44 protein-coding genes and 1 CRISPR repeat array are annotated in these 57,671 nt (G+C 69.1%); of the genes, 21 read left to right on the top strand and 23 right to left on the bottom strand.

Annotated elements, in window-relative coordinates; genetic code table 11:
- The first annotated feature begins 29 nt into the window (after positions 1-29).
- Positions 30-635: a hypothetical protein gene (locus HUA78_RS41230; protein WP_141640413.1), complete on the top strand. Its 606-nt coding sequence runs from the start codon at positions 30-32 to the stop codon at positions 633-635.
- A 14-nt stretch (positions 636-649) separates the two neighbouring features.
- Here HUA78_RS41230 and HUA78_RS41225 read toward each other — a convergent pair whose 3' ends face one another.
- The 10 genes from HUA78_RS41225 to HUA78_RS41180 all read right to left on the bottom strand — a co-directional run bounded on the left by HUA78_RS41225 (position 650) and on the right by HUA78_RS41180 (position 11,498).
- The gene (locus HUA78_RS41225; RefSeq protein ID WP_174454338.1) at positions 650-1,051 is read right to left on the bottom strand and encodes a DUF2203 domain-containing protein; all 402 of its coding nucleotides are present in this window, start codon (positions 1,049-1,051) and stop codon (positions 650-652) included.
- A gap of 103 nt (positions 1,052-1,154) precedes the next feature.
- Positions 1,155-2,183, bottom strand: a complete 1,029-nt coding sequence (locus tag HUA78_RS41220) for a hypothetical protein (protein WP_174478706.1) — start codon at positions 2,181-2,183, stop codon at positions 1,155-1,157.
- Between the two features lie 143 nt (positions 2,184-2,326).
- Positions 2,327-3,490, bottom strand: coding sequence for an alkaline phosphatase PhoX (locus HUA78_RS41215; RefSeq protein ID WP_174464914.1), 1,164 nt, complete (start codon positions 3,488-3,490; stop codon positions 2,327-2,329).
- A 116-nt stretch (positions 3,491-3,606) separates the two neighbouring features.
- Complete coding sequence (locus HUA78_RS41210; RefSeq protein WP_174478705.1) at positions 3,607-5,544, bottom strand: beta-propeller domain-containing protein; 1,938 nt, start codon at positions 5,542-5,544, stop codon at positions 3,607-3,609.
- A gap of 123 nt (positions 5,545-5,667) precedes the next feature.
- On the bottom strand, positions 5,668-6,165 hold the full coding sequence (locus HUA78_RS41205) for an endonuclease V (RefSeq protein WP_254624184.1): 498 nt from the start codon (positions 6,163-6,165) through the stop codon (positions 5,668-5,670).
- A gap of 70 nt (positions 6,166-6,235) precedes the next feature.
- A complete protein-coding gene (locus HUA78_RS41200) occupies positions 6,236-7,522 on the bottom strand; it encodes a DUF1444 family protein (RefSeq protein WP_174478704.1) in 1,287 nt (428 codons plus the stop codon).
- Between the two features lie 21 nt (positions 7,523-7,543).
- Positions 7,544-8,269: a c-type cytochrome gene (locus HUA78_RS41195; RefSeq protein ID WP_141640419.1), complete on the bottom strand. Its 726-nt coding sequence runs from the start codon at positions 8,267-8,269 to the stop codon at positions 7,544-7,546.
- Positions 8,266-9,507 (bottom strand): YncE family protein, encoded by a 1,242-nt coding sequence (locus HUA78_RS41190; protein WP_174464911.1) that lies wholly within the window; start codon positions 9,505-9,507, stop codon positions 8,266-8,268. Before HUA78_RS41190 ends, HUA78_RS41195 begins: the two co-directional genes overlap by 4 nt.
- Positions 9,504-10,133: a hypothetical protein gene (locus tag HUA78_RS41185; RefSeq protein ID WP_141640421.1), complete on the bottom strand. Its 630-nt coding sequence runs from the start codon at positions 10,131-10,133 to the stop codon at positions 9,504-9,506. Before HUA78_RS41185 ends, HUA78_RS41190 begins: the two co-directional genes overlap by 4 nt.
- Before the next feature lie 12 nt (positions 10,134-10,145).
- Positions 10,146-11,498, bottom strand: coding sequence for a hypothetical protein (locus HUA78_RS41180; RefSeq protein WP_174453847.1), 1,353 nt, complete (start codon positions 11,496-11,498; stop codon positions 10,146-10,148).
- 219 nt (positions 11,499-11,717) lie between these two features.
- Between HUA78_RS41180 and HUA78_RS41175 the strand changes: the two genes are divergently transcribed.
- Both HUA78_RS41175 and HUA78_RS41170 read left to right on the top strand, forming a co-directional pair.
- Positions 11,718-12,932: a cyclic nucleotide-binding domain-containing protein gene (locus tag HUA78_RS41175; RefSeq protein WP_174453848.1), complete on the top strand. Its 1,215-nt coding sequence runs from the start codon at positions 11,718-11,720 to the stop codon at positions 12,930-12,932.
- A 27-nt stretch (positions 12,933-12,959) separates the two neighbouring features.
- The gene (locus HUA78_RS41170) at positions 12,960-14,138 is read left to right on the top strand and encodes a cyclic nucleotide-binding domain-containing protein (RefSeq protein ID WP_174464910.1); all 1,179 of its coding nucleotides are present in this window, start codon (positions 12,960-12,962) and stop codon (positions 14,136-14,138) included.
- A gap of 111 nt (positions 14,139-14,249) precedes the next feature.
- Here HUA78_RS41170 and HUA78_RS41165 read toward each other — a convergent pair whose 3' ends face one another.
- Together HUA78_RS41165 and HUA78_RS41160 are read right to left on the bottom strand one after the other, a co-directional pair.
- On the bottom strand, positions 14,250-15,443 hold the full coding sequence (locus tag HUA78_RS41165) for an OmpP1/FadL family transporter (RefSeq protein WP_174460669.1): 1,194 nt from the start codon (positions 15,441-15,443) through the stop codon (positions 14,250-14,252).
- 27 nt (positions 15,444-15,470) lie between these two features.
- Positions 15,471-18,353, bottom strand: coding sequence for a hypothetical protein (locus tag HUA78_RS41160; RefSeq protein ID WP_174478703.1), 2,883 nt, complete (start codon positions 18,351-18,353; stop codon positions 15,471-15,473).
- A gap of 192 nt (positions 18,354-18,545) precedes the next feature.
- Between HUA78_RS41160 and HUA78_RS41155 the strand changes: the two genes are divergently transcribed.
- Positions 18,546-19,070, top strand: coding sequence for a hypothetical protein (locus tag HUA78_RS41155; RefSeq protein WP_174453851.1), 525 nt, complete (start codon positions 18,546-18,548; stop codon positions 19,068-19,070).
- Here HUA78_RS41155 and HUA78_RS47585 read toward each other — a convergent pair whose 3' ends face one another.
- Both HUA78_RS47585 and HUA78_RS41145 read right to left on the bottom strand, forming a co-directional pair.
- Positions 19,071-19,886, bottom strand: coding sequence for a flagellar motor protein MotB (locus tag HUA78_RS47585; protein WP_141640427.1), 816 nt, complete (start codon positions 19,884-19,886; stop codon positions 19,071-19,073).
- A 131-nt stretch (positions 19,887-20,017) separates the two neighbouring features.
- The gene (locus HUA78_RS41145; protein WP_141640428.1) at positions 20,018-22,012 is read right to left on the bottom strand and encodes a patatin-like phospholipase family protein; all 1,995 of its coding nucleotides are present in this window, start codon (positions 22,010-22,012) and stop codon (positions 20,018-20,020) included.
- 177 nt (positions 22,013-22,189) lie between these two features.
- On the opposite strand from HUA78_RS41145, the gene HUA78_RS41140 reads away from it, so the two are divergent.
- Together HUA78_RS41140 and HUA78_RS41135 are read left to right on the top strand one after the other, a co-directional pair.
- A complete protein-coding gene (locus HUA78_RS41140) occupies positions 22,190-22,507 on the top strand; it encodes a CBS domain-containing protein (protein WP_141640481.1) in 318 nt (105 codons plus the stop codon).
- Between the two features lie 257 nt (positions 22,508-22,764).
- A complete protein-coding gene (locus HUA78_RS41135) occupies positions 22,765-23,460 on the top strand; it encodes an NTP transferase domain-containing protein (protein ID WP_141640429.1) in 696 nt (231 codons plus the stop codon).
- 109 nt (positions 23,461-23,569) lie between these two features.
- On the opposite strand, the gene HUA78_RS41130 is transcribed toward HUA78_RS41135, so the two are convergent.
- Positions 23,570-24,499 carry a hypothetical protein gene (locus HUA78_RS41130; RefSeq protein ID WP_174453852.1) on the bottom strand — a complete coding sequence of 310 codons (930 nt, stop codon included), beginning with the start codon at positions 24,497-24,499 and terminating at the stop codon, positions 23,570-23,572.
- A gap of 347 nt (positions 24,500-24,846) precedes the next feature.
- Between HUA78_RS41130 and HUA78_RS41125 the strand changes: the two genes are divergently transcribed.
- Complete coding sequence (locus HUA78_RS41125; RefSeq protein WP_174453853.1) at positions 24,847-25,257, top strand: response regulator; 411 nt, start codon at positions 24,847-24,849, stop codon at positions 25,255-25,257.
- On the opposite strand, the gene HUA78_RS41120 is transcribed toward HUA78_RS41125, so the two are convergent.
- From HUA78_RS41120 to HUA78_RS41110, 3 genes are all read right to left on the bottom strand, one after another.
- Entirely contained in the window at positions 25,247-26,116 is an 870-nt protein-coding gene (locus HUA78_RS41120) for a hypothetical protein (protein WP_174460673.1), read from the bottom strand. The genes HUA78_RS41125 and HUA78_RS41120 overlap by 11 nt on opposite strands.
- 186 nt (positions 26,117-26,302) lie before the next feature.
- Entirely contained in the window at positions 26,303-27,805 is a 1,503-nt protein-coding gene (locus HUA78_RS41115) for a hypothetical protein (protein WP_174453855.1), read from the bottom strand.
- A 315-nt stretch (positions 27,806-28,120) separates the two neighbouring features.
- Entirely contained in the window at positions 28,121-28,501 is a 381-nt protein-coding gene (locus HUA78_RS41110) for a hypothetical protein (protein WP_141640434.1), read from the bottom strand.
- 178 nt (positions 28,502-28,679) lie between these two features.
- On the opposite strand from HUA78_RS41110, the gene HUA78_RS41105 reads away from it, so the two are divergent.
- Together HUA78_RS41105 and HUA78_RS41100 are read left to right on the top strand one after the other, a co-directional pair.
- Entirely contained in the window at positions 28,680-29,528 is an 849-nt protein-coding gene (locus HUA78_RS41105; RefSeq protein ID WP_174478702.1) for an HAD family hydrolase, read from the top strand.
- 82 nt (positions 29,529-29,610) lie between these two features.
- Positions 29,611-30,138, top strand: coding sequence for a hypothetical protein (locus tag HUA78_RS41100; RefSeq protein WP_174478701.1), 528 nt, complete (start codon positions 29,611-29,613; stop codon positions 30,136-30,138).
- A gap of 103 nt (positions 30,139-30,241) precedes the next feature.
- Here HUA78_RS41100 and atpA read toward each other — a convergent pair whose 3' ends face one another.
- The 3 genes from atpA to atpH all read right to left on the bottom strand — a co-directional run bounded on the left by atpA (position 30,242) and on the right by atpH (position 34,161).
- Positions 30,242-31,789: a F0F1 ATP synthase subunit alpha gene (atpA, locus tag HUA78_RS41095; protein WP_174453858.1), complete on the bottom strand. Its 1,548-nt coding sequence runs from the start codon at positions 31,787-31,789 to the stop codon at positions 30,242-30,244.
- Between the two features lie 205 nt (positions 31,790-31,994).
- On the bottom strand, positions 31,995-33,470 hold the full coding sequence (locus tag HUA78_RS41090) for a PAS domain-containing protein (protein WP_141640438.1): 1,476 nt from the start codon (positions 33,468-33,470) through the stop codon (positions 31,995-31,997).
- A gap of 145 nt (positions 33,471-33,615) precedes the next feature.
- On the bottom strand, positions 33,616-34,161 hold the full coding sequence (gene atpH, locus HUA78_RS41085) for an ATP synthase F1 subunit delta (protein ID WP_174478700.1): 546 nt from the start codon (positions 34,159-34,161) through the stop codon (positions 33,616-33,618).
- A gap of 156 nt (positions 34,162-34,317) precedes the next feature.
- Here atpH and HUA78_RS41080 point away from each other — a divergent pair, with 156 nt between their 5' ends.
- From HUA78_RS41080 to HUA78_RS41065, 4 genes are all read left to right on the top strand, one after another.
- Positions 34,318-36,141 carry an Hsp70 family protein gene (locus HUA78_RS41080; protein ID WP_141640440.1) on the top strand — a complete coding sequence of 608 codons (1,824 nt, stop codon included), beginning with the start codon at positions 34,318-34,320 and terminating at the stop codon, positions 36,139-36,141.
- Positions 36,142-36,143: 2 nt separating this feature from the next.
- A complete protein-coding gene (locus tag HUA78_RS41075) occupies positions 36,144-37,313 on the top strand; it encodes a TIGR02266 family protein (RefSeq protein ID WP_141640441.1) in 1,170 nt (389 codons plus the stop codon).
- Positions 37,314-37,484: 171 nt separating this feature from the next.
- Positions 37,485-39,617, top strand: a complete 2,133-nt coding sequence (locus tag HUA78_RS41070) for a beta-propeller domain-containing protein (RefSeq protein WP_174478699.1) — start codon at positions 37,485-37,487, stop codon at positions 39,615-39,617.
- A gap of 189 nt (positions 39,618-39,806) precedes the next feature.
- A complete protein-coding gene (locus HUA78_RS41065) occupies positions 39,807-41,207 on the top strand; it encodes an MATE family efflux transporter (protein ID WP_174453862.1) in 1,401 nt (466 codons plus the stop codon).
- 28 nt (positions 41,208-41,235) lie between these two features.
- Here the strand turns inward: HUA78_RS41065 and HUA78_RS41060 are convergent, their stop codons facing one another.
- Positions 41,236-41,949 (bottom strand): esterase family protein, encoded by a 714-nt coding sequence (locus HUA78_RS41060; protein ID WP_141640444.1) that lies wholly within the window; start codon positions 41,947-41,949, stop codon positions 41,236-41,238.
- A 317-nt stretch (positions 41,950-42,266) separates the two neighbouring features.
- Between HUA78_RS41060 and HUA78_RS41055 the strand changes: the two genes are divergently transcribed.
- Positions 42,267-43,073, top strand: a complete 807-nt coding sequence (locus HUA78_RS41055; RefSeq protein ID WP_174465533.1) for a hypothetical protein — start codon at positions 42,267-42,269, stop codon at positions 43,071-43,073.
- 91 nt (positions 43,074-43,164) lie between these two features.
- On the opposite strand, the gene HUA78_RS41050 is transcribed toward HUA78_RS41055, so the two are convergent.
- A complete protein-coding gene (locus HUA78_RS41050) occupies positions 43,165-44,673 on the bottom strand; it encodes an aldehyde dehydrogenase family protein (RefSeq protein WP_174478698.1) in 1,509 nt (502 codons plus the stop codon).
- Between the two features lie 448 nt (positions 44,674-45,121).
- Between HUA78_RS41050 and cas3 the strand changes: the two genes are divergently transcribed.
- From cas3 to cas2, 7 genes are read left to right on the top strand one after another with little or no spacing between them, the layout of a single operon-like run.
- Entirely contained in the window at positions 45,122-47,290 is a 2,169-nt protein-coding gene (gene cas3 / locus HUA78_RS41045) for a CRISPR-associated helicase Cas3' (RefSeq protein ID WP_254624183.1), read from the top strand.
- A 19-nt stretch (positions 47,291-47,309) separates the two neighbouring features.
- Complete coding sequence (gene cas5c / locus HUA78_RS41040) at positions 47,310-47,975, top strand: type I-C CRISPR-associated protein Cas5c (RefSeq protein WP_174478696.1); 666 nt, start codon at positions 47,310-47,312, stop codon at positions 47,973-47,975.
- On the top strand, positions 47,972-49,714 hold the full coding sequence (gene cas8c / locus HUA78_RS41035) for a type I-C CRISPR-associated protein Cas8c/Csd1 (protein ID WP_174478695.1): 1,743 nt from the start codon (positions 47,972-47,974) through the stop codon (positions 49,712-49,714). The genes cas5c and cas8c overlap by 4 nt, the downstream gene beginning before the upstream one ends.
- A 39-nt stretch (positions 49,715-49,753) precedes the next feature.
- Complete coding sequence (gene cas7c / locus HUA78_RS41030) at positions 49,754-50,668, top strand: type I-C CRISPR-associated protein Cas7/Csd2 (protein ID WP_174478694.1); 915 nt, start codon at positions 49,754-49,756, stop codon at positions 50,666-50,668.
- Positions 50,665-51,312, top strand: coding sequence for a CRISPR-associated protein Cas4 (gene cas4 / locus HUA78_RS41025; RefSeq protein WP_174478693.1), 648 nt, complete (start codon positions 50,665-50,667; stop codon positions 51,310-51,312). Before cas7c ends, cas4 begins: the two co-directional genes overlap by 4 nt.
- A 37-nt stretch (positions 51,313-51,349) precedes the next feature.
- Positions 51,350-52,378, top strand: a complete 1,029-nt coding sequence (cas1c, locus tag HUA78_RS41020; protein WP_174478692.1) for a type I-C CRISPR-associated endonuclease Cas1c — start codon at positions 51,350-51,352, stop codon at positions 52,376-52,378.
- Positions 52,379-52,678: a CRISPR-associated endonuclease Cas2 gene (gene cas2, locus HUA78_RS41015; RefSeq protein ID WP_174478691.1), complete on the top strand. Its 300-nt coding sequence runs from the start codon at positions 52,379-52,381 to the stop codon at positions 52,676-52,678.
- Positions 52,679-52,881: 203 nt separating this feature from the next.
- A CRISPR array of direct repeats spans positions 52,882-57,518; the repeat unit is 37 nt; unit sequence GTCGCTCCTCGTGACCGCGAGGAGCGTGGGTTGAAAC.
- Positions 57,519-57,671: the final 153 nt, after the last annotated feature.

Below are 57,671 nucleotides of genomic sequence, written 5' to 3'. Positions count from 1 at the left end.
CCTCGCGCGTGCCATGTTCCCGCTCGCCCATGAGCAAGCGAGACAAACCGCAGGACTCCGAGCTGGTCGAGGCCGCCCGCTCCCTGGACGAGGGACTGGAGCGATTCGAGGCCCTGGCCCAACAACTCCAGGACGCGCCCCTCCAAGCGGAGAAACACCTGGAGCGAGCCTCCGCCACCTTGAAGGCCCTGGCCGACATGGACGAGCAGTTGCGGGCCCGGGTCAGCGCCCTGGTGGGCGCCATCTCCCAGGTGCGTGACAGGCAGCAGGCCCAGGCCGAGGCCGTGCACGTGCGCGCGCAGGAACTCCAGGCGCGCACCGAGACCTTCAAGGACCTGCTGGTGCGCTACGGCGGCCTGGGGCAGAGCGCGGCGGAGCTCAACGTGCGGATGCAGGAGTTCGCCACGCAGCGCCAGAACGCGAAGACGCCGGAGGAGCAGGCCGCGCTGGCCGTGACGTTCCAGTCCCTGCAGGACCGCATGTCCGAGGTGGCGGACGAGGCCCAGTCGTTGAGCCAGGCCGCGGAGCAGAGCGAGTTCAACGACATCGCCCGGCAGGCGGACTCCCTGCGTCAGCAACTGCTGGCCGCGCGCAACAAGATGACGTTGCTCCAGAAGAGCTTCAACGGAGGCTGAGCCGAGGGTGTGGCTCAACTGAGGTACGTGGGGGCGAACTCGTCCGGACTGTCGATGGGACGTCGCCCCGAGAAGCCGTCGTACATGCCATGCCAGTGCGAGACGGCGGACTCGCCGATGCGCCAGCACAGGTACACCGGCTCGTCACCGCGGTGGGCTCGGAAGTCGACGAGCCCCTGCGCGCCTTTGATTTCCAGGCCCATCTCGTGGAAGTGGTGCAGCTCGGTGCGGACCCTCTCCAGCAGGGCGTCGCGCTCCTCGCGCAGCGCCTCCTGATTGGACAGGGCCTTGCCCTCGGGGGTGCCCAGCGTCTCCACGAGCTGTTGCACGCGCTCCACCCACGGGCGGATGTGCTCGAAGGTGCGGCTCAGCAGGGGCACCAGTCGGTTGGCTTCGTCGACGCTGAAGTAGCGCATGGCCGTGGAGCATGCAGGGGTCTGCCACGCCGCCGCCATCGCTCGTTTTCCGGAGCGCGGACAACCGCACGGAGTCGGCGGGCGTGTGGAGACGTGTCGACGCTCAGCCGCGCAGCAGGGAGGTGTGGTTGTCCTGCAGCCAGCGTTGGGCGGTGTCTCGCAGCGGGAAGGTGTCTTCTTGCTGGAGGAATGCGGGCGAGTGGCCTGGGGTGCAGCGTCCCTCGGCGTCGAGGTTGGAGCCGCCCTCTTCGTGGAGGTCGGCGTGCAGCATCGAATGGAAGACGAGGTAGTCCACGACGAAGGCGGGGACGTGGGGGCGGTCCAGGGCGGGGTGGATGCGGATTTCCCGCAGCCGCGCGTCATAGCCGCCCAAGTGGATGGTGCGCCGGCGACCCTTGGAGGGGCGTCGCGCCCAGCCGATGTCCACGCGCACGCGGCCGTCGAACCAGTCCGCGTTGAGGCGTGACTGCACGGCGCGCAGGTCGTAGCAGCGGCCCCGGGTGCGCAGGGCCTTGCCGGGCCGCCGCTCGCGGCGCACGAGTCCCTGGCGTTCGCGGGCGTAGGCTTCCAGCAGTTCACCGGCGCTCGCGTCGGACCGGATGGCATAGCGGGCGATGGCGCGCACGACGTCGTCGGGGGCTTCGAGGAAGAGGTGGTGCACGCGCAGCCGCAGGCCCTGGGCGACGCGGCGGAAGCTGACCAGCGTGGCGCGGTTGTCGGTGAGTCGAAGGTGGACCGGTGCGCCCAGCTCCACGGCCAGGCGGCGCGCGAGGCTCGCGGCCTGGAGCAGCGCTTCTTCGCGCTCGGGCAGGCGGCGCTCGGGGGCGGGCTCGTCGTGCTCGGAGAAGAGCGGGGCGGTGGTCGCCTCGACATCCCCGGCGAAGCGAGGCGCGGTGGCGGGAGCGTTGTGCTTGGAGAAGAGGGGGGCGGTGGTCGCCTCGACATCCTCGGCGAAGCGAGGCGCGGGAGCGGGCTCGTCGCGAACGGGAAGTTCCGCCGCGCGCCGTTGCTCCTCGCGACCTGGTCGCGCGGTGGAGGCTGGCTTCTGCGCGCGGCCGGGCTGAGGCGTCGACGCGGGCCGTTCGGTCCGCACCGTGTCGAACAGCCCGAGCTGTGAGGGGGGAACTCCCATCGCTAACGGAAGGTATGCCTCCGGAGGGGGAGGTTTCCAGAGGAACGCTCGTCCGCCCGGTCACCATCCGACACGCGGGCTCTGAAGGAGGGCTGTCCCATCACGTCTGACGAGCCGTCTCGGGGGCTTGCTGCCACGGTCCCCTAGCCACGGGCGCGGAAGGGGCCCTTCACTTCGTACGTCACCCCGCGCCTGTCCGAGCCGCGCTGGGAGCTGAAGTACAGCCGCTTGCCATCCGGGCTGAACGCCGCGCCCGCCAGCTCCGAACCCGCGTGCCCCATCACCTGGAGGAACGGCGTCACCTTCCGGTCCGGCGTGAGCAGGCACATCTGCAAGTCATCTCCGTCCTCGCAGATGAACAACTCCCTCGCCCGCGACACGGTGACGTTGTCCACGCCGCGCAGGGGCGCGTTCGGATACGTGGCCGCGTCGTACAGCACCTCCAGCCGGCCCGTCAGCGGCGTGAGCGCCCACACGCGGTTGTCGTGCTTCGTGGTGAAGTACACCACGCCGCCGTCGTACCAGCAGCCCTCACCACCCGGGAACGCGGTGGTCTCCCTCCCCGCCGCCTGCATCGCTGCCGGAGCCTGGGGCGACACGGGCACCCACTGCACCTTCACTCCCGTGCGAGGGTCTCCCATCACGCGAGCCGCCTCCAACGTGCCCTCCTCGAGCGAGGGCCACTTCGCCGAGGTGAAGCGGTAGAGCCGCCCCGTGGGCGTGTCCTCCGTGAGGTACAGCCGCCGGCCAATCGGGTCCACCGCCACCGCTTCGTGCGTGAACGCTCCCAACGCGGGCCGCGCGACGCCCTGTCCCGGTCGTGAAGGCTCACACTCCCAGACGAGCCCCCTCGGGTGCTCCTCGCAGGACAGCCAGGTCCCCCAGGGCGTGGGGCCTCCCGCGCAGTTGACGTGGGTGCCGGAGAGGATGCGCCAGGCGCCCGTGACGTTGCCCTTCGCGTCGAAGCGCACCGAGGACACACCGCCATCCGGTGTCGTCTCGCTGTTGCACGCATAAATCCAACCGCCATCCGGCTGGGCGAAGCAGGCGCCCCCATCCGGGGCCATGTGCCACGCGTAATCCGTGCCCGGCACCACGTCCCCACTCCGGGCAATGACGCGGGACGTGAAGCCGCGCGGCAGCCGAAGCCCCTGGGCATCCGGGCTGTCCGCCAGCGGCCCGTAGGGGCCCGCGCCGACGCTCGGTGTGGCTGGCGCGGCGTACACGTTGCGCCAGAAGCCGAGGCTCCCCAGGGCCAGCGTGCTGCCCCCCAGGGCGGAGAATCGCAGGAAGTGACGGCGGTGCATGGCCCGCGTTGTCTCGCAGGTCCCGCCTCAGGGGAAGCGCTTCGGAGTCACGCTCCGGTGGGCACCGCGCCCGTGTCATCCCGCGTGGTGCCTCCCTCCACCCCAGGCAGCCGGGCTCAGCGGCCCGGTTGCAGGTAGCTCACGCGGAAGGACTCCTCCACGGCGCGCTCGGTGATGTGGGCCTCCACCAACTCGTAACCCATCAACGCGAAGATGCGCTCCCGGTAGAAGATGGGGCGCGCGTTGCCGTACCAGTCCGTGCACGATTTCGTGCACGCGTCGTCGCCCGTCTCCACCGAAGCGCCCAGCGAGCCCAGCGTCGTCAGCTCCAACTCCGGGTCCACCCGCACGAAGGACACCTCCGCGGAGCCGTAGCGCAGCGAACTCCAGGCCCCACCCTGGAACCGCAGCGGGAGCCCCATCACCCCGCCCCCCGAGCCGTCCGGCTTGAAGAAGAAGCCATGGCTGCGCGACTCGCCCTGCTCGGCGCCGGGGCGCAGCAGCGTGCCTTTCAGCTCGGGCCCGCCTTCCCCGAGCGCCACGGTGGTGAGGCGCAGGCCCAGCGTGTTCTCACCCACCACCAGCGCGCCGCCCGCGCCCAGCGGCTCCAGTCGCGTCACCGTGTGGCCCAGGGACAAGCGATGGACATCCCAGGGCGCGCGCACGTCCGTCACCCAGACCGCGCGCTCGCCCGCGGTGGTGCTGTCGTCGTATGCCTCGCCCGAGCCCCACAGCACGTGGTTGCCCACGAAGCGATTCTGGAGCGTGCCCTCCTGGGGGCCGGGGAGCGTGGTGAAGTCCTCGGGGCGAAGGCTGGTCAGCTCCAGGGAGAACGCGTCCAGCGGCGCGCGCAGCAGCGCGAAGCGGCCGTCGCCCGGGGTCAGCTCGGGGCCCCACATCGAATCGCCCTTGCCCGTGGCCACGAGCAGCGCATCCAGATGTCCATCCTCGTTCTGCCGGAAGGAGAACTGGTCCACCGGGCCGCCGCGCGCGCGCAGGGCCCCAGGCTCGCCTCCGTCCAACGGCAGCCGGTACACCACGGAGTCACGCGGCGTCTTCGAGTCGGTCCGCTCACCCTCTACCGTCCACGACTCGTAGCCCGGGTTGACCCAGAGATACACCGCGTCGCGAGACACGTAGAAGGTCCGCGCGTGCGGCGCCATCAGCGCGGTCGCGGTGCAGGTGAACCCGGGGGCGTCCAAATCACAGCGCACCACCGTGTGCAGGATGGGCCACAGCGTCGTCTGCACGGGCTTGAAGACGTCGCCGCGCGAGAGGAGGGGCCGCCGTGGCGACGTGTCGTCGCCGCGCAGCCAGCCATGCGTGGACGGAAGCTCCATCTGGTCCACCGAGGCGCTATTCCAACCCAGGCTCAGGTAGTACGGCATGTAGAAGACGAGGGTGCCGTCCACCAGCCGGCTCGCGTAGTTGCGGCTGGAGTAGTAGTCGCCGGAGTGCATGAAGTGCGTGCCCTCGTGGGTGAGCACTCCCGCGTCATCCATGCGGAACAGGCCAATCTCCGTGGAGTACTCGGCGTAGCTGTAGCCGATGACGATGATGCGACGGCCATACACGAGCATCTCGTCGTACCAGGTGCCGCGGCTGAAGCCCGGCGCGTGGGCGTCCACCTGGCTCACCGGCTCCAACGCGCCCTCCGTCTGTCTCACGGTGAAGAGCCGGCCCCGGCGCAGCACCACGAACCAGTCCCCCACGGCCTTGACGATGTCGCCCTCGTCGACGCCAGCCTCCTGGTTGTTGGTGATGGAGGGCTCATCCGTCCCAGGCGCGGGCGGAGGAGAGACCGGGTCGGAGCTGGCGCCGCCACAGCCGACGACGGGGCCTCCGCCCGTGGACAGGGAATCGCGAATCGCCAGGAGCAGCTTCGCGTGTTCGTCGAACGCCTGCTCCGACCCGAAGCGCTCCAGCCGCGTGAAGGTGATGGCCGCGGCTTCCTCACGGGTCATCGGTCGGCGCTTCGCGGGACAGGCCGAGACGACGAGGACGAGCAACAGGCCCGCGAGGAAGTGATGTCTTTGGAGGCGGGGTGGACGCATGGGGTCCAGTCCCAGAGCAAGGCGCATACCAGGGGTATGGGCTCCTTCCTCCGAGGGAAGCCTCCCCCCACGGCTGCCTGGATGGCGAGTAAGCGCGACGCGCGTGTCAGGGGTGAAGCGGGCTCACGACTCGCGGCACAGCCGGTCCACGCGGCCCAGCAGGGTGGGCAGCCGGGAGGGGCCGTGCATGCGCTGGACGAGCTCGGCGGCGGTGGTGGAGCCCAGGCCCACGGCGCTGACGAAGAGGGGCCGCTGGCTCTGGCCGCGCAGCACGGGCAGGGCGACGTCGCTGGAGTGGAAGGCCGTCTTGGCCACGCCGATGACGGGCACCGCGCGGCCGAGCGCCTCGTACAGGTGCGCGCCCAGGCCCGGCTTGTCCTGTCCCAGCCAGACGTAGCCGTCGACGATGATGGCCTCCAGCGGCTCCGGCACCAGGGCGAGCACGCGCAGCAGGTGAGGCAACTCGCGGCGGTAGAACTGGCCGGGCTCATAGGCCGCCGCGGGAGGGCCCCGGTCCACGTGGTGCGCGGCCTCCGAGGCATCGGCCCAGTCGCGAAACACGACGCACGCGGCCACGGTGACGTCATCGCGGTAGTCCACATCCACGCAGGCGAGCATCATCATCTCCTCGGGAGCACGGCCTCCGGCGGACGCGGAGGCGTTCGGTCGGCTGACGTCGCGCGAAAGGGCCTCAGTCGCCCGTGTACGCCGCCAGGTCCACCTGGGCGGCGCGCAGCTCGTTGAGCACCGCGTTCGAAGGCCACGCGATGGTGCGGTAGCGCGGCGGCCACAGCTCCGGCATGAACGAGAGGTATCTGGAGGCGATCCGCGTCACGTCGGGGTAGGCGACCATGAAGAAGTCCTCCTCGCCCGCCTGGATGGCCACCACGTCCGTCACCGGCAGCAGCGTGTCCACGTCCTTGCTCCAACTGGACCAGCTGATGGGCCGGTTGTCCTGCTCGCGGACCAGGACGCCGAAGCTGGCGACGAACACATCCACGTCTTCCGCCGCGTGCTGGGCCTCCAGCAACTGCTTCTGGGTGGCGTACTCGCCCATCGCGAGGCGCAGGTGGCCCCGGCGCACCAACTGCGCGAACTCGTCGTTGCCGGCGAGCCGGTAGGGCACCACGTGCCCGGCGTCGTCCACGGTGTAGAGCGCGGGGGAGATGCCGCGAGTGCTGGCTTCGTGTTCGCGCTCGGCGAGCGTGCACAGTCGCTTGAGCAGGGCCGGGTCCCCGTCACCCGCGATGACGAGCGTGGAGCGCGTGGGGATGATGGCGATGGGGCGGCCATTCACGCGGGGGGTGAAGGACGCGAGGAAGCCCGGGTGCAGCAGGCGAGAGGCCTCATAGGTGTCATTGGAGTCCACGGACCACATCGGGCTCGGATTCTCTTCTTGGAGCTCCACGCCGGACGCGTGGATGCGGTCCAGGTTGGCGAAGGCGGACTTGAAGGCCTTCGCTTCGGAGACGCCCCACTCCTTCAGGTGGTCGTGCTGCACGTACATGGTGGCGTCGGGCAGGTCCAACACCAGCAGCTCGCGCAGGAAGGGGATGGTGCGGCGCTCCACCATGGGGCGCGGGCGGGACTCTCCCGGTGGCGCCATCAGGCCGAACGTCGCCGAGCGCACCACGGGCAGCAGCCTCTTCCGCGCCTCCTTCCACGAGAGCTTGTCCCTGCTCTCCCCGGCGAAGGCCGACAGGAAGCGGCCGATTTGCTGGGCGCGTTCGTCGGGAGACACCTCGCGCGTCTCCGCGAAGAGGTTGTCCAGGTACATCTGGACGGCTTCCCCGTTCTTCAAGAACCGCAGGCCGTAGTCATCCGGCAGCCGCGTCACTTCCGTCACCGTGGGGACGGCCTTCAGCGCCGCCTCCATCTCGCGCCACAGGTACTCGCGCGGGCTCACCGTCTCGGGCGGGCTCGCGGATGACTCCGAGCCCGCCTTCGCCAGACCGAAAAGCTTCTTCCAGAAACCCATGCGGGCTTCCTTACTACAGCACTACAGCCCCAGGTACGTGAGCAGTGCTCCCATATCCGCGTCTGAGAGGGATTCCAGGCTGTACGCGGGCATGTTGCCGCCAATGTGGAAGAACTGGCCGTGTCTCACCTTCTCGATGACGACGAGTGAGTGAGGAATCCCTGGAAAGAGTTCATCGTAGTCATGTGTCACTTCCGGGAGGATGGAGGCCATCTCCGTCAGCCGCCCCTCGCCGGTGTGAAGCGCGCCGTGACACTCCTGACACGCGGCTTGATACACCACCTGTCCGCGCTCCAGGCTGCCGCGAGGGACCTCCTGGATGTCCTTCACCACCGTGTAGGGCAGCGCGGGGGCCTGGGCATCCGGGCTGATGCTCACCAGATACTCATACAGCGCGCGGCTCTGCGGAGAGTCCTCGGGCAGCTTCTGCACGCCGCGCATGAAGCTGACGTAGCAGAAGTTCACCGCGTCCAGCAGGTTCGTCTCGTAGCCGCCCCACCAGTGGGGGCGCGAGGCCACGTTGTAGAGCGTGTAGCCGGAGTCCATCCGCCCGTTCAGCGGCGTGGGCGTCGTCGCGTGGCACGTCGCGCAGGAGAAGTCGTTGAACTGGCTCTCCGAGAAGCGCGCGTCGCGGAACAGCAGCTCTCCGTACTCCGCCGCGTTCACCGGCTTCGCATCGTCACCGCATGCCGACGCGAGGGTGACGAGCGCCACGAAGGGCAGCACCTTCCAGGCCGTGTGGCTCATGGCTGCCCCCGCAGGATGCTCACCGAGTCGGGAAAGATGCCGACCCGCACCGTGTTCACGACAGTGCCCTGCGCCAGATTCACCGAGTGCAGCGTTCCAGGACGCACGTGGTCTCCCTCGCAGACGACCAGCGCGTGGCTCTCGTCCGGAGTCAGCTTCGCCTGGTGTGCGTTGAGACAGCCCGCGGGCGCCAGGTCCACCTCGCGACGGATGAAGCCCGTGGCCGTGTCGATGACGGCCAGGGCCTCCACGCCTTGATACGGCATGTACAGCGTCGCCCCGTCCGCGCTGATGTCACCGAACATCGGCGAGCCCGCGAGGCGAATCGTCCGGGCCGCGTTCATGGCGTGCGTACGCGCCTCGAGCACCTGCACCTCGCGGCTGCTCATCGAGCTGACGAAGACATCTCCCGTGGTGGGCGACATCGTCAGCGCGTAGGGCTGGTGCCGTGGCGCCGTGGCGGTGCCCGCGTTGTTGGCCACCTTCACGCGAGGGGCCTCCGTGGTGGGCGCGGAGAGGTCGACGATGGCCACCTCGTCCGACCAGCAGGCGATGTAAGCCGTGCGCTCGTCGGCGGACAGCCGGATGGCGTGCGGCGCGGGGCACACGTCCACCATGGCTTTGCGAGTCATCGTCTTCGCGTCGATGATGGCCAGCCGCGCGTACATCTCCCGTTCGGTGCCGCCGCGACGCGCCACCTCCGCGATTTTCAGCGTGTCGAAGTGCGTCTGGTACAGCGTGTTCCCGTCCTTGCTGACGATGACGTCGCCGGGGTTGGGGTCCACGCGCACCGAGCCCACCAGCCGGTTGTCGCTCGCGTCCAGCTTCAGGCAGTAGCCATCATCCGCGCCGCTGCCGTGCGCGCCGTGAGGACCGGAGCCTCCGCCCGGCACGTAGTTGGAGATGCCGACGTAGTAGTGGCTCCCGTCCGGCGACACGGCGGTGTGGTGCGGCCCTTCCAGCTCCACCGGGTTGAGTCCCACCGGCACGCGCGCCAGCTCGCGCCAGCCCGGGGTCGTCGCGCCCTCTAGCTCCAGCAGGCTCAGCGTGTCGTCCAGGCTGTTGGTGATGATGACGCGTCCACCGGGCCCGGGAGGCGGCACGCCCGTGCCCGTCACCCACGGCTCCGGATGCGCATACTCGAGGCCTTCGGGCGGCTTCACGCCATCGAAGGGACTCGAGTCGTCGCTGCAGGCCGCGAAGGCGAGCCCCAGCGCGCAGACCCACGCGTGCCTCATGGTGCCTCCTGGATGCGGATGGTGACGGGCTGGGCCAGACGGTAGGGGCCCTCGGTGATGCGGTTCTGGAGCAGGTACGCGCTCACCACCTGGACGGAGAGGTCCTGTCCCGCGCTCGCCTTGAGCGTGTCCCAGGTCGCGGCGTCGAGCTGCCACTCCAGGTTCGACGTGAGCATCTCCACCGGGCACTCGCGGCCGGGCACGGTGACTTGCACCCAGTGGATGTCGCCGGTGAAGGGCGGCAGGTGCGCATGGGCGGTGGGCAGCACCCACTCGCCGACGCGCGCGAGCATGGAGCGGGCCGTGTCGAAGGGGCTCGCGGGGGACACGGGGCGGGGCAGCGCGCTGGCCAGGGACGAGGCCCACGTCCACTTCGGCGGCGCGTCGTTGACCGAGTACGTGGTGCCCGTCGTGGGCAGCGCGAGCTGCGCGGCCTCCGTGCTGTCCGCGGGCTGGTCCTTCGCGTCGACGAGGGAGCGCCACGCCTCGTCGGTGGCGTCACCGCCGTAGAGGGGCTCGCCGCACTTCGACTCAGGCTCCCCGTCGTCGCCACAGGCCGTGGCCGTCAGGGAGAGCAGGGCGACCAGGGAGGAGGTCCAGAGCGGCTTTCGCGAAAGGGGCTTCATGAGGGGACCTGTTCAGTTCTGGCGCCGCCGACCACGGCGCAGCAGGGTGAGGGTGGAGAGCAACAGCAGGACGGGCACCATGTTCCCACCCATGGCCCCGCATCCGCCCGAGCCCTTGGGGGTAGGCAATGGTTTGGGAGTGGAGCCCGCGTCCTCGGGGGTGCCGGCATCCTCGGGAGTGCCCGCGTCCCCGGGAGTGCCCGCGTCCTCGTCGGGCTCCCCGGGGGGCCCTTCCGGGTAGAGCGGCGCGCCGAGCTGCTCCGCGAGCTGCGGCCACTGGCTGGGGCACAAGTCTCTCACGGGGGTGCCCTTCGGGCAGTGGTGCGTGCCCTGGATTTCGTAGAGGCCGAACAGGGGCTGCCAGGTGTCGCCCTCGTCGGTGCTGCGCGCCAGCGCCCAGTCATGCAGCCAGGTGGAGCCGCAGCCGTAGAGCGTCTGCCCGTCGCGCAGCACGCACGCGTTGCCCGTGGGCAGAGAGAGCATCTGCAGCGGGCCGGTGGAGGGGCCCCGGAAGAAGTGGTTGAGGGTGCCCACCCACGCCGTCTTCCCGTCGGCGGACAGCTCCATGTTGATGAAGACGTCGTTGATGGTGGAGACGATGTTCAGCGTCTGGCCCGCGTCGTCGCTGCGCAGCAGGTACGTGGCGCCCTGGGCGGACACGCGCGCCCACAGCACGTCCGCGGACGTCGGGTCCGCCGTCTCCACGAGCAGGTCATACGGCAGCATCAGCTCCGGCAGCGGGTGGGCCACCTCGGTCCAGGTCTCGCCCGCGTCATCGCTGCGAAAGAGCAGCAGCTGGTTCTCCGCGTTCTTGCCGCTCACGTAGAGGCGCTGGGGGTTGGCTGGGGACACGCGCACCGCGTTGAGCACCAGGCCCAGGCGCATGAGCGGCGAGGGGGCCCACGTCTCACCCCCGTCGTAGGAGCGATAGACGCCGTTGGGCCTGCCGTGGCGGGAGGTGACGACGTAGAGGATGCGGTCGTCGGTGGGATGCGCGGCCAGCCCCGCCACCCAGGTCTCCTTGAAGTAGGGGTGGGTGTTCCATACGCAGCCGCCGTCGGGCGAGCGCAGGAGCGCGCTGCCGGTGGCCGCCACGATGTCGCCCGCCTCGCGCCACAGGTAGGCGTTGGGGCTCCATCCGCCGTAGCCCATGGCCGTCGGGCATATCCACCGGAAGGTCTTCCCGCTGTCGCGCGAAATCACCGCGCCGAACGTCGCGCCCAGGAAGAAATCCTCCGGGTGACCTCGGCGGAGGGTGACGTTGGAGGTCTCCGGCAGGCCCGCGTGCGCTCGCGCCGTCCCTCCGACACCCAGGACCCACAGGGTGACGAACAGGCTCCAGCGGCGCATGTGGCGAGTCGTCATGATTCGGGCTCCAAGGGGGTATGGGGGGCGGCCCATCCCGGACGATAACGCCTGGACGGCCGACATATAGCGGCGGGCCTTGGATGGACGGGTGTGGCGCTTCGCCACATGCGCGGAGTCCTGCATCCACCACTTCCACGCCGGGGGTGCGGGGGGCTCGCCTCCTGGCGGCCGGTCTGCTACGGACGCGGGAGACTGAGTCGCAGGGGGGAGCACGACATGGCGGGGGCCGCGAAGGTGTCCGACCTCATTCTGGACGAGGGCGCCAAGGGATGGAGTGTGCCCGTGGGAGGCCCGGGCCGTGCGGTGTGGGAGGCGCTGATGCAGGCAGCGGTGGATGTGGCGGTGCGGGCCTACGAGGACCTGTCGCCGGTGCAACGTGAGCGGGTGCTGGAGGAGTCCGGGAACGTGCCTGCCCAGGCGCGCTCGGCCCTGGTGGACGTGCTGCGGCGCGCCCGGGACTTCGCGGGCGCGGCCCGTCTCCTGGAAGCCCATGGCGCGGACGCGCAGGCCGCGGCGCTGCACGAGCAGGCGGGCGCGTTGATGCTGGCGGCCGAGGCGTGGCTGCGCGCGGGTGAGAAGGCGCGCGCGGCGGCGGCCTTCGAGAGCGCGGGTGCGCTGGAGCGGGCCCTGGAGCTGTACCGCGCGCTCGACGCGCGCGAGTCCATGGCCCAGTGCCTCACCCGACTGCAGCGTCCGCTGGAGGCCGCGGAGCTGTACCACGCGCTGGGCTACGCGCACGCGGAGCTGGAGGCGCTGCGCGGCGTGCCGCCCGAGCATCCTCGGCGGCGCGAGGCGGTGCTGCGCATGTGCGCGCTGCTCGACGAGCAGGGCGAATCCTGGCGCGCCCTGGTGCTGCTGGCGGATGCGCGGCAGGAGTCCGCGGACGCGCGCGCGGACGAGGTGCTCCAGGCGGAGCACCTGCGCCTCTTGCGTCACCTGGGCCTGGGGGACGGCACGTCCTCGTCCCACGAGTCCGCGCCCGTCACGGAGCGGGCGAGCGCCGCGCCCGACGGGTACGAGTACCTCAAGGCCATCCCCATCTTCGGCGAGCTGGCGCTGGAGGACCTGAAGGACTTGTTCCGCATGGCGCAGCAGGTGGCCATCCCCGAGGACACCACGGTGCTGGAGAAGGGCGCGCGGGGCACGGGACTCCTGGTGCTGCTGGAGGGCACGGTGGACGTGTCCAGTGGTCCGGGCCTGGACGCTCGCCGGCTCAACACGCTGGGGCCGGGCGCGTGGCTGGGGGAAATCAGCCTCATCCTGGATGGTCCCACGTCCGCGCACGTGCGCTCACGCTCGGCCGTCCGGGCACTGAGGGTGACTCGCGCGGACTTCCAGCACTACCTGGCCACGCACGAGGCCGCGGCGCTGCGCATCTACCGGCTGTTCACCCACAACCTGGCGGAGCGGGTGCGCGCGCTGAGCGCCTAGGACCCGGGGTGGCGGTAGGATGGCGGGATGGCGGACATGCGTGGCGTGGGGAAGGCGCGGGCCGTGGAGCTCGCGAGCCAGGGGAAGCTGGAGGAGGCGCTGGGGGAATACCAGGGCCTCTTGAAGTCCTCCCCTGACGACGCGGACGTGCGCCAGCGGGTGGCGGAGTTGCTGGAGTGGCTGGGCCGGACGGCCGACGCCGCGGCGGCCCACGAGACGGCGGCGCTGGCATGGGCGAAGGTGGAGGAGCCCCTGCGCGCGGTGGCCGCGTGTGTCGCCCTGTCCCGGCTGGGCGCCTCCGACGCCGCGAAGCTGCGGTGCGCGCGGGCGCTGGCCGAGCGCTTCGCCCATTGTCCGGGGGTTGTCGCGGAGCGCCCCGTGCCGCTGTTCTCCCGGTTGAGCCGCGAGGACTTCGTGGCGCTGGTGGGCGTGCTGGAGGTGCGCGCTTTCTTCCCGGGCCAGTCGGTGGTGGAGGAGGGCGCGGCGGGCGCGTCCATGTTCGCGCTGGTGGAGGGCCGCGCGGAGGTGGTGCGCGCGCTGGAGGACGGTGCGCGCGGCGTGGTGGGCACGGTGGTGCCCGGGGACTTCTTCGGAGAGCTGGCATTGGTGTCCGAAGGGCCCAGGCTGGCCAGCGTGGTGGCCACCGAGCGCGCCGTGCTGCTGGAGCTGACGCGCGCGAGCCTGACGGCGGTGGCCGTGCGTCACCCGGGCGTGGGCGAGGTGCTGGAGGACTTCTACCGACGGCGACTGGTGGACAACCTGCTGCGCAGCAATCCGCTGCTCAGTCGGCTCACGGCGGAGCAGAAGGCGGCGCTCTCCCACGACTTCATGCTGCGCGCGGTGGCGCCCGACGAGGTGCTGCTGGCGCAGGGCCAGCCGGGGGATGCCTTCTACGTGTTGCTGCGGGGCCGGTGCACGCCGTGGCTGGAGCAGCCGGGTGGGCGGCGCATGCCGCTCACGGAGCTGCGAGAGGGGGATGTGTTTGGTGAAATCTCCCTGCTCTTGGACAAGCCGGTGTCCGCGACGGTGCGCGCGGACGTGAAGGGCGTGGTGCTGCGGCTGCCGCGCGCCGCCTTCGAGAAGCACCTGCTCAGCCAGCCCGGCATGAAGGGGCTGCTCATGCGCATGGGCACGGAGCGGCTGCAGAACTCCGCGCGCGTGCTGGCCTCCGGCCGCGTGCTGCACGACGGGGATTTGCGCGTCTGAGCCGGGCCGTGGTGCGTGCCCTGGAAATGACAACGCCCGGGCTCCCATGAGGGAGACCCGGGCGTTTGGGACTTCCGGCTCGCGGTGAGGCGGGCCGGAGGTGTCAGCCGACTACATCGAGTAGCCGAGCGTCAGACCGAACACGTGCGCGGAGCCGTTGTACGTGCCGGAGATGCCCGGCGCGGAGCTCTCGTTGTCGGCCAGGCTGACGAACTGGTAGCCGAAGTCCGCGCGCAGCGAGTTCCAACGGTAACCCGCGCCCACGGAGACGCCGAAGCGGTCCGCGTCCGGGAGGTCCGGGGTCAGCGTGCCGCCAGGACCCGGAGCCGGGTCCAGGATGAGGCCGGCGCGGACCTGGAGAGCGGGCGTCACGCCGTACTCGGCACCCAGGTGGTAGTTCCACTTGGCGCGCCAGCGCTTGGGCAGCGGGTTGTTGATGGCCGGGTTCTCCGGGAACTCGATGGCGAGCTCCTGGAACGAGGACCAGTCCACCCAGTTGGCGTCGAACGCAATCGTCAGGTTCTCCAACGGGGTGACAGCCAGACCCCACGCCACCGTCGCGGGCAGCGTGACGTCACCTTCCACCGGACCGTCCGGCAGACGCGACTGGAACTCCGCGGGCACGTTCTGGAAGTCCGCGTTGCCCTTGAAGGTCAGGTCCGCGGAGCTGCGGTAGTGCAGGCCCATGGTGATGTACTTGGGCAGCAGCACCGCCTGCACGCCCAGGTTGTAGCCCACGCCCCACGACGCGCCGCCCAGGTGCACCTGGCCTTCGCTTTCGACGAAGCCCAGCGCGCGCTTGAGCTCCAGCGTGCCGCGGTAGATGTTCAGACCCGCGCCGACGCGGAACCGCTCGTGGAGCTGGTACGCCGCGGTGGGGTTGATGTTGTAGACGGCCATGGCCGACTCCTGGGCCTTGAAGCGGCCCACGAAGTCATCCACCCAGCGGCTGTTCGCGCCGAACGGCGTGTACACGCCCACGCCGACCGCGAAGCGGTCGAAGGGCTTGTACACGGCGAACAGGTGCGGAGGAGGCGACAGCGTCGTCTTCTGGCCCTGCTCGGTTCCGTTCACCGGGGTGAACTTGATGCCGGGGAGGATGCCGGTGTCGCCAATCTGCACGTCCAGCTTGTTCACACCCAGGATGTTCGCGGCGTTCGAGTAGATGGCGGACGAGTCGTCCAGCCACGCGGCCGCCGCGTTGCCCATGCCCGTGGAGCGGGCGCTCTGGGTGTTGATCTGGAAGCCGGCGGCCTGGGAGGAACCCGCGGCCAGCAGCGCTACGAGGGACAGTGTCTTCTTCATGTGAGTCATTCCCCTGAGTCCTGTCCGTTACGGAGTGGCCGCGTCGCCCGTGTTGAAGAAGTTGACGACCTGGGCCTGAGCCGTGTCGCGCACGGACTTCAGGAACGGGTTGCCCGGGTCAGACGGGTCGGAGATGAGCAGGAACGCGTGGCGCGTCTGCGTGGGCAGCAGGTCGACTGTCGCCATGAAGCTCTGCACGGTGCGGGTGCTGTCGCGGTTGGCCGCGGAGACGAGCCCTTCCGTCACGGGGTTCGGAATCACCTCGTCACCCTTGATGTACTGGATGAACGCCTCGCGCTCGGCGTGAGCCCCCTCCAGGTTCTCCAGCTTCCAGGCGTAGTTGCGAGGAGCGGCCGGGTCCAGGATGGTGCGAGCCAGGACGATGAACTCGTCGAAGGCCGGGGTGCCGGAGACGCGGCCCACGGACTCCAGGAAGCCCAGGAAGCCCTCGCGGCGGGCGACGAACGTCGGGTTGACGGACGTCAGGAGGGTGTCCACCAGGTCACCGCCCGGGACGTTGAGGACGGTGCGGCGCACGCGCGTGTTGACGGACGCGGACAGGGCGCCCTGGAAGCCGCCCAGGCTCTGACCCACGTAGTCCACCGTGGCGGCGTTGAGCGTGGCGCCCGGGACGACGGTGCCCAGCTGCGTGCGCAGGCCGTCGCTGGCCAGCACGCGGGTGAGCTGCGAGAAGTCCACCACGTGGTGGCGGAAGTTGTCGCGCGTGGCGAACAGGTTGGTGAGGTTGAGGAAGTTCCAGCTGGAGACGAGCGGCGGGGACGACGCGGACGCGCGGCGGAAGTCGCCGCCCTCGCACTTGGCCGTCGTCACGCTGCACACGCCCTGGCCGGCAGCCTGGCACGCCAGGTCGCCACCCGCCTGCGGGTTGCAGGCGTTGGGCGACGCGGAGATGCAGCGGCCGTACGTGGGGCTGTTGGCCGTCACGTCACAGGTGGAGCCGGTGGCGCAGGCCTGGTCCGGGGTGGTGATGGAGCCCAGCCCCGACGCGGCGGTGATGCCCGCGCAGCTGGTGCGCTCGCCGTGGAGCACGGTGTCCATGGCGGCCACCGCGTAGCCAGCCTCGTTGAGCTTGTTGACGATGGGGAGCACGGAGGTGCGGTTGCTGCCCAGGCCGTGACCGAAGACGACGACCTTGTAGCCGGTGGCCGGAGGCGCCGAGGCGGGCAGGAACAGCCAGAACGGGATGTGGTCCAGGCGCGTGGGACGCAGGGGGTTGAGCGCGCCGTTGACGTCGTCCAGGAGGATGGGCGACAGGAACGCGCCGACCAGGGCCTTGCCCACGTGCGGGTGCTCCAGGCCGTTGGCGTCCATGGCGCCGGTGAGCTGGGCCGTCTGGTCCACCATGTACAGCGGCGTGGTGGGCACCGGGGTGGGCGCCTGGTTGAGCTGGGCCAGCACGGTGTGGGTGCTCTGCGTGGTGAACGTCCACGCGAGCAGCACGTCCTTGCGTTCAATCTTGAAGTTCGCGGCCAGGCTGTCGAACAGCGGCTTCATGCCCGCGCGGATGGGCTCCAGCGCGGCGGCGGTGCCGTCCGGCACCGCGGCGACCTGGCTCTTGCCGTCGACGAACAGCGGCGACGACAGGCGCATCAGGGCCTGGGGACCGGTGGCGGCGACGAAGTTGCCCTTTTCGTCCTTGGCGCCACGCAGGAGGATGACCGCGTACTGGGTGGCGGGGTCGAGCGGAACCTCGGGGATGATCTGCAGCTGCTGGGGCGCGGGGTCCGCGGCGCTGCCATCGCGCTTCCGGCTGGAGGCGCAGTTGAGGCACACCTTGACCTTGGGCGTGGTTCCGCCCGGAGTCAGCTTGACGAACAGCAGCTCCTTGCCCAGCCGGACGGTGTTCATGTCCAGCTTGGCGTCATTGTCGATGACGCCGCGGGTGGCGCTGTTCTCGGAGATGATGGTCGCCGTCGTGGACCAGCCGTCCAGGGTGTTCAGGCCCTTGATGAGGTCCTGCACCGTGCCGGCGGTGGGGGGCACGGGCAGGCTCAGGTGCGCCGCCGCCGTGGCCGTCTTCGGCGTGCGCAGCAGGTCGTTGGGGAAGGGGATGGTGCTGGTGCTCGGATCGAACGTCGCTTCCGGCTGGTTCAGGATGGAGAAGGTCCACGCCAGGACGATGTCGTCGCGGTTGACGGAGAACTTCGCCGACACCGCGTTGAGGACGTCCTTGTAGCCCAGGCGCAGCTGCTCCAGGCGCTTGGCGCTGTTGAGCTGGTCCGCCAGGCGCTCGGCCGGGTCGGTCTTGATGGACGGCAGCAGCTCCGTGTTGAGGCGGCAGTCCGGGGACGCCAGGTCCTGACCAGGACAGGTGACGAGCGGCTCGCGCGAGCTGGCGAAGGACCAGGTGGCCGAGGCGATGATGGGCTTGTCCTGGTTGGTCCTCACGCCATCCTTGCCACCGATGATGGCCACCGCGTAGCGGCCACCCTTGGGCCAGCCCTGCGGCTGCGGCGGGATGACGGTGATCTGGTTGGTCTCCGGGCGGTAGCCGATGGTCGCCGTGACGGGCTTCGCCAGCTCCGTGCCCTCGTAGAGGTCGATGACCTTGACCGTGTCCGAGTTGACCGTCGCCGGGTTCAGGTCCTTCACCAGCGTGGTGGCGATCGCGGACGTCGGGAAGCCATTGAGCGTGTTGAGGTAGTCCCGGGTGAACTCCTGCTCGGCTGCCGGCGCCTTCGGGTTGATGGGCGCCGCGACGATGTTCGAGCCATCCGGCAACTTGGCGATGGCCAGGTCATTCGGAGACGGCACGACAGCCGGAGACGCCGAGGGGTCGAACTCCGCCACGACGACATCCGCCGCGTTCGGAGGTGGGTCCTGCGCGATGTCTGGATCACACGCTACCGTGCCCAGGGCCAGGGCCCCGAGGAACAACGCCTTTTTCATGGGTACAACCCCCTCCGAGTCCAGGTTTGGACTTCAGGACTAGGTGACAGTCGCGTGGCGTACCACGTCCGTGGGTTGGCCGGAAGCGACGGGACTTGACGCGTCGTGTCACTCATGCATCAGCGTATGCGGGAGTGGCACAGACTGTCTTTGACACACTGCGCTGGAGCCAATCACCGGTACGCTGAGCGGATGAACCGACTGCTGAGTGTGCTGGTGATGTGCATGGCGATGGCGGCGTCCGCGGAGGAGGCCGGGGGCCTGGCGTGGACGGCGCCGGCGGAGTGGGCGGCGCAGGGCGAGCGGCCGATGCGCGCGGCGACGTACAAGCTGCCGGCGGCGAAGGGGGACACGGAGGGCGGGGAGCTGGCGGTCTTCTACTTCGGGCAGGGGCAGGGCGGCGCGGTGGACGCCAACGTGAAGCGGTGGCTGGGCCAGTTCCAGACGGCGGATGGCAAGCCGGTGGACAAGGTCGCGAAGACGAAGGCGGAGAAGCTCAACGGGATGCCGGTGACGACGGTGGACGTGAAGGGCACGTACATGGGCGGCGGGCCGATGATGGGCCCCTCCACGCCGAAGCCCGGCTTCCGTCTGCTGGGCGCGATTGTGGAAGGCCCCGAGGGCGCCCTCTTCTTCAAGCTGACGGGCCCGGAGAAGACGGTGGCGGCCTCGGAGAAGTCCTTCCGCAAGTTGTTGGAGTCGGTGAAGAAGAAGTAGCTAGCGGCTGTCCCGGGCCGTCTTCAGGGCGGCCTTCTTCGCGGGCAGCTCTGGAATCAGCAGCACCTCGATGCGCCGGTTGCGCGCGCGGCCCTGAGGGGTGGCGTTGGCCGACACCGGCCGCGTCTCTCCGTAGCCCGCGGCGATCATCCGGCGCGAGCGCACCCCGCCATGCTCCTCCAGGAAGCGCACCACGTTGACGGCGCGCGCCACGGACAGCTCCCAGTTGGTGGGGAAGGTGGCCTGCAGCTTCTGCGACGGCGGCGAGTCATCCGTGTGGCCCGACACCTGGATGGCCTTGTCATCCACCTTGGCGAGTACGCCGCCCAGCCGCTTGAGGACCTCCTGGCCGCGCTTGCTGATGCTCGCGTCGCCGGAGTCGAAGAGCACCTTGTCCACCAGGTCCACCTGGATGCGGCCCTTGGCTTGGGACAGCTTGATGGCGCCCTCGGCGATCTCCGACTTCATCTTGTCCTGGAGGTCGTCATAGGTGTCCTTGAGCTTGGCCAGCTCCGCCTCCTGCTCCTGCACCGTCTGGGAGAGCTGCTCCTTCTCCGTGCTGAGCTGCTCCTTCTCCGACGACAGCTTCGCGTGCTCCGTCTCCAGCGCGGCGAGCTTCTCCTCCGCCTGCTTGCGCGCGGCCTCCGCGTCACGCGCGCGCGCCGTGGCCTCGTCCGCCGCCTTGCGCGCCTCTTCCGCTTGCGCCTGCGACTGCGCCGAGCCTCGGTGCGCCAGGTACAGCACTCCGCCCGCCAGCAGCACCACCAGCACCGTCACCAGCCAGGGCACCCAGGCCCGCCCTCGCTCCGCTTGCATCAAGACCTCCCAGGGGGATGTATGCGAGCCACCGTAACGACGGCACCCAGGTGCGCCTCAAGGCGCCCCGGGTGCGTGAAGGTGTCTGGAGGTTCAACCTTGCAGCAGGGGCGCAAGCCCCACACCGTGTGTCAGAAAGGGAACCAGGAAGGCCGCACGCTGCGCACGTCGCTGAGCGAGTGAGACAGCTGCGCGCCGAAGTCGTTGAACGCCTGGCCATCCAGCCACATGGATTCAATCTGTTTCTGGCCGAGCCGCACTTCGTGACGTTTGCCATTGGCGGCGGTGGCGACGACGGTGTCTCCGCCGTTGTACGTCACCTGGAATTTCTCGCCCCAGATCTGGACAGGCTCGCTGAACTTCAAGTCCTTGGGCACCTGGGTCACCATGTTGGTGCCGCGCGAGCCGGGGACCTTCATGTCATCCATGAACTCGCGCAGGAAGTCGCGCGTCACTTCGCGCGTCTGCCCATCCAGGATGGGGTCCACCTTGTTGTCGTAGCCGAAGCCCAGGATGCTGTTGCCCTGCTTGGGGTTGTCCAGGTTCCACGTGGGGACGCTGAGCATGAACTGGTTGGCGCCGGGCTTCGCCTTGTCGCGCCAGTCCTGGGCCTCGGTGGCGTTGTCCTTGAGCAGGGCCAGGCCGTTGAAGCCGTTCCACACCACGTCGTCCGTGTCGAGCTGGCCGGTGGGCAAGGGCTTGGGCTGGGCGGTGCCGTTGGACGGGTGCGTGCCGCCGCGCGGCTGGAGCGACGCGCCAATCTGCGGCAGGTCGTTCTTGTTGTAGCCCATGGGCAGGTTGTCCAGCGTGCCACCGTCCACCAGATGCATCTGCCGGCCGGTGACGGGGTCCACCACCTGCACCGGCTCGAAGACGCCGGGGATGGCCATGGAGGCGCGCATGGCGAGCGCCACGGGCGTGTCCGGCGTCGTCTCCTGGCTGAAGACGAAGATGCGGTCCTGCGCGCTCTTGAAGCCGCCGTTGGGGACGGCGCTGTCGTAGGCCTTGGCGGCGACGAGCTGGAGGGGAATCTTGAGGTCGGCGAACGTCACGGGCCGGTCCGTGATTCCGGTCAGCTCGCGCAGCTTCTGGTCGAAGAGGTCATATGCGGCCTGGCCATCCAGCAGGCCGCCGTCGTTCAGGTCCAGGTCGGCGTCATACAGCTTGCCCAGGCGCGGGTCCTTGGCCACGTCCTCCACCTGCTTCGGCGTGGCGCCCGTGGCGGCGAACGCGGCGGCGATGGAGCCCGCGGACGTGCCCGTCAGGCTCACCGGCACCACGCCCATCTCGCGCATCTCCGTCAGCATCGCCGCGTAGCGCTTGCCCTTGCCGCCACCGCCCTCCAGGCTCAGGTGCACGCCCATGGGCTCGCCGCCCTGCACCGGCATGCCCGCCTCGGCGCGGTTCTGGGCGACGGAGGCCGTGTACTCGGCGGCCTTCTTCGCGTCGCCCCCCGCGACGATGTCCAGCGCCGCGGGCGGCTTCGTCACCGGCGTGCCCGTGGGGAAGCGGCTGGCGTGGACCTGTCCGTTGGGCAGCTCCTTCGCCAGGAACTGCGGATCCAACCAGAGCGAGCCCGGGCGCGGCGCGGTGGCCTTCGTGTAGCCCGTCTGCTGCGTCAGCGCCCCTTCCGCCTTCTCCAGCGCGGCCTTCACCTGCGCGTAGCGCGGATGCGTGGAGGGCAGCATGTCCAGCTGCGCCGACAGCGAGCGCACTTGACCCAGCGCGTCACGGAAGCCCTTCGTCTGTTCGACGAGCTGCTTGCCCTGCTTGTCGTCAATCTTGGGGGGCAGGACGCGCTCGAGGACCTTGCGAAGGTCGCCGAGGTCCACGTCCAGCAGCTTGTTCAGCGGAATCTGGAGCGGCTTGCCGGTGAGGGTGATGCCCTCCCAGGGCTTGCCGCCGGTGCCGGCGAGCTGGGGCAGGCCCAGCTTGGACAGGTCCGGCAGCTTCGCCTCGAAGCGGTCCACCACCTGGTTCGCCGCGCGCGCCACGTTCTGCAGGCCCTGGCCCATCCGCTCGAGCAGGTTGGGCTTGGGGGCCTCCGCCTTCTGCGGCTGCACGGGCTCCGGGGTTCGACGCGGTGCGGCAGACGGTGTGGAGGACGGCAGGGACTTGATGCTCATCGCGGTGGCTCCACTTCGGGACGCGTCGAGGGGGTGGCGGGCTGCCTGGAGATTATCGCCCACCAGCCGTCCCAGGTTGTGTGTCGCCTTTCGGAAGTCGTCCGGGCCCGGCAAGGGCCTTGCTTAGGGGTGGATCAGAGGCGCCTGACGCCTGCTTTATGGAGGCCTTCCGTGACGATGTGCCGCAGCCCCGAGTTCGAGATGCTCGTTGCCCATGCCGTGACGCTCTTCCCCGAGGACACCGTCCTCTCGGCGCTTCAGGTGATGCACCGTCACGGGGCGCACGCGCTGCCGGTGGTGGATGGCCGGGACGGAGCGTGGTTGGGCGAGGTGTCCCAGCATGAGCTGCATCGGCTGTCTTCCTTTGCGCCGCTCGCGCGGCTGGCTGAAATTCTGACCGCCAAGGCGCTGGCGAGCACGGAAGAAAAGACCGCCGCGTCCGTGCCCGCCTCGGCGCTGCTGCTGCACACGCCGCCGCCCCGGTGGCTGCATTGAGTCTTCCGCGGGCAGGTGGCCGGAGGGCAGGGGAGGCGAGCCTCCGGGGTGGTACGAACGAGCAGGCGGCCCGTGCCTCTTCCGGCGCTGCTCGCGCGTGCTCGCGCTCCTCTCACACGGCTCGCGAAGTGACTGGGGGCCGTCTGACGGCTAGCACCGGGGGGTGGGCTCAAAAACCACCGCGGAGGCCACAGCCTGTTCCCGGTGGCCCCGGGCCAGCTGGCACTCGATTCCCCGGGGGACGGAGGAGGCTTGGTATGAAGGCAGTGGCGATCATCCTCGCATCGGGCGAGGCCCGGCGGATGGCCCACCCCAAGGCGCTCATCCTGCACGAAGGCGACAAGAGCTTCCTTCAGTCGCTGGCGTCGACCTTTGGCAAGGCGAGCTGTCAGGTGCTGGGTGTGGTGGGGAAGGATGCTGAGGCCGTGCGCGAGCAGCATCCGGGGCTGGACCTGGTGGAGTCCGAGCAGTGGAAGGACAGCCAGATGGCCTCGGTGAAGGTGGGGTTGGACGCGGCGATGGAGGCCGGAGCGGACGTCGTGCTCCTGCATCCGGTGGACATGCCAGCGCTCCGGGCCACCACGGTGAAGTCCTTGCTCAAGTTGATGGGAGAAGCGGAGGAGGCGCTGCGTCCGGAGTTCGAGGGGGCACCTGGCTGGCCGGTGATGTTGTCGCGGGCCGCGGCGGAGCGGCTGCGGGCGGCGGAGGGTGACCAGCTGGAGGTGGTGCTGAAGAACATGAAGGTGCGTCGGGTGCCGTTGAAGGACCCGGGCGTGATTGTGAACATCAACGGGCCGGAGACGTACGAGCGGCTGTTCGGCTCGGAGCCGAAGCTGGCGCCGCCGCCCAAGCGCCGAGGCACCGGCAAGCGGCCGTCCTCGGGGCTCACCACGGTGGCGGATATCGGCGGCGGGGGCGGTTCGGTTCCCATGGCCGCGTCGCCGGACGAGTAAGAACTGGAGGGCCGGGGCTCCCTCAATCGGGCGGCTCCGGCCCGTCGTGTGAGCAGGGCATGACGGGCCGCTCGTGCGTGCGCGCGGCCCGTGGAGAGGTGCCCGGGGACTAGAAGGTCAACCCGAGGCCGAAGTACGGCCCGCCGAAGCCTTCCTCGTGCTCGACGCCGTCCACGTGTCCGGCGTCGTTGAGGTACAGCGCGCGCCAGCCGCCGCGCAGGTTGAAGCCCCCCAGGTGCAGGGCCATGCCCGCCTGCGCATCCACCTGGCGGTGGGGAAAGGGCGTGGCATTCACACGCGCCTCCACGTCCAGCGGTGAGGCGCCGATGCAGGCCTCCACGGACGCGCCGAAGCTGGGACCCACGAAGATGACGCTGGGGGCGTGGGCGCTCGTCAGGCCCGCTTCGACCCGCACGCGCCCGCGGGCGCTGGCCCACAGGGCCGCTGTCACCCGCGCGCTCAAGAGGGTGATGCGGTCCACCTTGTCGGAGCCGTCCTCCGCCCGGAGCGTCAGGCCGGTGATGCGGGTGTCCAACCCCATGCGCCGGCCCTCCATGGCCATGAAGAGGCCCATGGCGCCGCCGCCAGTGAGCCAGTCCGCCTGCGCGCCCAGGCGCACCAGGAGCGGCACGGGCTCATCGCGCCGGCGCTCCGTGCGCGTGGTGGCGTTCAGCCGGGGCGAAGCCGAGGCCCCCGCGGCGCCCACTCCGACGACGGCGGTGCTCACGGGGACGCGGGCCCGTCGCCGCCGCCTGCGGGGAGCGTCGTCCTGGGCGTCGCGCTCCTTGCCAATGGCTGTCGCGGGGTGCTCGCGCGCGGGGCGCCCGTCGTTCGAGCCCTGTCCGACGGGCGTGGCGGGATGCTCACGCGAGCGGCGCTCGTGGCTGGCGTCCGGGCGGTCCGCGCCGCGCTCCGGGCGGGTGGTGCCTCCAGACGATGACGGCGTGGAGCGCTTGCCGAAGCGGGCCTCGGCGGGGGCTCCGCCGAGCAGGAGGGTGGCGGTGAGCGCGGAGCCGAGCACGGCCTTCGATGAGGGCAAGGTCCACTCCTCTTCCTGGCGGGGGACGACGGGGGAGCGACATTCAAGGGCCGCCGGCCCCGCGCGGCCATGGTCCCCCGGGGTGGGCGGGCGTTGGCCAATCGCGCTTGTGTGGCATTGGGCAGCGCGCCGTCCAATGAGTGCGCACGGCACGACACGTGGGAGGAATCGCCATTCACCGGCGGACGCTCGCCGTGCATCCCGGCCGTCCCCGCCCCATCTCCTGGGCTCATCGCGCGGGGGAGCTGGGACTATCTGCCTGTCTGGACCGGGCGGATGCTCACGGTTCGACAGTGGGCGAAGGCCTCGCGGTGTGAACTGTGTCAGCGAGCTACGGAGGCACTAGGGTGGCAATCGTGACCCATGTGGTGATGCAGCCGACCGTGCTCCTGGTGGAAGACGACCCGGACCTGCGGGGCGCGATGGCGGAAGCGCTTCAGGACGAGGGCTACGACGTGGCCATGGCCATCAATGGCCGGGAGGCCCTGCGCGTGCTCGTGTCGCTGGAGGTGCCGTGTCTGGTGTTGGTGGACCTGGAGACGCCTCGGGTGCAGGGCCTGGGGTTGCTGGAGACACTGCAGCGGGACGCGCGCTTCGAGCAGTCGCGGGTGGTGGCCATGGCGGCGGAGCCGGGGCCCCGTCCGGCGAGCGTGGTGGCGCTTTTGCGCAAGCCCGTGCGGCTCAAGGACCTGATGGCCACGGTCCAGGAGCACTGCCCGGGACCGAGGCCGGAGGTGCCTCGACGAATCAGTAGGTGAGGCCCAGGCCGAAGAAGGGGCCGTGGAAGCCGTCGCGGTGGACGACCCCGTCCACGTGGCCCGCGTCGTCCAGCACCATGCCCCGGTAGCCGCCGCGCAGCACCAGCGCGCCCAGGTGCAGCGCCAGCGCGGCGCTCGCGTCCACCTGGCGATAGGGGAAGGGCGTCATCTGCGCGCGCGCCTCGAAGTCGAGCGGTCCCGCGAGGCACGCCTCCAGGGACATGCCCAGGCTGGGGCCCACGAAGGCGATGTCCGGCGCGTTCGCGGTGCTGACACCCGCCTCCACGCGCAGCCGGACGCGCTCCAGGGAGACGAGCGCCCAGGTGAGGTGCGCCTCCACCAGCGTGATGCTGTCCGACGCGTCCGTGCCGTCATCGGCGTCCACGCTGATGCCGGTGATGCGCGCGTCCACGCCGAAGCGCCGGCCCTCCAGGCCGATGAAGAGGTCGCCCGCGCCGCCGCTGTTGACGGGCCCGGCCTGGAAGCCCACGCGGAAGGACAGGGGCGCCGCGTGACGCTCCTGCCGCAGTTCACCGCGGTGCCGGGGCTCGTCCACCACCATCAGCCGGTGGTTGCCGCCGGAGAACACGAAGGCGAGGAAGCCGATGCTGTCCGCGACATCCGACGCGACGTGGCGCGAGTTGTTGCGCCGCCGCCGGGGCCTGTCGTCATCGTCATCGTCGTCGGAGTCCGAGTGGCCCACCGGCGTGGCCTCGTGCGTGTCGTTCTTGTCGTCGTCCTTCTTCGAGTCGCTCTGCGAAGGACGGGAACGCTTGCCGAAGCGCGCCTCGGACGGCGTCGAGCCCAGCAGCAATCCCAGGGCAAGCACGGCGCTCAGGACGGAACGGAAAGAGAACACGGTGGGCTCCTCGGCGGTGGCCGGAACGAGGCAACGCGAGTCAGGACGGCCGGCCGCCTGCTTTATTCATACACCCATGGTGTATGGGATGCCGCCTGCCCCCTGGCCGGGCAGCCCTCGCGAGCCCACCGTGTCGCCGGGCCCGGGAGGTGGAAGCCGACCCCCCGGGCTGGTCGTGACGCGGTGCTACTTCCGGACGCAGAGCTTGGGGTTCTTCACGCAGGCCACGGCCAGGCATTCGCTGGCGGAGCGCGGCTCGCAGCCCTTCTTGCACTTGGGGGGCGAAACGCTGAAGTCGCACTCGCCGCCGCCGCACGTGCTGCGGTCCGTCACGGGCAGCGCGTCGCAGGGGCTGTTCAGGTAGGTGGTGATGGGTTCGGGGTGGAAGACGCCGTCATCGTCGGAGCAGACCTCGAAGTCGCCGTCGCCCTGGACCTTGAAGCCATCGCCCACGGCGCAGCGGGGCGCCTGGGGGCTGGCGCTGCCGAACTCGCAGGGCCCCACGGTGCGGGCCAGGCAGCCGAAGGCGGTGTGGTCGCCGATGGTGGTGTTGGCGCAGATGCGCGAGGCCAGGTGCACATCTCCGGCAATCCAGTCCTTGGCGAAGCAGGCGTGGACGTTCTGGTACGGGTAGCCGGTGAAGTTCGGCTTGGAGAGCTGGGGCAGGTAGGTGTCCATGTTGATGCTCACCTCCACGGACAGGGCCTTCGAGTCGAAGATGTTCCCGAAGAACGCGCCCTCGCGGAAGGTGAAGGCGCCGAAGGATGCGACGGGGTAGCGGCCCTGCGTGGTGCCGGGCCTCACCCACGAGCCCGGCGCTTCCATGCGGTTGAAGGGCGCGGACATGACGCTGTACCTGCCGCCGCGGGGGCAGAAGAACGTGGCGCTGGGGGCGTCGCCGCCGCAGTCGTTCTTCTCGGCCGCGGCCAGGGCGTCTCCGGCCTCGCAGCCCCAGGGCTTCTCACACACGCGCAGCACGCGGTGGCCGGAGATGGCGCCGAGCAGGCCGGTGCACGTGTCCGGCCTCGGCGCGCCGGCGGCCACCGTCACCTCCAGTCCCGGAGTGCAGGCGCCCACGCCCTCGCCCACCCAGCCACACTCGTCACCCAGGCCGGAGCCGCCCTTGTCGCACGGCAGGAACATGGGGTGCCATTGCTTGGTGTCACCGGTGGGGTTGAAGCGCAGGTCGTCCCGGGGGTCCTCGCCGCGCAGGGAGATTTCCACGGTGTGGCCGTAGGCGTTGTTGCGCGACAGCAGGCACGCGCTCACGTAGCCCAGGCACTGGGGGCTGGGCGCCGTGAAATCCCACTCCGGACACAGGGCCGCGCCTCCGCTGAAGGTGTACACGTTGCCCAGGCGGTCCTTCCACTCCACCTTGGAGGTCGGGCCCAGCGCGCACTCGACCAGGTAGTGCATGACGTTGCGCGCGGCCGGGTCCTCGAGCTGGTGCCTGAGGCGCCAGTCACCCGCGAAGGCGCTCGAGGTCAGCGGCTGCGAGATGAGCGCCTCGATGGAGCCCGCGTTGGTGGTGAGCGCGTTGAAGGCCAGGTCGGCGGTGGAAAGCGAGTTGAGGATGCGGATGCCCGGCTCGGCCTCCGCGCGGGAGAGCGGGAGCAGCGCGGCCACGCACACGAGGGCGGCCAGCGCGGAGCGGAGGGGGGCGGGGAGTCGGAGGATGACGGAAGACATGCGGAAGGGACCTCGCGCGAAAAGGAGACTCGGAGTCGCGAGGTAGCACGTGGCGGGCCGACGCTCGCCTCGCAGTATTTCCGTGAGGTTGTGCGCGCGGCTCCAGCGCCCTGTTGCCCCCAGGTCCACAGTGGCGAGGGCAGGTGTGGACCTGGCGGCCACGTCGAAGCGCGCTCCCTGGATCGAGGCACAGGGCTGAGGCGCGAGAGGCCTCGCGGGGGGGAGGCCACGTCGAAGCGCGCTCCCCGGACTGTGGCGCAGGGCCTCGGCGCGAGAGACCTCGCGGGGTGGAGGCCACGTCGGAGCGCGCTCCCGTCAGCGGCGCGCGCTCTTCTTTCCCTTCGCGGAGCCCGAGCGGCGCGGCTCCGAGCGGCCCTGGCTCTGGGGTGCCTCGGGTGGCGCCAGGGAGCAGGCCGCCGCCGCGGTCAGCACCTCCGCCCGCGCGCTCTGGTGTTGCTGCTCCAGCACGCGCAGTCGTCGGGCCATGGCCTCGCGCAGCGCCTGCAGCTCGGCCACGCGGGCCTCGGACTCGGCCGCCTCGCGCTCCAGTTGCGCCCCGCGCTCCGCCAGCGCGGACACCGAGCGAGAGCTCGCCCAGGCCGCCGACCCGCAGAGCACGCACACTCCGGCGAGCAAGCCCCAGGGCAGCCACGCCCGGCGCCACAGCGCCGCCTCGTTTCGCCGCGTCGCTTCCATGCCCGCCCAAGGCTAGCGAGCCACCCGCTGTAGGACTCAAGGCGACGGCCCTGCCACTCGGGATTTACAGGGCGGCCTCAAGTTTACAGGGCCGAAATGATGTCACAGGCTTGATTCGGAACCCGGGCCGGGGCGTCATCCGGCCCCTTTTCCTCCAACTTCGGGAGTCGGTGGGCTGATGGCGATTGCTTGCGTGGTGCTGGACTTCGACGGGACCTTCACGGACGTGGCGACGGAGAGCGCGCCCTTCTTGAAACACTTTCGTGACGGACTGGTCCGCGCACTGGGGCAGGGGGTGGAGCAGGCCTGGGAGGAGGAAGTCGCGGCGCTGCGAGCGGGCGCCGACCTCCTGGGGTGGAACCTGGGTGGCAAGGTGGTGGCACCCGCGACGGCGGACCCGTACCTGACGGCCACGACGGCGGCGCACCGCATCTTCCAGCGGCTCTCCGTGGGCACCGACGAGGCGACGCGCTCGGAGGCCGTGCAGACGATGTATCGCGAGTCCTACGTGCACTCGGCCACGGCCTTCAAGCCGGAGGCGAAGGAGGTGCTGGAGGCGCTGCTCGCCACGGGCCTGCCCGTGACTGTCGTGACGAATGCGCACACGGAGCTGGTGGAGAAGAAGCTGGACACCCTGGCGCCCAAGGGCCGCGAGCGGCTGAAGGTCTCCGGCGACGCGCGCAAGTTCCTGCTGGACCCACCGGACGTGTCCGACGCGCGCTTCGATGCGCTGCCGGAGATGCAGACGCTGGACGGCGTGCTGCGCCGGCCCGTCTACCTGCGCCGGGGCCGCTACTTCGAGGCCCTCAAGCGCATCTGGGACACCACTGGCACGCGGCCCGAGGACACGCTGGTGGCCGGCGACATCTACGAGCTGGACCTGGCGCTGCCGGCCGCCCTGGGCGCGCACGTGCAACTCGTCGCCCGTGACAACGTGTTGCCGTACGAGCTGAAGGCCATCGAGGCGCTGGGCGCTCGCGGTGGCGTGGACAAGAGCCTGCGCGCGCTCCTGCCGCGCCTGCGCTGAAGCATCCACCCGCCGATATGCTCCCGAGAGGCGCGGCGTTGACGAGACTGTCGTCCGCCGCGCCCTTCCATCGGAGCCAGCCATGTCCGTCAGCCGCTCGCTGTCGTCGTGCGTCCTCGCCGCCTGCATGTCCGCCTGCGCGACCTCGGCACAGGTGGCGCTGGAGGCGCACCCCGTCAGCGTCCAGCGTCCGGCGAGGGAGCCCGGCTGCGCGTTCGAGGTCTTCGAGGAGCGCGAGCCCCCGCGCCCCTATGCCGAGCTCGGCACCCTGGCGGTGACGGGCAACGAGTACCTGGGCGCGCAGGGCCGCAAGGCGCTGCTCCAGGAGACCGCCTGTTTGATGGGCGCGGACGCGGTGCTGCTGCCGCGCCCCTTGGAGCGCAAGGTGGCCGGCGGCCAGCGCGTGCGGGAGTACGAGGCCCGCTTCGTCGCCTGGACGGACGTGCCCGCCCGCGTGGCCTCGAGCGACGAGCCGCCACCCCTCCACCAACGCCCCCCACCCACGGCCCAGGAGGGCTACCTCATCATCCCCGTGGACCCCGAGTGGACGGGCGAGTCCGTTGGCACCGTGGAGCGCGAGGTGAAGCCCGCCGACGGCGCGAAGCGGTAGCCGAAGCTCCAGGAGTCCGGGCACACGCCAGAAACACGAAGCCCCGCGTCCCAGGGAAGGGAGCGCGGGGCTCGGTGCGACGGGCCTTGGAGGCCGGAGAGTCTTAGACCTTCGCGCCCGGGGTGGGCTGGAAGACGTCGTTGAACTCCACGATGGCCTTGTTCAGCGAGGCCTTGATGTCGTTGGTGAGCTCGCGCTTGGAGGCGATGTCCTTCGAGATGGTCGGGTACTTGCCGTCCGTGAAGTCCAGGAACTCACGCATCCAGCGCACCACGTCCGCGACGGGAATCTCGCGAATCCAGCCGCGCTTCTTGGGGTCGTCGCGGTTGGTGGCGGCGTAGATCTGCATGACCTGACGCTCGACGGGCAGCGGCTCGTACTGGCCCTGCTTGAGCAGCTCCACCATGCGGGCGCCGCGGGCCAGCGTCTCCTGCGTGGCCTTGTCGAGGTCCGAGCCGAACTGGGAGAAGGCGGCCAGCTCGCGGTACTGCGCGAGCTCCAGCTTCATGGTGCCGGCCACCTGCTTCATGGCCTTGATCTGCGCGGCGGAACCGACGCGGGACACCGACAGACCGACGTTGATGGCCGGGCGGACGCCGGCGAAGAACAGGTCCGTCTCGAGGAAGATCTGACCGTCGGTGATGGAGATGACGTTCGTCGGGATGTAGGCGGACACGTCGCCAGCCTGCGTCTCGATGATGGGGAGCGCCGTGAGCGAGCCCGCGCCCTCTTCGTCGGACAGCTTGGCGGCGCGCTCCAGCAGGCGGCTGTGCACGTAGAACACGTCGCCGGGGTACGCCTCACGACCCGGGGGGCGGCGCAGCAGCAGCGACAGCTGGCGGTACGCCACGGCCTGCTTGGACAGGTCGTCGTAGATGATGAGGGCGTGCATCTTGTTGTCGCGGAAGTACTCGCCGATGGCCACGCCCGCGTACGGCGCGAAGAACTGCATCGGGGCCGGGTCGGAGGCGTTCGCCGCGACCACCGTGGTGAACTCCATGGCGCCGAAGCGGTTGAGCTTCTCCACGACCTGGGCGACCGTCGACTGCTTCTGGCCGATGGCCACGTAGATGCAGTAAACGTTCAGGCCCTTCTGGTTGATGATGGTGTCGATGGCGACGGCCGTCTTGCCCGTCTGGCGGTCACCGATGATGAGCTCGCGCTGACCACGACCCACCGGCACCAGCGCGTCCAGCGCCTTGATGCCCGTCTGCAGGGGCTCGTGCACGCTCTTGCGCTTCACGATGCCGGGCGCCTTCACTTCCAGGCGGCGCGTCTCGGTGGCCTCGATGGGGCCCTTGCCGTCCAGGGGGATGCCGAGCGGGTCCACCACGCGGCCCAGCAGGCCCTTGCCCACCGGCACGGAGGCGATCTGCTGGGTGCGCTTGACGACGTCACCCTCGCGGATGGCCTGGAAGTCACCCATGATGGCGACGCCGACGTTGTCCTCCTCGAGGTTCAGCACGAGGCCCTTCACGCCGTTGGTGAACTCCACCAGCTCACCGGCCTGCACGCCCTCGAGCCCGTAGATGCGCGCGATACCGTCACCCACGGACAGCACGGTGCCCGTCTCCGCGACGGTGACCTTCTTGCCGTAGTCCTTGATCTGCTCCCGGATGATTCTGCTGATCTCGTCGGCGCGGATTTCCATGGGCGTTTTGCGTCCTCGAACAGGGGGCGGGCCGGGTCGGTTCGGGTCCGCCGAAAGCTAGAAGTCGGGGCCCCTTACCACGCACCCCTACCCACTGCAATGCGCACGACATTCGGGGCTCTCGGGGCATTATCAACCCGGTAAGCGACGGTGCCCCGGTGCCCGGCGAGCGAGGGAGCACGACCCCTCCGGGCACGTGTGGCCGTCAGCGGCCGGGAGGCTCGCGGGGCAGCCAGACGACGAAGCGGGTTCCACCCTGGGAGGACTCCACCGTGAGGCGTCCCCCATGGGCCACGGCCACCTGCCGGGCGATGTAGAGCCCCAGGCCCAGGCCCTCCGCGCTGGCGGGGCGGCCCCGTCGGAAGGGCTCGAAGAGGGTGGCGTGCTCCTCCACCGGCACCGTCAGCGAGTCATTGCGGATGGAGAGCGTCACGCCCCCCACCGAACCCACCAGCTTCAACCACACCGGCGTGGTGTCCGTGCTGTGTTGCAGGACGCTGCCCAGCAGCGTGTCCGCTAACTGTGTCAGCCGAGCCTCGTCCCAGTGGCCGCGCAAATCCCCCTGTGTCTCCATCAGCAGGGTGCGGCCGGGGTGGGCCTGTCGCCGCTCGTCCAGCACCCGCTCCACCAGCCGGTCCAGCATCAGCGACTCCGGGCGCACCGGCAGCCCGCCGGCCAGCCGGGCCCGGGTGAAGTCCAGCAGCTCGTGGATCATCCGCTCCATCCGCCGGGCTGCCTGGGCCATGTGGCCCACCAGTCGCTGCTGGGGCTCCTCCATCCCTCCCAGCCGCTGCAGGGCGCCGGTGCCCATCTGGATGGTCTGCAGGGGCGTCCGCAAGTCATTGCCCACCACGCCCAGCAGCTGCTCCCGGAAGTGCTCGGTGCGCTCCGTCCGCTCCTCCGCCGCCTTGCGGCCGCTGATGTCCCAGATGGCGGCCAGTCGCACCTGCCGGCCTTCCCACAGGACGTGCTTGCCCAGCACCTCCAGCGGAATGCGCTGGCCGTCCCGGCGCACGCACATCACCTCGTAGGGCGTCTCCACCCCCCGGGCGACGGCGGACATGACGGCGGGGCGGTATTCGGGGGACACCCATTCGATGAGGTGGTGGCCGATCAAATCCCGGGGCGAGTCGTGACCCAGGAGGTGGGCCAGCGCGCGGTTGGCGTCCAGGACGACGCCGTTCTCATGCAGGAAGTGCCCGTCGCAGGCCACGTCCGCGAGGCTGCGCATGTGCGACTCGCGCTCCCGAAGCCGGGCCTCCTCGTGCGTCCGCGCCGTGTCGTCGCGCATCCACATCACCACGCCCGTGAGCACGCCGGCCTGGTGCGCCGGGGACAGCGCCACGCGCAGGCTGCGCTCTCCACTCGTCGACGACAGCACCCCCGTCACCGGCGCCTCCACCACGCTCTCACCAGAGAGCGCGCGAGACAGCAGGGGGGCCAGGGACACCGCCAGCTTGGGCCACAGGTCGACGAGCGGGCGCCCCAGGTGGGCCCGCATCTCCATGCCGGAAAGCGACGCCAGCGCGCCATTCACCCACACGGTCCGCAGCTCCCTGTCCAACAGGGCGATGCCACAACCCGTCGCGTTCAGTACCGCGCCAAGGAAGGGCCAAGCCTCTTCGGGGGCGACCGCGAAGAGCGGGCCACCGGGGAGGGGGTGAAGCAGGGACTGCGGCATGTTGAGGTCGTCCAGAAAACCCGGGGTTACCCCGCGTTCCCCCGAGTATACCTCTCTCCAGGGGCAACGGGAAATGCCGGTTTGCCCCGGACTGCGGGGTGCAGGGACGACCTGCGGAGTGGGCCGCCGGACGGCGGCCGTACTCTTAGTGCTGCTTCAGCTCGCGGCGCATCTCCTCCAGCTGGGTGCGGAGGCTGCCGTCGTAGAGGATGCTGCCCACCTGGGCGGACACGCCACCGAGGAGGCTGGGGTCCACGCGCGTCTCCAGGATGACGTCGCGCTGGGTGATCTGCTGGAGCGACTGGCGGAGCGCGGCCAGGGTGTCGGCGGGAAGGGAGGCGGCGGTGGTGACGTTGCCGCGCACGCGTCCGGCCCGGGCGTCGGCCATGTCGCGGAAGACGCGGGCGATGTCGGCGACGTAGGGCAGGCGGTTGCGGTCCACCAGCAGCCGCAGGGTGTTGGCCAGCACCGGCTCCAGGTTGGGGACCAGCTTCATGACCCCTTCCACCACCTGCGCTCGCTGCGCGCGGGAGTAGATGGGGTTGTGGAGCACGTCCGTCATCTCCGGGTTCTTCGCGAAGATATCCGCGAAGGAGGAGAGCTGCTCGGCGACGGCATCAATGCGGCCCACCTCCGACGAGACGTCGAGGAGGGCACGGGCGTAGCGGCGGGCAATGGACACGTTCACCATGGCGGTCGCGCCCTTAGCATGGTGCTCCAGGGGCGTCCACCTCCGCGGCCAACGTGCCTGGCCGGACAGGGAAGCGACGCGCGGAGGGCAGGTCTGACGAGAGGGGGCTTGGCGAGGAGGCGGCAAGACCCGTACCGTGGGGTCCCGACCGCCCCCATGCACGACCCCGTCATCGGCATCGACCTGGGTACCACCAACAGCGCCGTCGCCACCGTGGAGGACGGCCGACCGCGCCTGATCCCCTCGCGCGCGGGAGGCCGCCTCACGCCTTCCGTGCTCGGTGTGACGAAGGCCGGCGAGCGCGTCGTGGGGCAGCAAGCCCAAGCGCTCGCGGAGGAGCATCCCGACTCCGTTGTCTGGGCCACGAAGCGCTTCCTTGGCCGGCGCTACACGCCGGAATTGGTGCAACAAGCAAAGGCCCTCGTTCCATATCCACTGGTCGCCGGTCCCTCCGGAGACGTTCGCGTGAAGCTGGCCGGGCGCGTGCTGCCCGTCACCCAGGTCTCCGCGATGATTCTGGGGGAGCTGGCGCTCGACGCGCAGGCGCACTTCGGCCGCACCGTCACCAAGTGTGTCATCACCGTCCCCGCCAACTTCGACGACAACCAGCGCCAGGCCACGCGGGAAGCGGCCTCCATCGCCGGGCTGGATGTGGTGCGGCTGGTGAACGAGCCGACCGCGGCGGCGCTCGCGTACGGCCTGTCGCGCGGCTTCGAGGGCAGCGCGCTGGTGTTTGATTTGGGCGGCGGCACGTTCGATGTCTCCATCCTCGACGTGAAGTCCGGCGTCTTCGAGGTGCGCGCCACCGGCGGCGACCCTCGCCTGGGTGGCGAGGACTTTGATCAACGCATCGTCCAATGGCTGCTCGCGCAGGTGGACGACGAACTCCGCCATGTCGTGTCCCAGGATGCGCAGAGCCTGCGGCGCCTGAAGGTCGCTGCGGAGGCGGCCAAGCGCGAGCTGACCGAGCACGAGGAGGCGACCGTCTCCGTGTCGGGGCTGGGCGACCATTCCACGGGAGGCCGGCGCACGGAGCTGGAGACGGTGCTCACGCGCTCCTTCTTCGAGACGCTGTCGGAGCCGCTGTCGCGCCGCTGCCTGGAGGTGTGTCAGGGCGTGATGCATGAAGCGAAGATGAACCCGCGCTCGGTGGACGTGGTGCTGCTGGTGGGCGGCATGACGCGCGTGCCGCTGGTGCGCCGGCTGGTGGCGGACTTCTTCGGCCGCGCGCCGTCCACGGACGTGCACCCGGACGAGGCCGTGGCGCTGGGCGCGGCGGTGCAGGCGGACGAGCTGTTGCGTCAGTCGGGTCAGGCGCTGCTGTTGGACGTGGCCAGCCAGAGCCTGGGCGTGGGCGTGCTGGGCGGACGCGTGAAGCGGCTCATCGCGAAGAACACGGGCGTGCCCGTCGTCGCGCGCGACATCTTCTTCCCCGGGACGTCCGGCCAGGCCGAGGCGCGCATCCCCGTGTACCAGGGCGAGAGCGAGTTCCAGGACGAGAACCACAAGCTGGGCGAGGTGGTGCTCAAGAACCTGCACGTGGCCGCGCGCGGTGATGTGCCGCTGGAGGTCGTCTTCGAGCTGTCCGGCGAGGCGATTCTGTCCGTGAAGGCCACCGACCTGACCACCGGCAACATGGAGACGGTGCGCCTGGAGGCCCGCGCGGGTCTTCCGCACGGCGAGGCGGAGAAGCTGGGCGCGGAGCAGGCGAACTACGCGAAGTCGCAGGGCGTGGTGGACGCGAAGCGCGCGGAGGAGCTGTTCCGCAAGCTGCTGGAGCGCGGCGAGAAGCTGGCGCGGATGCTCCAGAAGAGCGCGCAGGAGAACCCCAGCCCTGAGGCCGACGCAGCGGTGGGCACGGTGCAGCGGCTGCTCGACGGCGGGCGCTCCGCGCTGGACAGCAAGGACGCGGCGAAGTGCGCCGCCATCGCCCGTCAGCTCACGCAGCTGTTGTCCGGCAAGCAGGAGCCGCGCGCCTGACCATGAATGCGCCCACCTCCACCACGCGCGAGGCCGTGTTCGTGGTGGATGACTCGCGCACGGCTCGCGAGGTGGTGAGGTTGCACCTGGCCCGGCTCGGCTGTGAGCCGGTGACGCTGGATGGCGGCGAGGCGTGTCTGTCGGAGCTCGCGCGCCGCGCGCCCATGCTCATCCTGATGGACCTGCGCATGGAGCGCATGCAGGGCGACGAGGTGTGCCGCGCGGTGAAGGCGCACCCGGCCGGCCGCAACGTGCCCGTCATCATGTTCACCTCCGCCGGCGAGCCGCATGAGGTCATGCACTGCTGGCGCGCGGGCGCGGACGACTTCCTGCCCAAGCCCGTGGCGCTGGAGGCCCTCCAGGCGAAGCTGGTGGCCGTGCGCGGCGCCCGCGAGCGCGCGAAGGAAGGTCCTCCCAAGGGCCGCCGCATGCTGCTCGTGGAGGGCGGGCGCTTCCTGCACACCTTCCTGGGCGGCGCGTTGGAGCAGGAGGGCCTGCACGTCCTCTACGCGCGCGACGCGGTGGACGCGGAGAAGCTCGCGAGCGAGCACGCGGCCCTGCTCGACGGCTTCCTCGTGGATGTCTCCCGAGCGCCGCGCGAGACGCTGGCCCTGGCCACGAAGCTGCGCGAGGCGAACCCGAAGAAGCCGCTGGTGCTCTTGTCGCGCGCGGAGGAGTCCGCGGACGTGCTGGCGCGCGCGCAGGTGCTCGCCGGGGCGCCGCTGTTGGAGAAGCGGCATCTGGGCGCGGATGAACTCCTGGGGCGGGTGCTGTCGCGGCTCGTCCCGGAGCGCGTGCCGCTGCGCGCCGCGGAGCGCGTGCCCTTCTTCACCGTGGTGGAGTTCGCCCCGGTGGGCGGTGGCGCGACGTTGACGGGCTTCAGCCACGACGCCAGCCCCGACGCCCTCTTCGTGCGCACCCTCACCCCCGCGCGCGAGGGCACCCGGCTGACGCTGAAGGTGCTGCTCGCCGGGCAGCGCACGCCCTGCTCGGCCGAGGCCACTGTTGTCTGGTCCAACCCGCCGCGCACCCCGGGCCCCTTCCGTGCTCCGGCCGGCATGGGCCTGCGACTGGAGCGCATGGACCCGGCGCTGACGCAGCAGTTCGTCCGCTTCGTGCCCAGGACCCACGGTTTTTCCCCCTCGGGGACTCCTCGCTCCTCAGGTTTCTGAGAGGCACTGTCTCCCGCAACCCCCTGGAAATCCCGGAGTCCTCTGTCTGCCCGGTGCTGGCATGACGGTGGCAAGAGCGCGCCCGGACCGTTGAGCCATCTGGACGTGGCGGGGCTGGACGAACCAGCTCGCGCGCCGGATGGGGCCAAGACGCGAACAGGGAGGAGCCTCATGCGGCAATGGAAGCGCTACGGGTGGGTGGGACTGGCGGCGGTGGCGGCGGTGGGCTGCGGGGATGACCCGGAGTACCCGAAGGTAGAGAACGAACCGGTGCAGCAGCAGGCCCGGCTGGAGTCCTTCGAGGACTGTGCTCCGCTGGAGCAATACATCGAGGACACTGCGACCCGGAGGATGCGCGCGTCGCTGGAGTCGATGCGGCCTCGCAATGGCGGCTGGCTGTTCGGTGACGGCTCGATGCCGCCCAGGGCGGACGCCCCCACGGAGGGCGACGCCAGCTCGGGAGGCGGCTCGCCGCGCGGGCCGGATGACTACACGGGCACCAACAACCAGGTGGCGGGCGTGCACGAGGCGGACTTCGTGCAGAACGACGGCACGCACATCTTCGTGCTGTCCGGACCCCGGCTGTACCTGCACCGCTCCTGGCCCGCGGAGCAGCTCACCCTGGCCTCGTCGATGGAAATCCAGGGCTGGCCCCGGGAGATGCTCTACGACAAGGAGCGCAAGCTGCTGGTCATCACCTCGCAGGTGGATGACGACCGTCCGGGACGTCCCACGGTGTGGGGCGGCTTGCTCACGGGCGCGCCCGTCATGGACTGCGCGGGCTTCCGGTGCGGCTACATGGGGGGCGACACGCTGAAGGTGACGGTGGTGGACGTGTCCAACCTGTCCTCGCCCCAGGTGAAGCAGCAGGTGTTCCTGCCGGGTTCGTACCTCAGCGCCCGTCGCATGGACGGCGCGGTGCGGCTGGTGCTGTCGGACGACTTCCGCTGGCCGGCGGACGTGCGCTTCTATCCCGAGTACTCGTCGTCGCTGGAGCGCAGCAAGAAGCAGATGAACGAGGCCATCGACGCGCTCCTCGTCAAGAACGAGCAGCTCATCCGGGCGCAGACGCTGGCGGACTGGGTGGCTCCGGGCAAGCACGTGGCCGAGGATGGAACCGTCACGCCGCTGCCCGTGTCGTGCGGGGACTTCTACCGCTCCAACGCGCCCACCGGGCTGGGCTTCGTGACGGTGCTGTCGCTGGACCTGGACGCCGCGGAGGGCGCGGCTCCCCTGGGCCGCACCAGCATCGTGTCGGCGCCCGGCACGGTGTACGCGTCCACGGAGGCACTCTACCTGGCGGCGTCGCACTGGTGGTGGTGGCCGGAGGCGAACCAGTCCGACCACACGTACCTGCACAAGTTCGACCTCAGCGAGCCGAACCGCGCGACGTACGCGGGCAGCGGCACGCTGGAGGGCAGCCTGGTGAACCAGTTCGCCATGGACGAGCACGAGGGCGTGCTGCGCGTGGCCACCACGGTGAGCACCTGGCGCGTCGACCCCACCAACAACGGCAATGACGGCGTGTCCGTCCCCAACTCGATGGAGACCCACAGCCGCGTCGTCACGTTCGGCGCCGAGGGCGGACACCTCCAGGAGCTGGGTCGCAGCGAGGACCTGGCGGCGGGCGAGCGCATCTTCAGCGCGCGCTTCGTGGGCAAGAAGGGCTACGTCGTCACCTTCCGCCAGACGGACCCGCTCTTCACCTTCGACCTGAGTGACCCGGCGCACCCGCGCAAGGTGGGCGAGCTGAAGATTCCGGGCTTCTCCACGTACATCCACCCGCTGGGTGACACGCACCTGCTCACCTTCGGCGAGGACCGAGCCGAGGACGGGACCTGGACCAGCCGCGCGCTGAAGCTGTCGCTGTTCGACGTGACGGATCTGGCCCACCCGAAGGAGGCCTTCACGCATCGGATGGGCGGGACGAGCAGCTACAGCGACGCGCAGGGCGACCACAAGGCGTTCAACTTCTTCCCCGCCAAGGGCCTGCTGGCCCTGCCCTTCACGGACTGGAACTACAACAACGGGTACGACTACTGGACGGGCTTCACGAGCGAGCTGCGCGTGTTCCGCGTGGACACGGCCACGGGCTTCACGCCGGTGGGCGCGCTGTCGATGAAGGACGTGTACCAGCGCTTCAACGAGCCCCAGTGGAGCTGGTACTGGTCGCCCTCCGTGCGCCGCAGCGTCATGGCGGACGACTACGTGTACGCCATCACCGACGCCGGCATCCGCGCGTCGAAGGTGGGCTCGCTCCAGACGCCGGTGGCCACCACGGTGTTCCAGCCGCCCGTGCGCTGAAGGCGCACCCGCATCGACGCGGGCGTGACATGACGTGATGGGTCGGGGCCCTCGGGACAGTGGATGTCCGGGGGCCCCTGTCTTTTTCCGGAGACGGTCCACCGCCCGGGCAGGTCAGGTGGGCGGGCAAAGAGGCGTCCCTCGCGATTGGCGCATTCCACTTCGGAAGGCGCTATAGGCCGGGCCGTCATGTCCACCGCCGTCGTTCCGCCACAAACCGAAGTCCGTACCCCTCTTCGCACCGAGTTCCGGGCCCTGACGAAGCTGGCGGTGCCCATCGCCATCGCCCAGGGCGGGCAGGCGCTCATGGGCCTGGTGGACACGCTGGTGATGGGGCACGCGGGCACCTCCGCGCTGGCCTCCGCGGGCCTGGGCAACGGCCTCTTCTTCGCCGTCAGCAGCTTCGGCATGGGGCTGATGATGGGGTTGGACCCCCTGCTGTCCCAGGCCATCGGCGCGCGCAACGAGTCCCGAGCGCGCGCGCTGTTATGGCAGGGCGGCTGGCTGGCGCTGGCGGCGGGCGTGGTGCTGTGGATGCTCTTGTTGACGACGCCGGGCGTGCTGCCCTGGGCGGGAATCGTCGAGCCGGAGTTGCAGCAGACGAAGGACTACCTCGTGTGGCGCGCGCCCTGCCTGCCGCTGATGCTGGCCTTCATGACGGTGCGCACGTACCTGACGTCCACCGCGAACATCCGCCCGCTGGTGGTGGCCACGCTGGCGGCGAACGTGGTGAACCTCCTGGCGGACCTGCTGCTCGTCTTCGGCGGCGCGGGGCTGCCCGAGTGGACGGGCCCGCTGCGGCTGGTGCCGGCGCTGGGCGTGGTGGGCGCGGCGGTGGACTCGGTGCTGTGCACGGCGTTGCAGCTGGGCATCGTCCTCTGGGCGGTGCGCCGCATGCCCGCGCCGGAGACGAAGCCCACGCGCAGGCCGGTGTGGACGGACCTGGCTCAGGCGGCGCGCATCGGCACTCCGGCGGGGCTGCACATCGCCGCGGAGATTGGTGTCTTCGCGCTGGCGGGGGTGCTGGCCGCGGGCCTGGGGCCGGCGAGCATGGGCGCGCATCAAATCGCCATTGCCTTCTCCAGCCTCACCTTCACGGTGGCCGTGGGCATCGGCAACGCGGGCAGCGTGCGCGTGGGCTGGGCGGTGGGCGCGCGCGACACCCCGCAGGCCCGGCTCAGCGGCTTCATGGCCTTCGCGAGCGGCGCGGGCTTCATGGCCCTGGGAGGGCTGCTCTTCGCGACCTTCCCCTTGCCCCTGGCGAAGCTGGCTGGCGCGCCGGCCGACGTGATTCCGCTGGTGGTTCCGCTCTTGATGGTGAGCGCCGTCTTCCAGGTGTTCGACGGCGTGCAGGGCGTGGGCGCGGGCGTGCTGCGCGGCGCCGGAGACACGCGCTTCACCTTCCTGGCCAACATGGTGGGGCACTACGCCATCGGTCTGCCGCTCACGTGGCTGCTCGGCTTCAAGCTGGGGATGGGCGTGGTGGGCATCTGGTGGGGCCTGTGCGCGGGGCTCATCGTGGTGGCCCTGGCGCTGCTCTGGCGCTTCCACCGCGTGAGTGCCGGCACGCTGCGCCCGCTCGAGTCCTGAGCGGGCCCGGCGCCTTGATGCCCGGCGACTACCAGGGCAGGTACTGCTGAATCATCTCCCGCCACACGGGCCAGTCGTGATTGCCGCCCTGCCAGATGGCGAGCTGGTGGGCCAGGTCCTTCTTCCACAGCAGGCTGGAGAGGTGCTCGTTGGAGCCTCGGCAGAAGTCGTGCTCGCCCACCGCGAGCACCATCTCCACGCGCTGGAGCGCGGAGAGCTGGTTGCCGTCGGTGACGTTGGGCAGCCACTGCGTGGCGGAGTGGTAGTAGACGTCCGGGTCGTGGTGGCCGTCGAGGAACTCGTCCGTCTCGAACTTGCCGCCCATGGAGATGAGCCGGCGGAAGACGTCCGGATGGCGCAGGCCCACGTTGTATGTGTGGAAGCCGCCGAAGCTGCACCCGGCAAGCGTGAGCCGGCCTCCCGTGCTCCGACTCAAGAGCAGCGGCACCACCTCGTTCAAGAGATATGCCTCCCACTCCTGGTGGCGGGCGATGCGGTCATGGGGATGGATGGACTTGTTGAACCACGACTCCTCGTCCACCGAGTCCGGGCACACGACGACGTAGCGGCCGGACTGGATGCGGTCGGCGATGGCGCCGATGAGGCCGAAGTCCTCGGCCTGATAGAAGCGCCCCCGACTGGTGGGGAGCAGCAGCACCGGTTCCCCGGAGTGGCCGAAGAGCAGCAACTCCATGTCCCGATGCAGGCGCTCGCTGTGCCAGCGGTGGTATTCGCGGTTCATGGCCGGCAACTTAACCGCGCCGCGTCAAGGACTGGCAATGGCGTGCGGGCAGAGCGTCCGCACTACGTACGACTGAACACCTCGCGCTGAGCGGAACGAAGAGGCCTCGCGGGGCTCGGAGCCGGGGTCCGCGCCGTCCCACCCCCGTGGCGTGTCACGGGTGGATTCGCGAGGGATGAGAAACAGACATGTCTCAAGCACGCTTCCTCGAGGGAGCGGCTGGCTTTCGTCCCCACCTGGAGGGCTGAGCGCAACTTCCACGTTTGTCGGGTGATAATCGACGCGGGGCTTTCCCGTGTTTTGACTGAGGTCCGCACATGTCCAGCGTGAGTGGTAGTTCTGGCGGCAGCAGGGGCGCAGACAGCGCCAGCAGGTCTGAGTCCTCCACCCGGTCCGAATCGACCGAGTCCGCTCGCGCGGATGCGGCGAAGGCGGATGCGGCGAAGGCCGAGGCCGCGAAGGCGGAAGCGGCGAAGGCGGAAGCAGCGAAGGCCGCCGCGGCGGCTCAGGCGGTCCAGGCCTCCCTGCAGGTGGACGCCTTCACGGCGGCGCCCCCCGCGGCCCCGGTGGACATCAACCCCCAGCTGTCGATGCTCTCGCCCACGCCCATCTCGCAGCAGGTGGTTGCGGGGCAGCCGCCGGGCTTCACCGCGGCCTCGGTGTTGTCCGCCAACCCGCTGGGACAGCCGACCTCCTTCACGGGAACCCTGAGCACCCAGGGGCTGATGGCGGCGGCCAACCGCCTCGAGACGCCGGCGATGCGCGAGGCGTGGAGCGGCGCGCAGTTGGCGGCGCAGCGGGCCAAGGACATCGCGACGGAGATGGGGTTCTCGGTCTCCAGCACCAAGCGCACCAAGACGGGGTCGATTGGTTCGAAGTCCACCTCCGACCACCACACGTCGCAGACGAACGCGTACGCCTACGACTTCCCGGCGGAGGGCACGAAGGGCACCAAGCTGGCCGAGGCGATTGCCAAGGCCTACGGCTTTCCCGTCGACCAGCTCGGCACGTACCACAAGCAGCCGTTCACCTTCCAAGACAAGGAGTACCGGGTGCAGGTGCTCTGGGGCTCGAACATCGACCACGATGACCATGTCCACGTGGGCGTTCGCAACCTGGACTGACGCGGGCGCGGTGTGTTGATGCGAGGGCGAGCGCCTCGGGGTGAGTGACTCCCGGGGGCTCGCCCTTCGTCTTTCCTGGGGCCTGGCGAGGTCAGTCGGGCCAGTTGCCTTCGATGGGATGAGGCCCGTCGGTGAAGGCTCGCACCAGGTGCGTGCCGCCGACGAAGGCGCCGGCCCAGGAGCCGCCCTTTCCGCCGAAGGACTCCTCGCGGTCTCCGCGTGAGCGCAGCTTGTTGATGCCGACCTTGAAGGCGTGGAGCCTTCCGGCGATGCGCTCGGCGAGGTCGGGGTCATCCGTCGCCACGGAGGCCACGAGCGCGCCGTTGGAGACGTTGGCCTCCCGGACCAGCTCCTCCTCGGAGTCGACGGAGATCAACACGTCGATGGGCCCGAAGGGCTCGCGCAGGTACAGCTCGCTGTCGCGATGGACGCCGAAGAGCAGGGTGGGAGGCAGGTAGGCGCCTCGCTCCTGCTGTGCGGTGAAGGCGTCGTCCGCGAGCTCGCCCTGGAACAGCACCGCGGTGCCGTGCTCCTTCGCGTCAGTGATGAGGGCGCGAAGCTCCTCGACCTTGCTCGGCGAGATGAGGGGCCCGAAGTCCACGGGCGCGCCCAGGAGCGGGTTGCCGACGCGCAGCGCGGACACGGCGTCCACGTACGTCCGCACGAATTTGGGGACGAGCGACTGCTCCACGACCCAGCGCGTGTAGGCGGTGCAGCGTTGCTTGCCGAAGTCGAAGCCCGCGCGAATCTGCTGGCCGAGCTTGTCCCAGTCCGAGAAGGAGGTGACGGCGTAGGCATTCACGCCTTCCATCTCCAGGGCGTAGCGCTTGTCGGTGGCGCGCAGGCGGCGGTGGACCTCGGCGCCGTTGGCTCGGCCGCCGATGAAGGCGACCCCGGCGATGCGCGGGTGGCCGACGAGTGATTCGGAGAGGTCTCTTCCGCGTCCACCCGCGAGCGAGACAGGCAGCTTCGCGCGGCGCAGCAGGGCGAAGGCGACGGTGAGCGAGACACCGCCCCCTTGCGTCGGAATCTTCGCGATGACCGAGTTGCCCGCGAGCGTCTGGACGAGCACGTTGAGCAGCAGCACGGAGAAGGGATAGTTCCAGGAGGCGATGTTCGACACGAGGCCGAGCGGTTGCCGGCTTTCGAGCATCGGGCCGATCTGCTCCAGGTACCACTCGATGCCCGCGAGACACCGGTCCACGTCGTTGTAGGCCGTGGGCAGTGTCTTGCCGATATCCCACGCGAGGATTCGCACGAGCAGGTCGCGGTGCTCCTTGAGCAGGTCCACCGCGGCGATGACGGCGCGGCTGCGGTCCTCGAGGGAGTGGGCGGCCCACGGGATGAACTCGCCGGCGGCCTTCTCGACGCCCGTGGCGACCTGGGCGGCGTCGAGCAAAGGCAGTTCGGCGAGGACCTTTCCGTCGATGGGAGAGATGGCGTCGAACCAGGCAGGCGGACGGACCCACGCGCCCGCGATGGGAGAGAGCAGCCGTCCTTGAGAGTCGAAAGCCTCCGGGACGACCCGTCTGGCTTCAGCCAGCAGGCGGCGGCTTTCGAGGTGAAGAAGGGGCTCGCCAACGAGTTCGGTATTCAGCACGGTACACCTCCTCGCGCGTCGGGATTCGCTCTGAATCCATTGAAGCCGAGACTCATGACGAGCCGCGGCGTGGGCGGAATATCGTCACGCGCGGCCGGTCTGTCTGGGCAAGCAGGCAAGGGCCCGGCGGGACGGTGGAGACTGGGGCGCAGGGCAGACAGGGGAGCTCGAGGACGTGGCTTCTCCGTCAGTCGAACTGGACGCAGTGATCTGATGGCGCGTCCATACCCCCTGGGGAGTAGAGACGACCCATCAGGGTGATGTCATACCTTGGGCAGATGTGAGGAATTGACCGCTCCGTGGGCAGCGCGGTGACGACAAGTCATTGGTGCTGTACGGTGCTTGAGATGACCTGGGAGGTTCGGCCAGGTCATGGGGGGTGGCGATGGCAGAGAATGAACCGCCGCGCGTCATGACGGCAGAGCCGCTCGCTCATGTCACGGAGACGATGCGCCCGCATCTCCTGCGTAACCACCTGGAGGCTGTCGGGAGTCTCGCCGAGGAGTTCGCGCCTCGCGAGGACATGAAGGTGCCAGCGCTCGCGACGGGGCGCTGGCATGACCTGGGTAAATACAGACGTCACTTCCAGTTCCGCATCCGGAAGGAGAATGGCTTCGAGGCGCACCTGGAGGATGTGGATGCGTCGACGGACCGAGACCATGCGACCGCCGGGGCGTTGTGGGCGCTGGGCGTGGACCGCGGTCTGCTTCCCGTGGCGATGGCCATCGCGGGACATCATGGGGGCCTGTCGGACCTGGAGAAGTTCAAGGAGCGCGTCGGACGTCCGGAGAAGAAGGCACTCCTCCAGGAGGCCCTGACCCCGGGCATCCCCGAGGACCTTCGAGTGCCTCCGGCGGGGCTGTCCGTCGCGCCCCTGCTGAAGCTCCCGCCGCACCGGCTCGAGTTCTGGACGCGGATGCTCTTCTCGTCACTCTGTGATGCGGACTTCCTCGACACCGAGGCGTTCTTCGATGCCACCCGTGGCACGGAGCGGCGGGTCGGCGTGACGCTGGAGCAGCTCGCCACCTCGCTGCGCGCCTTCATGGACAAGAAGCAGAGTGGAGCGCCGGACACGGAGGTGAACCGTGTTCGTCGTGAGGTGCTCTCCGCCGTGCTCGCGACGGCGCCGAGTCCTCCGGGCGTCTTCAGCCTCACCGTGCCCACGGGCGGTGGGAAGACGCTCGCGTCCATGGCCTTCGCGCTGGAGCACGCCCGTGCCCACGGGCTCCGGCGCGTCATCGTCGCCATTCCCTATACGTCCATCATCGAGCAGAGCGCCGCCGTGTACCGGGAGGCCTTCGGCACCCACGGAGACGCGGTCATCGAGCACCACTCCGCGGTGGACCCGCGCCGCGAGACGGCGCTCAACCGGGTGGCCAGCGAGAACTGGGATGCGCCGGTCGTCGTCACCACGACCGTGCAGCTCCTGGAGAGCCTCTTCGCGAACCGTCCGTCGGCGTGCCGCAAGCTGCACAACATCGCTCACAGCGTCATCGTGCTCGACGAGGCGCAGACGCTTCCGCCGGCGCTCCTGACGACCATCCTGGATGGGCTGAGCACGCTGGTGGAGGACTACGGCTGCTCGGTGGTCATCTGCACGGCGACCCAGCCCGCGCTGGGTCGGCGGCCGGATTTTCCGATGGGGTTCCCCGCCGTTCGGGAGCTGGTGCCGCCAGAGATGCGCGCGTTCGAGCGCCTGCGCCGCGTGAAGGTCCAGTGGCCCAAGGGACGGGAGAAGACCTCCTACGCCGAGCTGGCAGAAGCAGTGGCGCGCGAGCAAGACGTGCTCGCGGTGGTCCACAGGCGTGACGATGCGCGTGGGCTCTACGAGCAGGTGGAGGCCCTGCTGGGAAACCCTAAGACGACGTTGCACCTGTCCGCGCTGATGTGTCCCGAGCACCGCTCGTCGGTGCTCGCGCGAATCAAGGTACTCAAGCAACGCGGCGAGCCCGTGCGACTGGTGGCGACCCAGTTGGTGGAGGCGGGAGTGGACCTCGACTTCCGCGTCGTCTACCGGAGCATGGCGGGACTGGAGGCGCTCGCGCAGGCGGCGGGGCGGTGCAACCGCGAGGGCCTGTTGGAGGGGCTCGGGGAACTGCGCGTCTTCGAGGCGGAGACAGAGCCTCCTCGCGGAGTCCTCCAGACGGCGCTGGGTGTCGCCAGGACGATGCTGGCGCAGCGGCCGGACCTGGACCTGTTCGCGCCCGAAAGCTTCAAGCGCTACTTCGAGCGGCTCTACGCCACGGCCGTCAGCGACGGCAAGGGCATCCAGGGCATGCGCAAGGCACTGCGCTTCGAGGCGGTCTCCGAGCACTTCAAGCTCGTGGAGGACAGGTGGAGCGCTCCCGTCATCGTGCCCTACGCGGGCTGCGAGCCGCTGCTCGACGCGCTTCGGAAACTGGGACCCTCGCGAGACCGCTTGCGGGCCTTGCAGCGCTTCACGGTCACGGTGCCGCGCAAGGTGCGCGAGGCGTGGGTGTCACGCGAGCTGGCGCGGTTCGTCGCGGAGACGGTGGTGTTCCTCGGGCCGGAGCATGGGCCTGCGTACGACGAGAAGTTCGGCCTGGTGCCGACCCGGGTGGGGATTCTCGACCCGGGAGTGCTCATCCCCGGTTGATGGACTTCTGGAGGTGTGGATGAAAACAGCAGCGAGCAGACGGTTCCGCGTGCGTGCCAGCGGGCCGATAGCGTGCTTCACGCGGCCGGAGATGAAGGCCGAGCGGGTCAGCTACGAGGTCATGACTCCCTCGGCGGCGAGAGGCGTGCTGGAGGCCATCCTCTGGAAGCCGGCGATTCGCTGGCACCTCCATGAAATCGCCGTCCTGGCGCCGGTGAAGTGGACGAGCTTCCGTCGCAACGAGGTGAACAGCCGAGCGGTGGTGGGGAAGTTCGACTACGCGGCGGACGAGGACCGCGCGCAACGCAACACGGTGGCGCTGCGTGACGTGGACTACGTCGTGACCGCGTCCTTCACCCTGGTGCCCGGAAAGGTGGGCGCCGAGGACAACGTCCGCAAGTTCGAGGAGATGTTCGAGCGACGATTGGAGAAGGGACAGTTCTTCCACTCGCCGTACCTGGGGTGCCGCGAGTTCGATGCCCGAGTGGAGCCGGCGGGGGAAGACTTGAATCCCTCGGAGGCGAGTCTGGGGCGCAGACCGCTGGGGCTCATGTTCTACGACTTCGCCTTCGGTGACGGGGGCGCGGCGACACGGCCCCTGTTTTTCGATGCGTACCTGGACCACGGCGTGCTCCAGGTACCGACGTGGGAGCAGGTGCTGGAACGCAATGGAGGTCAGTCATGATGCTCACAGCGCTCAATGACTTCGCGCTGGAGCGGGGGCTCATGGACGACCCGCTTTATGAGAAGCGGCCCGTGGACTTCCAGATTCAGTTGAGTCCAGAGGGGAAGTTCCTGGGTCTGGTGCCTACTCAGGACGGGCGCGGGCGAGGACTGCCTGTGTTGATTCCGCGCATTCCGCAGCGCTCAGTGAACATCGCGGCGGGCTTCGTGGTGGACAACTCGAAGTACGTGCTCGGGCATGAAGAGGAGATGCCCTCAGCGCGCGCGGGCAAGGCGGGGAAGGGCGCGGTGCGCTTCGCGGCCTTCTTGAAGCTGCTGCGCGAGGCCGTGGCCCAGACGGATGTACCCGAATTGCGCGCGGTGGAGAAGTTCCTCTCGAACGACAAGGCGCGCGCGAAGGCGCTCGCGGAGCGGCCCGAAGACGAGTGGACGGGGTCGGAGATGCTCGCTTTCGTCGTCGGGGACTCCGTCACGCCCGTGCACCAACTGCCGGAGGTCCGCGCGTGGTGGGAGCGGCGCGGCGAGCAGGCAGCATCCCAAGGGCACACAGGATTGTGCCTTGTGACGGGAAGGACCGGGATTCTGGCTGAGACGCATTCCAAGCTCAAGAATGTGCCGCAGGCGCAGAGTTCGGGTGCACCGCTGGTATCCTTCAACAGGCCAGCTTTCGAGTCGCATGGTCTCGAACAAGGCGACAACGCCCCTATCTCCGAGCAGGCAGCACTGGGATACGTGCTTGCTTTGAACGACCTGCTTCAGAGAACAGAGGAGCGGCGTTATCGGCAGGGCATCCAGCTCGGAGAGGACTCGGCGCTGGTGTTCTGGACGAACAGCACCGCGGAGCAGGAAAGCCTCCTGCTCAACTGGATGGACCCGACGGAGGCGGACCTCCGGCGCTTCGTGGAGTCTCCCCTCAGGGGACTGGAGCCGGGCGAGCTGGACACGAGTCGCTTCTACTCCGTGACGCTCGCCGGCAACTCCGGCCGAGTCGCTGTGCGCGACTGGTTTCAGACGAGCATCGGTGAGGTGAAACAGAACATCCGTCGCTACTTCGATGACCTGAGCCTGGGCGAGACGAAGACGGACCAGCCCATTCCCGTGTGGCGACTGCTGAAGGCCGTGGAGGCGCCGTCGGGTAAGGGGATGTCACCGGACCTCGCCACCCGGATGATAGGCGCCGCGCTTCGGGGACAGCAGTTCCCGCGCCAGCTTCTTTCCGCATCCCTGGACCGACTCCGGCTTCCCCCCTCCGACGGGAAGCTGGAGCGCGAGCAACTCCGTCTCCGTGTCGCGCTCATCAAGGCCACCCTCATTCGCAGCCATGCCTTTTCTCAAGAGGTCACCGTGTCATTGGACAAGAACAACCGGCTCCAGCCGTACGTCCTGGGCCGTCTCTTCGCCGTGCTGGAGCGCTTGCAGATTGCGGCGTTGGGAAAAGACGTCAATGCGACCATCCGGGATCGCTACTTTGCCTCGGCGTCGCGCACGCCCGCGCTGGCCTTCTCTCGATTGCTGCCGCTCTCCGTCCACCACGCCGCCAAGGCGGGTGACGAGGGTAGGTGGCTGGAGCGGACCAAGTCCGAGGTGATGGCCCTGGTGGAGCCCGACTTCCTGCCCAGTGTCTTCGACCTCAACTCTCAGGGCCTCTTCGCGGTGGGCTACTACCACCAGCGCGAGGCGTTCTTCTCCAAGCGCACGCCCTCCGAGCCCAAGTCTCCGAAGGACGAGTCCGCCGACTGACCTCGCTTCCGCTTCCACCCATTCCAGAGAGAGAACGCCATGACCGAACTCAAGAACCGCCACGACTTCGTCCTGCTGTTCGACGTCCAGGACGGCAATCCCAATGGTGACCCCGACGCGGGAAACCTGCCGCGCATCGACCCCGAGACGGGCCACGGGCTGGTGACCGACGTGAGCCTCAAGCGCAAGGTGCGCAACTTCATCCAGCTCACCCAGGAGAAGAAGCCAGGGTTCGATATCTTCGTGAAGGAGAAGGCCATCCTGAACGTGTCCATCAACGACGCGTACAAGGGACTGGGCATCGACCTGAACGAGAAGCCCAAGGTGGAGAAGGACGGCAAGAAGCGCGACAACAAGGGAAAGGCCCAGGGCTCGGAGGTCGAGCAGGGGCGGGTTTGGATGTGCAAGACGTTCTTCGATGTCCGCACCTTCGGTGCCGTCATGTCCACGGGGGCCAACGCGGGACAAGTGCGTGGACCGGTGCAGCTCACCTTCGCTCGGTCGGTGAGCCCCATCGTCTCTCAGGAGCACTCCATCACCCGCATGGCGGTGGCCACGGAAGGGGAGGCGGAGAAGCAGGGCGGCGATAACCGGACCATGGGGCGCAAGAACACCGTGCCCTATGGGCTCTACCGCGCGCACGGCTTCATCTCGCCGCACCTCGCGAAGCAGACCGGATTCAACTCGACGGATCTGGAGCTGTTGTTCAAGTCCTTCGCGAACATGTTCGAGCTGGACCGCAGCGCCGCGCGCGGACTGATGTCCATGCGCAAGGTCATCGTCTTCAAGCATGGCTCCGAGCTGGGCAATGCGCCCGCGCATGCCCTGTTCGACCGTGTCCGGATTGCTCCCGTGCAGCCGGAGAAGCCCGCTCGGGCGTTCACGGACTACTCGGTGACGGTGGACACGGCGAAGCTGCCCGAGGGCATCGAGGTGATGGACCTGGCGGGATGAGCGACACCCGTGAGACGTGGGTAGCGCTGTCCGCCCTGCAGCACCTGCTGTTCTGCGAACGGCAGGCCGCGCTCATCCATGTCGAACAACTGTGGCGGGAGGATGTGAACACCGCGCTGGGTCGGCTGCTCCATGAGCGGGTGGACCTTCCTGGTCATGACGCCCGGCCGGGCCGCCGTGTGGCGCGGGCGGTTCGGCTGGGCTGTTCACGGCTGCGACTCACGGGCCGCGCGGATCTGGTCGAATACCACCCGGACCCCGCCAGCCCCACCGGCTGGCGGCCGTACCCTGTGGAAGTGAAGCGTGGGCGGCGGAAGTCGCACGACGCGGACGCCGTGCAGCTCTGTGCCCAGGCGCTGTGTCTGGAGGAGATGCACGGCGTCGCTGTCCCCGAGGGCGCGCTCTTCTATGGCGCGCAGCACCGGCGACAGGCTGTCTCGTTCGATGTGCGACTTCGGGCTCGGACGGAGGAGGCCATCGCGCGGATGCACGAACTGTTGGAGCGGCGCGATGTGCCCGTGGTGCCGAAGGCGCCGAAGTGCGAGTCGTGCTCGCTGGAGCCGCTGTGCCTGCCGCACGTCACGGCGGGACAGCGGCGCGTCTCCGAGCACTTGCGGCGGATGGTGGAGCCCGTGGACCTCTGAAGGACGGGCCTTGGCGTGTCACTGGCGGAGGGCAGACATGACGACCGCGCTCAATACGCTGTTCATCACCGTGGAGGGCACCCGTCTGAACAAGGAGGGCGAGCGCGTGGTGGTGACGGTTCAGGACGAGAAGAAGGCGGAGGTGCCTTTGCGGCATCTGCGCTCGGTGGTGTGTCTGGCCCGCGCGTGGATGACGCCGGAGCTCCTGGAGAGTTGCGTGGAGGCGGGGATTCACGTGTCGTTCTTCGGGATGACGGGACGGTTCCTGGCGCGAGTCGAGGGGATGCCTGGCGGCAACGTGCTCTTACGGCGCGCGCAGTTCCGTGTGGCGGATGACGGGGCTCGTACGCTGGCCATCGCTCGGGCGATGGTTGTGGGGAAGTTGGGGAATGCTCGTCAGTTCCTGCTGCATGCGCGTCGGGATGCGGCGGAGGAGCGGAAGGCGGCACTGGAGGAGGCAGCTCGTCGACTCTCCGGGCATCTTCGTGCGGTGGAGCGGACGGAGGACCTGGAGCAGGTGCGAGGGCTGGAGGGCATCGCGGCGCGGGACTACTTCGAGGTGTTCCCGGATCTGCTGAAGGGGGATGCTCGGCGGTTCGTATTCGATGGTCGGAACCGGCGGCCTCCGCGGGACCCGCTGAATGCGCTGCTGTCCTTTGGGTATGCCTTGCTGGCGCAGGACTGCGCGGGGGCGCTGGCGGGCGTGGGGTTGGACCCCGCGGTGGGGTTCCTCCATGAGGACCGGCCTGGGCGGCTGTCACTCGCGCTGGACTTGATGGAGGAGCTCCGCGCGCCCGTGGTGGACCGGTTGGTCTTCTCCCTGGTGAACCGGGGACAGCTCAAGCCGGAGGACTTCAAGACGGAGGCGGCGGGAGCGGTGATGCTCAAGGACGACGCGCGCAAGACGTTCCTCGTGGCGTACCAGGGCGCGAAGCAGGCGGAGGTCCAGCATGTGTTCCTGGGGCAGCAGACGAGCTGGGGATTGGTTCCCCATCTGCAGGCATTGCTGCTGGCTCGGGCGCTCCGGGGCGAACTGGATGGCTATCCTCCGTTCGCGGTGCGCTGAGTGAGAAAGGTCACCGTGCTCGTGTGTTACGACGTCCGGGTCTCCGACGCGGAGGGGCCACGGCGGCTCCGGCGGATTGCTCGGGCGTGCAAGGACCATGGCGTCCGGGTGCAGTATTCGGTCTTCGAGTGCGTGCTGGAGCCGAAGGATTGGGTGGTCCTGCGCGCACGGCTGCTCGCGGAGCTGGATGATGCGAGCGACAGCCTGCGGTTCTATTTCCTGAGCGAAGATGTCGCTCGGAAGACGGAGCATCATGGCGCGAGGGTGCCGTTGGATGTGGAGGGGCCGCTCATCCTGTGAGGGGCTCGCGTGCCCTGAGTGGGGCGCGCGGACCTGTGCTGGTGTGGGCTCCGTCGGAGGTTCGCGTTCTTTGAAAGCTCCAATAGTCTTCAGAGGTTGCGCGGGCTGCGGAGCCGCCGACTCGGGCTGGGTGACTCGAGTGGAGCCAGGTTCGCGCGAAGCGGCTGGATTCCCTTGGAGTTCTGGTAGCTTGGACGGGCAGAGTCGCTCCTCGTGACCGCGAGGAGCGTGGGTTGAAACTGCCTACACGTCACCACAGGCCCGCCCCGTTCGAAGTCGCTCCTCGTGACCGCGAGGAGCGTGGGTTGAAACGGGTCGCGACCGCTGACGCGGGCATGGTGGAGGTCGCTCCTCGTGACCGCGAGGAGCGTGGGTTGAAACCGACATCGAGAAGGACAGCGACACCTTCGCGCAGGTCGCTCCTCGTGACCGCGAGGAGCGTGGGTTGAAACGCAGGTCCTGCCTGGTGCTCTACCGGTACAGCCAGGTCGCTCCTCGTGACCGCGAGGAGCGTGGGTTGAAACCGTCCTGGCGGCCAGTCGTGAGTGAGCGGATGTTGTCGCTCCTCGTGACCGCGAGGAGCGTGGGTTGAAACGAACGGGGTGGAACCATGGCTAGCACGGGCAAGTCGCTCCTCGTGACCGCGAGGAGCGTGGGTTGAAACCACACCGGCATTGGGACGGGCGTGGGCACGGGCGTCGCTCCTCGTGACCGCGAGGAGCGTGGGTTGAAACACCATCTCCGACACCCAGTGCCTCTTGTGGAGCGTCGCTCCTCGTGACCGCGAGGAGCGTGGGTTGAAACCGACGGCAACCACGGGGTTGGCGACTTCGGCCTCTGTGTCGCTCCTCGTGACCGCGAGGAGCGTGGGTTGAAACGACTGCTCCGGCCTCGTCACGTGGGCCTACCTGAAGGTCGCTCCTCGTGACCGCGAGGAGCGTGGGTTGAAACATCGACTCGGTGGCTGGCCCGCTGACGATGTCGCGTCGCTCCTCGTGACCGCGAGGAGCGTGGGTTGAAACGCGATTCGGTCAACTGCCTGGGGGCTCAGAATCGTCGCTCCTCGTGACCGCGAGGAGCGTGGGTTGAAACCCGGGCAGCGTCATGTACTCCATGACGAACGGTCGCTCCTCGTGACCGCGAGGAGCGTGGGTTGAAACCTGCGCGGCGCATTGAGGCGTCAGCCGTGCGATGTGTCGCTCCTCGTGACCGCGAGGAGCGTGGGTTGAAACCAGTGCTTCTTGTTGAAGAAATCGAACGCACGGAGTCGCTCCTCGTGACCGCGAGGAGCGTGGGTTGAAACCGCTCCGAGGACCTGTTCAACCACCTCGCCACGTCGCTCCTCGTGACCGCGAGGAGCGTGGGTTGAAACGCGAGCTTGACGGCGATGCTCGGAGGCCTCGGTCGCTCCTCGTGACCGCGAGGAGCGTGGGTTGAAACTCCCGAACAGGCTTACTGTCCACGCGTCACTGGGGGTCGCTCCTCGTGACCGCGAGGAGCGTGGGTTGAAACGATTACCGGGGTGAACCCTCCCGAGATTCCCCCCAGTCGCTCCTCGTGACCGCGAGGAGCGTGGGTTGAAACTCGTGACGCCCGTACCGGTTGAGGGCTTCGGCCAAGGTCGCTCCTCGTGACCGCGAGGAGCGTGGGTTGAAACGTCGCGTACCGCAGCGCACTCCGCCCCTGGCGTCGCTCCTCGTGACCGCGAGGAGCGTGGGTTGAAACTGGGGTCGTCTTGCGGAGGCTCATGCCCCGTAGTCGTCGCTCCTCGTGACCGCGAGGAGCGTGGGTTGAAACCGGTAGCGCCGCACGAGGTGGTGCGTCACGGCGCAGTCGCTCCTCGTGACCGCGAGGAGCGTGGGTTGAAACTCCGCGATGGCGCCCTCGACGTCGGACGTCACGAGTCGCTCCTCGTGACCGCGAGGAGCGTGGGTTGAAACACACCAGTGACTCTCCGGACCAACCTCGGGGTGCGTCGCTCCTCGTGACCGCGAGGAGCGTGGGTTGAAACCCACGTTAGCGCTTGGCGGGGCACACCCTTACAAGGTCGCTCCTCGTGACCGCGAGGAGCGTGGGTTGAAACTACAACGAGATTGACCTCGTCTCGACGCGCATCGTCGCTCCTCGTGACCGCGAGGAGCGTGGGTTGAAACACGACGCTGACGCGCCCTCCCGTCTCGCGGATGTCGCTCCTCGTGACCGCGAGGAGCGTGGGTTGAAACACGCGGCCATCCGCGTCAGCGGCGGGGAGAGTGGTCGCTCCTCGTGACCGCGAGGAGCGTGGGTTGAAACCTGGGGTTGCGGGTCTTCTCCCCCCGGCCATACCGTCGCTCCTCGTGACCGCGAGGAGCGTGGGTTGAAACTCCCGTGTCCAGGAGGGTGTCATTGTTCGCGGCCAGTCGCTCCTCGTGACCGCGAGGAGCGTGGGTTGAAACACGAGCCGTGTCGACCTCCGGAAGATGCTGCCGGGTCGCTCCTCGTGACCGCGAGGAGCGTGGGTTGAAACGTTTCGGGCGTCCACACGCTCTCCAGCGCGCGGTGTCGCTCCTCGTGACCGCGAGGAGCGTGGGTTGAAACCCCCAAGGGCCCACGTGGTGGCGTGAACCCCTGGAGGTCGCTCCTCGTGACCGCGAGGAGCGTGGGTTGAAACGTTCCCGCAGAACCGCACCGCGCCGCGCCTGTCCAGTCGCTCCTCGTGACCGCGAGGAGCGTGGGTTGAAACCCTTGAGTCTGGCTCACCGCACCCTCCCTCTCGTCGCTCCTCGTGACCGCGAGGAGCGTGGGTTGAAACTGTCGTTGCTTTATTCGCGTTACATCATCCGCGTCGCTCCTCGTGACCGCGAGGAGCGCGGGTTGAAACTCGAATGCGGCGACTTCACACTTGAGGTCGGGCAGTCGCTCCTCGTGACCGCGAGGAGCGTGGGTTGAAACCATTTCATCAGACCGCGACCTGACCGCACGAAGGTCGCTCCTCGTGACCGCGAGGAGCGTGGGTTGAAACATGGAAGGGCTCGGCTACCGCTTGACCATCAACAGTCGCTCCTCGTGACCGCGAGGAGCGTGGGTTGAAACCCACATCTGTATCGAGGGGTGGAATGCGGCGACAGGGGTCGCTCCTCGTGACCGCGAGGAGCGTGGGTTGAAACTTCGCTGCTACCGCATGTCCAGAGGGCTTACGCTGTCGCTCCTCGTGACCGCGAGGAGCGTGGGTTGAAACAGCAGTGACGGCGGCGGAGGGGAAGGCCGGTCCCGTCGCTCCTCGTGACCGCGAGGAGCGTGGGTTGAAACACGAGCACGTCGACGTAGACGGTCATCGCGTCACGTCGCTCCTCGTGACCGCGAGGAGCGTGGGTTGAAACGTTGACTGGCGGGGCGTCACGACGACGGGCCAGCGGTCGCTCCTCGTGACCGCGAGGAGCGTGGGTTGAAACATGTCCCGTTGGCGGAGGACTTGGATAAGCACAGTCGCTCCTTGTGACCGCGAGGAGCGTGGGTTGAAACATCCTGGCTGAACACGGCGGCCTGAGCCAACGTGTCGCTCCTCGTGACCGCGAGGAGCGTGGGTTGAAACATCAGCACAGGAGACAACACAATGGCCGCTGCAGTCGCTCCTCGTGACCGCGAGGAGCGTGGGTTGAAACAGGTGGAGCTTTATCCGAGCGGCTGCCGTGAGGTAGTCGCTCCTCGTGACCGCGAGGAGCGTGGGTTGAAACGCGACTCAGTGGGGAGACCTCGGACCGGTGTACGTCGCTCCTCGTGACCGCGAGGAGCGTGGGTTGAAACTGGTTCGTCGGGTCGTTCCACGTCACCAACGCGGTCGCTCCTCGTGACCGCGAGGAGCGTGGGTTGAAACGAGGGACGGGAGCGCAGGCCCTGGCAGAACTGGTCGCTCCTCGTGACCGCGAGGAGCGTGGGTTGAAACTCGTGGTTGGTGATGATGCCGCCGAAGACGGCGGTCGCTCCTCGTGACCGCGAGGAGCGTGGGTTGAAACATGACATCAGGATGGGCGACGTTGACCAGCGCAGTCGCTCCTCGTGACCGCGAGGAGCGTGGGTTGAAACTTGCGCTCCTTGGCCTCCAGCGCCTTGGCATCCGTCGCTCCTCGTGACCGCGAGGAGCGTGGGTTGAAACTCCGATTGGTGTTGAATTGATGCTAGCTCTCGTTGTCGCTCCTCGTGACCGCGAGGAGCGTGGGTTGAAACCTCTTCTGGGCGCACGGCATCAAGTGGGAGTTGGTCGCTCCTCGTGACCGCGAGGAGCGTGGGTTGAAACTCCAACCTCCTGCTCACCAACCCGGAGGCGTCGGGTCGCTCCTCGTGACCGCGAGGAGCGTGGGTTGAAACCGGAGCTGCCCCAGCACGAGCCGCACGGCGTTGTCGTCGCTCCTCGTGACCGCGAGGAGCGTGGGTTGAAACGCTCATACGATGCCGTCCGCCTACTTCGTGAAGGAGGTCGCTCCTCGTGACCGCGAGGAGCGTGGGTTGAAACAGGTAGAACGTGTTCGCGTCGATAGAGATCGATGTCGCTCCTCGTGACCGCGAGGAGCGTGGGTTGAAACACGGCGTCGCTTGAGCAGGTACAAGTCGTCGAAGTCGCTCCTCGTGACCGCGAGGAGCGTGGGTTGAAACGTTGAGATGAAACTCAGGATTGACTTCCTGGAGTCGCTCCTCGTGACCGCGAGGAGCGTGGGTTGAAACACCGCTGGGGCGCTGGCGTTGCTGGGCGGTGGCTGTCGCTCCTCGTGACCGCGAGGAGCGTGGGTTGAAACGTGTCGTGGCGCTGCTGGCGGCCGTCAATGGTGGGTCGCTCCTCGTGACCGCGAGGAGCGTGGGTTGAAAACATCAGCTCCGCCGCCTCCGCCGCTCTGCGTATTCCGGTCATGGTGAGCACTCGTTCCGGCTCAAGCCGAGCAGCGATTCCGGCTGGTGGCGAGCGGTCGGAGCGTCAGCGACGCTGGGTGGTTCATCCCTTGGCCTGCTTCCGACCCTTCGT

It is taken from the genome of Myxococcus sp. CA033, assembly GCF_013336625.1.
In the GTDB taxonomy this organism is placed as follows: domain Bacteria; phylum Myxococcota; class Myxococcia; order Myxococcales; family Myxococcaceae; genus Myxococcus; species Myxococcus llanfairpwllgwyngyllgogerychwyrndrobwllllantysiliogogogochensis.
The sequence above is the reverse complement of the archived record's forward strand: the minus strand, read 5'-3'. Positions and strand labels throughout refer to the sequence as shown.

Bases quoted from the DNA above. Each gene is read 5' to 3' on its own strand.
- HUA78_RS41230 (WP_141640413.1), top strand. From the start codon at position 30: ATGAGCAAGCGAGACAAACCGCAGGACTCCGAGCTGGTCGAGGCCGCC.
- HUA78_RS41225 (WP_174454338.1), bottom strand. From the start codon at position 1,051: ATGCGCTACTTCAGCGTCGACGAAGCCAACCGACTGGTGCCCCTGCTG.
- HUA78_RS41220 (WP_174478706.1), bottom strand. From the start codon at position 2,183: ATGGGAGTTCCCCCCTCACAGCTCGGGCTGTTCGACACGGTGCGGACC.
- HUA78_RS41215 (WP_174464914.1), bottom strand. From the start codon at position 3,490: ATGCACCGCCGTCACTTCCTGCGATTCTCCGCCCTGGGGGGCAGCACG.
- HUA78_RS41210 (WP_174478705.1), bottom strand. From the start codon at position 5,544: ATGCGTCCACCCCGCCTCCAAAGACATCACTTCCTCGCGGGCCTGTTG.
- HUA78_RS41205 (WP_254624184.1), bottom strand. From the start codon at position 6,165: ATGATGCTCGCCTGCGTGGATGTGGACTACCGCGATGACGTCACCGTG.
- HUA78_RS41200 (WP_174478704.1), bottom strand. From the start codon at position 7,522: ATGGGTTTCTGGAAGAAGCTTTTCGGTCTGGCGAAGGCGGGCTCGGAG.
- HUA78_RS41195 (WP_141640419.1), bottom strand. From the start codon at position 8,269: ATGAGCCACACGGCCTGGAAGGTGCTGCCCTTCGTGGCGCTCGTCACC.
- HUA78_RS41190 (WP_174464911.1), bottom strand. From the start codon at position 9,507: ATGAGGCACGCGTGGGTCTGCGCGCTGGGGCTCGCCTTCGCGGCCTGC.
- HUA78_RS41185 (WP_141640421.1), bottom strand. From the start codon at position 10,133: ATGAAGCCCCTTTCGCGAAAGCCGCTCTGGACCTCCTCCCTGGTCGCC.
- HUA78_RS41180 (WP_174453847.1), bottom strand. From the start codon at position 11,498: ATGACGACTCGCCACATGCGCCGCTGGAGCCTGTTCGTCACCCTGTGG.
- HUA78_RS41175 (WP_174453848.1), top strand. From the start codon at position 11,718: ATGGCGGGGGCCGCGAAGGTGTCCGACCTCATTCTGGACGAGGGCGCC.
- HUA78_RS41170 (WP_174464910.1), top strand. From the start codon at position 12,960: ATGGCGGACATGCGTGGCGTGGGGAAGGCGCGGGCCGTGGAGCTCGCG.
- HUA78_RS41165 (WP_174460669.1), bottom strand. From the start codon at position 15,443: ATGAAGAAGACACTGTCCCTCGTAGCGCTGCTGGCCGCGGGTTCCTCC.
- HUA78_RS41160 (WP_174478703.1), bottom strand. From the start codon at position 18,353: ATGAAAAAGGCGTTGTTCCTCGGGGCCCTGGCCCTGGGCACGGTAGCG.
- HUA78_RS41155 (WP_174453851.1), top strand. From the start codon at position 18,546: ATGAACCGACTGCTGAGTGTGCTGGTGATGTGCATGGCGATGGCGGCG.
- HUA78_RS47585 (WP_141640427.1), bottom strand. From the start codon at position 19,886: ATGCAAGCGGAGCGAGGGCGGGCCTGGGTGCCCTGGCTGGTGACGGTG.
- HUA78_RS41145 (WP_141640428.1), bottom strand. From the start codon at position 22,012: ATGAGCATCAAGTCCCTGCCGTCCTCCACACCGTCTGCCGCACCGCGT.
- HUA78_RS41140 (WP_141640481.1), top strand. From the start codon at position 22,190: ATGTGCCGCAGCCCCGAGTTCGAGATGCTCGTTGCCCATGCCGTGACG.
- HUA78_RS41135 (WP_141640429.1), top strand. From the start codon at position 22,765: ATGAAGGCAGTGGCGATCATCCTCGCATCGGGCGAGGCCCGGCGGATG.
- HUA78_RS41115 (WP_174453855.1), bottom strand. From the start codon at position 27,805: ATGTCTTCCGTCATCCTCCGACTCCCCGCCCCCCTCCGCTCCGCGCTG.
- HUA78_RS41110 (WP_141640434.1), bottom strand. From the start codon at position 28,501: ATGGAAGCGACGCGGCGAAACGAGGCGGCGCTGTGGCGCCGGGCGTGG.
- HUA78_RS41105 (WP_174478702.1), top strand. From the start codon at position 28,680: ATGGCGATTGCTTGCGTGGTGCTGGACTTCGACGGGACCTTCACGGAC.
- HUA78_RS41100 (WP_174478701.1), top strand. From the start codon at position 29,611: ATGTCCGTCAGCCGCTCGCTGTCGTCGTGCGTCCTCGCCGCCTGCATG.
- atpA (WP_174453858.1), bottom strand. From the start codon at position 31,789: ATGGAAATCCGCGCCGACGAGATCAGCAGAATCATCCGGGAGCAGATC.
- HUA78_RS41090 (WP_141640438.1), bottom strand. From the start codon at position 33,470: ATGCCGCAGTCCCTGCTTCACCCCCTCCCCGGTGGCCCGCTCTTCGCG.
- atpH (WP_174478700.1), bottom strand. From the start codon at position 34,161: ATGGTGAACGTGTCCATTGCCCGCCGCTACGCCCGTGCCCTCCTCGAC.
- HUA78_RS41080 (WP_141640440.1), top strand. From the start codon at position 34,318: ATGCACGACCCCGTCATCGGCATCGACCTGGGTACCACCAACAGCGCC.
- HUA78_RS41075 (WP_141640441.1), top strand. From the start codon at position 36,144: ATGAATGCGCCCACCTCCACCACGCGCGAGGCCGTGTTCGTGGTGGAT.
- HUA78_RS41070 (WP_174478699.1), top strand. From the start codon at position 37,485: ATGCGGCAATGGAAGCGCTACGGGTGGGTGGGACTGGCGGCGGTGGCG.
- HUA78_RS41065 (WP_174453862.1), top strand. From the start codon at position 39,807: ATGTCCACCGCCGTCGTTCCGCCACAAACCGAAGTCCGTACCCCTCTT.
- HUA78_RS41060 (WP_141640444.1), bottom strand. From the start codon at position 41,949: ATGAACCGCGAATACCACCGCTGGCACAGCGAGCGCCTGCATCGGGAC.
- HUA78_RS41055 (WP_174465533.1), top strand. From the start codon at position 42,267: ATGTCCAGCGTGAGTGGTAGTTCTGGCGGCAGCAGGGGCGCAGACAGC.
- cas3 (WP_254624183.1), top strand. From the start codon at position 45,122: ATGCGCCCGCATCTCCTGCGTAACCACCTGGAGGCTGTCGGGAGTCTC.
- cas5c (WP_174478696.1), top strand. From the start codon at position 47,310: ATGAAAACAGCAGCGAGCAGACGGTTCCGCGTGCGTGCCAGCGGGCCG.
- cas8c (WP_174478695.1), top strand. From the start codon at position 47,972: ATGATGCTCACAGCGCTCAATGACTTCGCGCTGGAGCGGGGGCTCATG.
- cas7c (WP_174478694.1), top strand. From the start codon at position 49,754: ATGACCGAACTCAAGAACCGCCACGACTTCGTCCTGCTGTTCGACGTC.
- cas4 (WP_174478693.1), top strand. From the start codon at position 50,665: ATGAGCGACACCCGTGAGACGTGGGTAGCGCTGTCCGCCCTGCAGCAC.
- cas1c (WP_174478692.1), top strand. From the start codon at position 51,350: ATGACGACCGCGCTCAATACGCTGTTCATCACCGTGGAGGGCACCCGT.